Source organism: Hydrococcus rivularis NIES-593, assembly GCF_001904635.1.
GTDB classification, from domain to species: domain Bacteria; phylum Cyanobacteriota; class Cyanobacteriia; order Cyanobacteriales; family Microcystaceae; genus Hydrococcus; species Hydrococcus rivularis.
Genome location: NZ_MRCB01000008.1, coordinates 115344 through 173014, shown reverse-complemented (window position 1 = coordinate 173014; position 57671 = coordinate 115344). Strand labels below are relative to the sequence as shown.

Sequence of the window (57671 nt, the reverse complement as noted above, 5' to 3'; positions counted from 1 at the left end):
AGACAACCCCTTGCTGTGACTGAGCAGATGACGATCTCGCAACCCTGTGATTTGAATGTTCGTCCAAACCCAATCAAAACCGTTCCAGATGTTAATTTCGGCAACCCCAAAATCGTCGTGAAATTTGATGCACTGTCCTTTATACAGTGCCGGATAACAACCAGCTTTCGGGTTGAACCGTGGCGGGAGTGCATCTCGTCGTTGGCGACTACCGGAGTGCCATTCTCTATATCGAGTTAAAAATGAAGACACTTGTCCGCAGCCAAACTCGATAGCAGCACGACGCAGATAGCTAGGAAACTTATCTAAAGTACATTGAGAACCAGGACTCTCCCGCTAAGTCAACACCGCCGCTAACTGACGATTGACGCGAAGCGTACAATCGCATCCTGGCGCGGCGGGTTGGCTCAACTGCAAACAAGCCAAAAAATCTCTGTTATATCAAATCCGTTTAATATCATTTTTCATTTGTTAATGACACAGATAGTCGATCGCCCTCACCCCCAACCCCTCTCCCAAATAGGGAGAGGGGTGAAGAATGTCGATCGCGAAAACCTGAAAATTGGTATAATTAGTCATAACATGTAGTGCGACCAACAGGAGTCGCGAGCGGGACTTGTTATTGTGGTCGTTCGACCGGATTTGATATTACTAGAGTAATGGCGAAGCCACTTTATATGAATTAGCTGCTGCTTACGGCTATGGATTGATTAAATACCATTGTTTTGTAGATGGTAATAAAAGAGTGGCTTTGATTACCGTTTATACTTTTTTGAGACTAAATTTCGATTTTTTAGCATGAAAATAAAACTCTCTATCTGTTGAGCAATTTCTCTCCATGATGGACAGGGTGGATCTGGTAGTGAGAAGCGATCGCGTTCGTGATAGGCTTTTTCCATTGCTCTTGCCAGTGAAGATATGTCTCCTGGTTCAAAAAGAATCCCATTCAGCTCCTTTAATGCTTCTGGAATATTACCAACATTGGGGCCAAGACAACGCTTACCAAATGTTGCCGCCAGATAAGGAATTCCCGAATTCGTTGCTTGAAGTCGAGGCGCTATTACCAAGTCGGCAGCGACGGTTTCGCGACAGAGTGTTTTGTCATCAAGACGACGACCATATAAAAAGACTCCGGGGATACTTTTAATCAATGTATGTCGCAAAGGCTTTAGGGGACTTCTTTCAAGAACATACCCGCTACCCGCAATAATCGACTGTTTTTTGGGAATTTTAGCTTTAATAAATGCCCTAATTAAAAAAGTTAATTCCGACCAAAATCTTATCGCTCCCGGCACAAAAATGCGAAAACTATCGGCTTTGTCAATTGGTCGATCGAGTGGAAGATAGTTAAGCTTGAGCTGCTCGTGCAAGCCATGAGAAATCGTCAATGAAGGCTTATTTTTGTATATATACTCAGGATAGTAGGTACTTAATTCAGATATGCTCTGCTTGCCAAGGTGTACGAAAGCATGAGCGCTGTCATAGTTAATTTGGAACAGTTTCTCTAGGTTCTTGTCGAATTGACGAATTCCAGTGGGTCTAGGTTGAACATTATGAACGAAGGCAAGGATTAACGTTTTCTTTCTTATTTGCTTTAACTTATTTTCTAAAAATTCTAAATGATGAGGCTGTAAATTTGTAATTTCCTTGAGAAAGGAAGAAGTGCGGAAATAACCTTCTGCCCATTGACTGACAATAACATCGGGTATCCATTGACTAAAAAAAAGATTATCACTATTCCAAAAAACTTCATGTCCCAATTCTTCTAAGGCAAAAGCCAAGTCGTGAATATAAGTATTAGGAACGCAAAAATCGGGAATTAAAATTTTCATGAGAGTTCTTCTAATTATGTTTTATATCCGCGAGCGAAGCTAAATTCTTTGCTCGTTTTTCTACAAATTTGTACTTAGTTCGAGCAACTCGTATTTTTTGGCAAAATTATCGTAGTATGTTAGAAGCCGATCGAAAATCGTTGTGACGGAAAGCTTTGTCCGAAGACGATCTACAGCCGGCTCGATTTCATCATGGTTCGCATTTAGAAAGTTTGCGATCGCATCGACCAAGGCATCTGAAGTGTAAGGACTAAAAGTCTTAATTGCACCTGGTTCAAGCTTATTATATTCTGCTATTTGAGGTAAATCAAACGCTAGAATGGGACGAGCTACAGAAATCCAGGTTGACAGCGAGGCCGAGGCAGAAAGATTTTGAAAAGGACAAACGGCAAGGTCAGTAGCCAATAAATATAACTCTAATTCTTCCTCAGATAAATAACCTGTTACTCGCAAGCGACATTCGACTCCGCTAGCTTTTGCTAACCTAAAAAGCTGTTCTAGATATGCTTGCGAATAAGGATCGGGACTGGTGCTTCCAGCAAAAATTGCTATGACATCAGCAGGTAATTTTGACATTGCTTCGACTATCAACTGATGCCCTTTACGAGGATGAATAAATCCTAGCAATGTTATGATTTTTTGATTTTTGTCTAGTCTGAGAAGTTCGCGTGCTTTTTGTCGATCTATAGTTATAGACCTCTCTTCAACATAAATAGGCACGATTCGAGTCTTATTATTATTAACAATTGCCTTTAGTCGTTGTGCTTCTACTTCCGAGCAGACAAAAACTAACTCTACTCGACTTAATAACCAACGGAGAGTAAAAGCCTCTAAATTTGCTCCAGAAATGCGTCGTAACGTGGCAAATAGCTTAGAGATAGGATTGCTTAATTTTATTTTTTTGAGAGTTGAAGCGACGGAAGATGCAACGGCGTTTTTTTCGGTTGTAGTTGAAACAGTAGGTTGAAACCAACGATTGATAAAGTTAAATGCTTCTGTACTAAAAGAAGGGAGAGGATAAATATCGTGAAGTGTCACGACTAAGGGACTAGAACAATGACTGACAAACACCCAAAGAGAATATAACTTTAACCAACTTTGACCCCAAAGATTTTTATTGTTACCGAGACTATATTGAAAATGAACGACATCTGCTGCTGAAAGTTGCTTGGCAGCATCAGTAAGGATGGCACGATTGTGTTTCCAGTCTCTCTTTAGAGTAATGTTTACTTCAGTAACATTTAAATTTTTTCGCTTTTGAGCTTCTCGTGCCAGTAAATTGCCGTAGCGGCAAACCCCGTGCTCAGAAGAGCCAATTTGCAAATAGCCGATCTTCATTCGTTTAATCTGTTGCGATCGTTTTTAAGTGAGTTTGAATGCTTTGAAACAAGCGATTTTTAATCTGTCTGAAGTTACGTTTTGTTTGGTTTGGTATGGACTTGATTAGAATTTGTAGTAGCGGAGTTTGTGTTTGATATCCGAGAAGTTTCATTTCTGACCAAACAACTGCTTCAATTTCAGCTACCATAGACGGTGATAGCTCTTTTTTCCAAAGATCTAGAGATTTTTGACTGATTGACTGAGTTGCTTGATTTTTCCAGGGTTCTCGTACTGTATTGATAGTTTGAGATAAAAGTAAATGATACGACAACATCGCTTGCTCGAAGGGCAAACCTAAAAAATCACAAACAGAACGCAGGCTCATTTCAGGATTTAATACCAATTGCTCGTAGTGTATAGTTAGTATAGAACCTTGAGAAGGCGGCGAAAGTCGAGCTGTTGCCATATAGCGTCGCCAAACTTCCGCATCTTCGTGCAAGCTGCCATTAGACCAAGGAACTTTTCGCCAAGAGTTAATGACTGCACGTGGATCTCGGATTATGTGAATAAATCGGGCAGTAGGGAAAAATTGCTCTAATATTGACATGTATAGTAAATGATTTGGCGTTTTTTCACCAACTATTCGAGCATTTTTGGTACAAGCAAATTGCTGTAATATCAGATTGAAAATGGCTGCATAACTTCTTTCAATTTTCCATGCCGCTTCGCGAAAATACTCGGCGTTGAGTCCCATTTCTGGAAATACAGGCAGCGCTACAATATCTTCAATTAATCGACAGTAATTAACATCTTGAGTTAAATCTCCATAGGTTTCTCGCTTGAGATAAAAGTTACGAATAAAATGTGTTTCAGGCGCGATCGCAATATCGGGATGAGCATCTAACATCTGCTGAAGCAACGTCGTTCCCGAACGAGGACAGCCAACAATAAAAATAGGATTTTTAGTATTTGTCTCCATCTTTTCTTTATTTGAAAAAGTGAAATAAGCGAAATTTTTTGGGTTCAGAAAGTTTTACTAATCTTCCTCCTAACGAACCAATTGGATAAATTCCCCATTTATCAATAAATTTTTGTCGATCGCTTTTGCTATCGCTAGTTTGTCTTAAAGTAGGAATGCGGTAAGTAGTGGGATTATGTTCAAAAATAACATCAGGTAAAGCTTTCAAATAAATATTTTGCTGCTTACATTGTAAAAAAAAGTCAAACAATTCAAAATAAAAGCCATATCTAGGATCGAATTGAACCCGATCGAAAATTTTTTTTCTGGCTAAAAATGTAGCTTGTACGCCATCCACTCGCACGCTACTTAGGTTTAAATTTATAGCTTCATTCAGACTTAAAAAGCTTTTGTAAATAATCGGGCGATCGCCTATCGTTCCAAAATTAAAGAATTGCCCTAGCTCTCGATATTTTCCTCTTTCTAGCCAAGCTCCTCCTACAATATCAACCTCTAAATTTTTGTCTAAGTATTCAACCATTTTTGATACAGTTCCCTGCACAATTTGAATATCATCGTCCAAAAATAAAACATATGGAGTAGATATATTTTGAGCGACGATCGCTCTAGCAGCAGCAGGACTAATAGGAGAATCAAAAGTAATACTTGTGAGGTTTGGAAAGCCTTGATAAAGTCCTAAGTTTTCGCTAGTGATTTTACTGTCTACAACTAAAATTGAATGAGCCAAATCAGTATATTTGCTAATACTATTGAGGCATTTACTAATGCGATCGGGTCTACCACAAGTAATAATACCGATAGTTAAATTTACTGTCATAACTACTTTAGCAATATTTTCTGACAATTATCGATTTTTATTCGGGATTATTCTTTTGGGAAAAAAATTATTAATGTTGGCGATTCTAAAAACTTCTCTAATAAGATTGGGTGAGATTAGCCAAGTTGTTATTAAATAAATCGACATCCCTAAAACGATACAAATACCTAACAGCAAAAAACTGTTTAACAGATTTCTCAAAGCATATTGAGCTACAAATATAGTAGTAGCCATTATTAATGAAGCTACTAATGGAACGAGAAACTGACGAAAATAGACGAGTGGTTGAATATCAATTAGCTGGCGCACGCAGAATAAAGGAATAGGAAAAAATAGATAGGCACGAATGGCAAAAGCTAAAGCGACTGCTACAATACCCCAGCGTACAGCTACGGAAAAAGCAATTAGATTCGCAGGAGTATTGATTAGTCCTAGTAACAAATTCCAGGAAGGTTTGCCGCAAGCTTGAATCACAATGTTGCTAAAGCTGCCGATGGAATTGACTACGCTAACAAAGGAAAGAATTTGTATGACGGGAATACTCTTCGTCCACTGAGTTCCAAACAAAACTTTGACTAGCTCAGGAGCAAGCAGGGTTACGCCTATACAAGTTGGAATAGCAATTAGACTAGCAACGCGAGTTACTGTATAAAAAGCTTGTCGCAAACGTTCTGGCTCTTGCTGCAATCTAGAAAATAGAGACCTCGCTACAGGCGAACCAGTTACATAAGACAACAATTGCGTAATGATAGTAAAGGCCTGATAAGCGATCGCATAGTATCCCAAAGGAATGGGACCGAGAAAATAACCAATTAAAAAATCGTCAGTTCTTTTATTAAAAAATAGCAGTAAATTAATCCCAACGATATTGATGCCAAAAGAAAAAAGATTTTGAAAATGCTTTTGGGAAAATTGAAATTTAGGTCGCCAATCGCTTGCCCACCAAAGAACCAAAACTTGAACGACATCGCTAATTAGTGCCTTTTGTCTTAGGCTCATGTTTTAGATAATCCCTCAATCTTCATAGACTCTAGCTGTCATAGCGGTTGAAGGTTAGTTTAAAACATAAGTCGGTTAATTTTCAGTCAATTGAGTGGCACTGACGATGGATTTAGCAATTAAACCGATCGCGATCGATCGAGTTCGGTAGATCGATAATCTTTACACGGATTGATAGCGCGATCGCACTTCTAAATACACCAACAACGCATTAATATCAGCCGGATTCACGCCGCCAATTCTGGAAGCTTGACCGATAGTTAAAGGTTTAACTTTGTTTAATTTTTCCCTTGCTTCCATTGACAAAGTGTCAATTTTCATGTAATCGAGATCTTTTGGTAATTGGCGATTGGCATGACGGGCGATTTGGTCGATTTGATTTTGTTGGCGTTGCAGATAACCGGAATATTTAATCTCGATTTCTACGCCTTCTTTTTCGGCGGGATCGAGATGGGGATTGCCCAAGCCAAAACGTTCTAAATCGACGTAATGAAAACCGGGACGGCGCAACAGGTCGGCAAGGGGAATCGAGCCTTTGATTTTTTGTTCGGTTGCCGCTGCGATCGCGATGCCGATTTCATCTTTTTCTTTGACGCGCGTTTCGTGCAGTCGTTCCTTCTCGGCAATGATATTTGCTTGCTTGCGCTGGAAGATTTCCCAACGACGGTCATCTATCAAACCTATTGCGCGACCTAGCGGCGTGAGGCGTTGGTCGGCATTATCGGAACGCAAAATCAAGCGATACTCAGATCGAGAAGTCAACATGCGATAGGGTTCCCGCAAGTCTTTGGTACAAAGGTCATCAACTAGCGTACCGATATAGCTTTCTTCGCGGGGGAAAACGAGCATTTCCTGTCCCCGAACGAATCTTGCCGCGTTAATTCCCGCCACAATTCCCTGGGCTGCGGCTTCTTCGTATCCGGTCGTTCCGTTAATTTGTCCCGCACAGAATAATCCTTCGATTTTCTTAGTCATGAGAGTGGGATAGCACTGCGTCGCAGGCAGATAGTCGTACTCCACCGCATAGGCAGGGCGCAGCATGACGCAGTTTTCCAATCCCGGCAGGGTATGCAACATGGCCAGTTGCAGGTTCTCTGGCAGTCCGGTAGAGAATCCCTGGATGTAAAGTTCGGGAATGTCTCGTCCTTCGGGTTCGATAAAGATTTGGTGGCTTTCTTTGTCGGCGAAGCGGACGATTTTATCTTCGATAGAAGGACAGTAACGCGGTCCTTTGGAATCGATAAACCCGCCATAAATGGGAGAGAGATGTAAGTTATCTCGAATCAGTTGGTGGGTTTCGGCAGTTGTGCGGGTGAGATAGCAATTCATTTGCTCTCTCTCTACCCAAACTTCTGGATCGAAGCTGAACCAGCGCACTTCTTCATCGGGAGGTTGAGGTTCTAGTTTGCTGTAGTCAACAGAACGCTTGTCTACTCGTGCGGGAGTTCCCGTTTTCAGCCTTCCCGTTTCAAAACCCAAACGGTTCAGAGTTTCGGTTAACCCGACGGCGGCAAATTCTCCGGCGCGTCCCGCTGACATCGATTTCCCGCCAACCCAAATGCGACCGCCTAAAAAGGTTCCCGTGGTGAGAATGACGGCTTTGGTTTGGAAGCAAGCGCCAAAGTAGGTTTGCACGCCGATAATTTCGTCGTTTTTCCCCAATACCAAATCGGTTACCATGCCTTCGCGAACGAGCAGATTTTCTTGGTTTTCGACGATATTTTTCATCACTGCTGCATATTCGCGCTTGTCGGTTTGGGCGCGCAATGCCCAGACAGCAGGACCTCGTGAAGAGTTGAGGACGCGCTTTTGTAGGTAAGTGCGGTCTGCCATTTTGCCAATTTCCCCGCCCAGTGCATCGACTTCGTGGGTAAGCTGGGATTTGGCTGGTCCCCCGACGGCTGGATTACAAGGCTGCCAAGCAATTTTGTCTAGGTTGAGGGTTAGCATGAGGGTACGACAACCCAGACGGGCGCAAGCGAGGGCAGCTTCGCAACCTGAATGTCCTGCCCCAACTACGATGACGTCAAAAGCGTCTTGGAATTCTATCGAGGATGCGATCGTCATAGTCTAAGCGTTGGCTCGGCAAATACGTATGTTTATTTTAGCGGCTAGCCGAACTTGGAAGCATCGTTTTGAGACTCTCTAAGATAGAAGAAGCCAAGCAAGAGAAGACATTTTCTGGGTATGACAAACATACTACAGACTAAGATAAAGTCTTTTTTCTTCACGCCTTCTTGGTTTTGGATGGCGATCGCCACTCTATTTGCGACATCGTTAGCTTTGCGTTTTTGGGAGTTGGGACGATTTAATACGCTTGTATTCGACGAAGTTTACTACGTTAAATACGCTCAAAACTATCTAAGTCGCACGCCTTTTTTTGACGTTCATCCACCGCTAGGGAAATATTTAATTGCTTTTGGGATTTGGGTTAGCAAGCTTCATTTTTGGAATCCTACAGGTCAGACGACAGCTTTTGGCTATCGCTGGCTAAATGCTTTGACTGGTTCGTTGGTTCCGCTAATTGTTGCTGGGATCGCCTATCAGTTAAGTTATCGTCGCAGCTACGCTTTTATCGCGGCTTTGTTTGCCTCTGCCGATGGGTTGCTATTAGTTGAGTCTCGCTATGCTTTTTTGAATATTTATCTAGTTTTTTTCGGATTATTAGCTCAGTGGTGTTTTTTAATCGCTTTAGCCCAGAAATCTCTACTGCGTTGGTTGTATCTCGTTTTGGCTGGTATTTTTTTCGGGTGTTCCGCTGCAGTTAAATGGTATGGATTGGGATTTTGGTTGGGAATTGGTGCGGTTTGGGCAAGTGCCCGGATCGTTAGCTGGTGGCAACGCGATCGCAAGCTATCATTTAATCAACCTTTTTGGCAGAATTTATCCAAATTCAAATTATGGCCTTTATTGGTCTTTTTGGGAGTCATTCCAGTCGTCGTTTATTGCTTGCTGTGGATTCCCCATTGGCAACTCGATCGCGATCGCGGATTGTGGGAATTACACCAGAAAAGTTGGACGTTTCACCAACAACTAGGGAGTAGTTCTAAGATCCATCCCTACTGTTCTCCCTGGTACAGTTGGGTTTTGATGGTTCGTCCGGTGGCGTATTTTTTTGAGAAATCGGGGAGTTCTGCCCAATCTACCGTTTACGACGTGCATGGTATGGGCAATCCGATTTTATGGTGGCTAGGCGCGATCGCAATGCTCATTTTAGTAGGAAAAATAGCGCAACAAGTTTACGTCAGCAAGAGAAAACGACAACAGGAGTTTAATTTCTCGATTCCGCTTTATTTGCTGTTAAATTATGGGGCAAACTGGTTGCCTTGGATGCTGGTACATCGCTGCGCTTTTCTCTACTACTATATGCCAGCCTCGATTTTGGGTTTTTTGGCGATTGCTTACCTAGTCGATCGATGGCTGTATAGCGATCGTCTTTGGTGGCGGGCGATCGCTATAAATGTTGTTTTTTTCATTTTAATGGGTTTGGCTTATTGGTTGCCTATCTATCTAGGCCTGCCTTTATCAAGGGAGGCATTTGACCATCGCATGTGGTTTCGTTCTTGGTATTAAAGTTGTTCGCGCCACAACAATTGCGACAAAAACCGGAAATCTTTTATAAGAATTTAAAGCGGCGCGTTACCTTTACCGTTACAATAAGCTAGTTGTAGTACGCACAAGTCCTTACCAATAGGGCTTTTTAGCCATGTAAACGTACCTTATCTATCTGAGAAATGCTGTAACTTTTCTTGCAGTCAGATTTATCTGACTTTAGCTATCAGCCAAGAAATTTATTGATAGGATAAAAAGCTGGTGCAAGATCTAACCGGTTGTCTGAAAAGTATAGAATGTCATGTCGAGCGTAGCGATAGCGAAGCGAAACATCTGAGTATACCAATCCCAAACAGAGATTCTTCGTTACGTTCTACTAGACTCAGAATGACAAAATAGACTTTTCAGATGTTCTCTAAGTAAAGGCAACAAGAAAAAAAATTATTCTTTTTCTGATTGTCTTCAAAGTAAAAGTAATAGATATCAAATTATTTAAAGGACTATGGCAAAAGTTCTCGTATCCGATCCGATCGACCAAGTGGGCATTGAGATTCTCTCGCAAGTTGCTCAAGTAGACATTAAAACCGGGCTTCCTGCCGAGGAATTAATTAAGATTATTCCCGAATACGATGCGCTGATGCTGCGTTCTGGCACGCGGGTGACGCAAGAAATCATTGAAGCAGGAACTCAACTCAAGATTATTGGCAGGGCAGGCGTAGGCGTAGACAATATCGACGTTCCAGCAGCGACTCGTCAAGGGATTATCGTCGTCAACTCTCCCGAAGGCAATACGATTGCCGCAGCCGAACATACCCTAGCGATGATGCTATCCTTATCTCGCTATATTCCCGATGCCAATGCCTCCGTCAAAGCGGGAAAGTGGGATCGCAAAAGCTATATCGGTTCCGAAGTTTACAAAAAAACGCTAGGCGTGATCGGTCTAGGGAAGATAGGTTCCCACGTCGCAACCGTGGCAAAAGCAATGAACATGAAAATCCTTGCCTACGACCCTTTCATTTCTAAAGAACGGGCAGATCGACTCGGTTGTACCTTAGTAGACTTAGAGTTTCTCTTTGCCGAGGCCGACTATATCACCTTACACATTCCCAAAACGCCGGAAACTACCCATCTCATCAATGCGGAAACGCTTGCCAAGATGAAACCTAACGTTCGCATTATCAACTGTGCGCGAGGTGGCATTATTGATGAAGAGGCTCTAGTAGAAGCCATAGAATCGGGCAAAATTGCTGGGGCAGCCTTAGATGTTTTCGAGCAAGAACCTTTAGGAGAATCGAGATTGCGAGAACTTGGTTCCAAGGTAATTCTTACCCCTCATTTGGGGGCTTCGACAGAAGAGGCGCAGGTCAACGTCGCAATCGACGTTGCCGAACAAATTCGAGATGTGCTGTTGGGATTGCCAGCGCGATCGGCAGTCAATATCCCCGGACTGACCCCCGACGTGATGGAAAAACTCAGACCCTATCTGCGCTTGGCAGAAACGCTGGGCAATCTAGTCGGTCAACTGGCGGGGGGACGGATCGAGCGCTTGACGGTCAAGTTGCAAGGCGATTTGGCTGAGGTTAACAGCCAGCCGATAGTTATCGCTTCGATCAAAGGACTTCTCTCTCAAGCATTACGAGAGCGCGTCAATTACGTCAATGCCGCAATTGAAGCCAAAGAACGCGGGATTCGCATCATTGAAACTAAAGATGCTTCGGTTCGGGATTACTCCGGTTCGCTTTATTTAGAGGCGCAGGGATCGATGGGAGAACATTCGGTCACGGGAGCGCTGTTGAGCAATGGAGAAATCCGCATTACCGATCTCGATGACTTTCCCATCAACGTTCCGCCTAGCAACAATATGTTGTTTACTCTTCACCGAGATATGCCGGGAATTATCGGCAAAATCGGTTCTCTACTGGGGAGTTTTAACGTCAATATCGCCAGCATGCAAGTAGGTCGAAAGATAGTTCGAGGCGATGCGGTCATGGCGCTTAGCCTCGACGATCCGCTACCGGAGGGATTGCTATCAGAAATTACCAAAGTCGCGGGTATTCGCGATGCTTATACGGTCAAGCTTTAAGAAATTGTTATTGATTTGTTATTGTTTGTTGTTTATCGACGTACAAATCAATAACAATGAATAAACAGCGATCGATAACCAATCTCCTCCTATGTCAAACAGTTGGTGGGAAATTCAAGTTCTGTGTCATCCAAACATGGAAGAATCCGTTTTTTGGCGGTTGCAAAAGTTTGGGTGTTCGGGAACCGCGACCGAAAGAAAGGAACAATCCTATCTAATTCGCGCTTATCTGCCTCAAATCAAGGCGCAGGCGCTGGATTTAGCGGCGCTTTCTCTGTGGCTGCGCCAGGATGCGATGATTCTGAATCTTCCCCAACCGATAACTCGCTGGCAATTGATTGACGAAGAGGATTGGGCGAGTAGCTGGAAACAACACTGGCAACCAACGGAGGTGGGCGATCGCATTCTTATCTATCCCGCTTGGTTAACCCCTCCCGAAAACTCAGATAGGATTATCCTGCGCCTCGATCCCGGCGTTGCCTTCGGCACGGGAACCCACTTAACCACTCAGTTGTGTCTGGAATCGCTGGAGATGCGCATGCTCTATCCTAGCGGCGCAACGGTGCTGGCGGATATTGGCTGCGGTTCTGGCATTCTCGCGATCGCCGCTATCTTGATGGGAGCGCCCAAAGTCTACGCCGTCGATATCGATCCCCTCGCCGTCGAGTCCGCCCGTCAAAACCGCGTCCTCAATCAAATCGATGCGGATCGCCTAATAATCGAGCAAGGCAGTCTTGAAAAAGTACTAGAAATGGCTCCTGAAGGCGTTGACGGCGTTTTTTGTAATATTTTGGCAGAAACGATTATCGAGATGATTCCCCAGTTTGCCAAGCTGATCAAACCCAAAGGCTGGGGAATTCTGAGCGGCATTTTATTAGACCAAGCCAAATCGGTAATGGAACCTCTCGAAGAAAATGGTTGGGTTGTCGCCGCCCTTTGGAAGCGTCAAGATTGGGCTTGTCTGAATATTAGAAGGGCTTAGTTAGAGGCGGCTACCATAATTTGTTGCGAAACAGGTGAGAATGTTCGGGATGATAAAGACGCGATCGCGCTTTCCCACCAATCTCGCCTAAAGCTGGACTAATGATATAAAGCGTCGTTCTAATCAACCCTTCTTGCCTAGTCGTTTGAGCCATTTTTGCGAGCGGCACGATGCAAATTTTCTCATCCGGCCAGCCAATCCGGAAACAAATAGCAACGGGAGTGTCTGGAGGATAATGCTGTAGTAATTTCTCCTGGGCTGACTCGGCGTGACGAGCAGCTAGATACAGACATAAACTGGCTTGGTGAGCTGCTAAAGAAGAGAGTTCTTCCGACTCCGGCATCGATGAGGCGCGACCGCCGATGCGGGTCAGAATAATCGTCTGTACCAGGTCGGGTACGGTCAATTCTGCCTCCAATTTAGCAGCGGCAGCTTGGAAGGCGCTGATGCCGGGAATCAGTTCGTAGGGAATATTGGCAGCAGCCAAAGCTCGGATTTGCTCGCCAACGGCACTGTAGAGGGTTAGATCGCCCGAATGAATGCGGGCTACAGACAGATTGGCTCTCACTCGTTCGATCGTTAAGGGGATAATTTCTTCTAAGGTTTTATTGCCCGTGCGAACCAGTTCGGCATCGGAACGGACATCTTGCAAAATTTGTTTGGGAACCAGAGAATCGGCAAACACGATAACATCGGCTTGCGAGATGATTTTGTGTGCTTTAACTGTTAATAATTCTGGGTCGCCCGGACCCGCACCGATAAAGTAAACGGCAGGTTTAAGAGGATTTGACATTTTCTCGGATCTATGAATGGGCTTGTAACGGTAAATTAAACTCACAAAAAATTAGCTAAAAACAACGCCAATTCTCGGTTTATCGGCTCTTTATATACCCTTAATATTTTTATCAAGTTTTTTACTTTTCGTTGTTAGTCTTTATCTAAGCTTTAAAAACATTGGGGATCATCCTCATGCCGCTGAAGTCTGGAGCTTTATTAATCGTCATCGGTTGGACAGCTTTGTTAGGAGCTTGTTCGCAGCCAGAAGAGGAAAATATGTCTTCGCCAGGAGCGAACCAGCCTGTCACCGAAATTGTCGAAGTCGATGGCGCACAGAACCCCACGGATGACCAAGAAGTATTTCTGTTAGAGCAACAAACGCAAGAAGGCGAAATTGTTGACTTTGGGAATCCTGAAAATAGTGGCTTGAGTAAAGCTCCAGAAGAGCAACCTAGCAATTAGCTTTCGCGGGAGTCTACCGATCGAGACAGCAAACAAGCTGGTCGCTTACTAAGCATACATCAAAGTATTGAGAGAAAAAAGAGAGGAATTACTCTATGAAATCTCGTTCTCGTATCACTTTTTTCAATCTGTTGGCTAGCCTGCTGGGTGCAACTGGAGCCAGTATTATGCTCGGTCTGCCCACTCTAGCTCAAATGCCAGAGAGTTCTGGCACCGTGGGAACGCCAACGGAAGCAACAGAAGCTGAAAGCTCGACAACTCCAGGCTCTAGCATGGAAGTAGACAAGGAGTCCACTGGAACACCTTCTACTTCAGAAACCGAGACCGAAACCGCTCCTTCGGCTACAGAGACCGAATCGACCACTGAAGATCCTTCGGCTACGGAAACCGAGACCGAAACCGCTCCTTCGGCTACGGAAACCGAATCGACCACCGAGGATCCGAAAATTATGAAGACATCTCCGGATGCCGATTCTACCTCTCCTTCGGGTTCCATGGAAGAATCTAGCCCTTCGGAGACGATGGAAGAACCCAGTTCCAGCCCCTCAGAGCCGGGAACGGGCGACACGACCTCGCCTAGCGGTACGACCACGCCTGTAGAAAGCCCTTCAGGAACGGGTCAATAAGTTTCTTGGGTAACTTATCAGTGGAGTAGCTAGTTTAATATCAATACAGTTCGCGTAAAACTTACGCGAACTTTTTTTGTTTTTCTCAGATAGCATCCGGCAAGATTATTACGATTAATAAGGCAATCCATCCCTTAAGCTGCTACGGGCAAGTCCACCTCGCTTTCAACTGGTGCGCCGTCAGTTACTAGCGAGCGACTTTTGCTACCTTTTTGTAAAAGATCGAGCGTCATCGCCAGCAGCGCCTTCACTTTGCGAGTTCGCCATTCGTCTACTAATGCATCGACTTGTGCCTGTGGTAGGCGACGCTGAAGTGCTTCGTAGAGATAGCCCGCGTGACGGGTTTCATCTTGGGCAACGCTGAGGATTCTCTGCTTGAGAGAGCGGCTGCGAGGCTCGTCTTCTGGCAACACTGCCGCCATCCTGGCAAAATCTTTACTGGCATCTAATTCTAGGATATAAGTGCTAGCGAGGAAAACAAGCCAATCAATGCGATCGGGTTTGAGATCTTCGCGAGAATATCCTTCATAGTAAGCCTCAAAAAAAGGACTTTTTCTTTCCAATTAAATGTAAAATACTTGTTAAGAAATTCATAATCTTTATTTATTAATCAAAAACTTGCAACAAAATTACACATAATCCTATCAAATGATTTTTTTACGCGATCTTCTGGGCGATCGCGCTTTCTGAACTTTTGAAGATAGGCTTTTTCATGCTAAAAACAATCACTCCTCTTATCCTCTCATACAACGAAGCGCCCAATATTGATACTTATGAACTTGGTTTTGTGTCAAAATAATTGGCAATCGCTACTTTTGCAAAAGACGAATATGATGGCGATCGCCCTCACAATCGAGGATAAAAATTTATTTTCACCCACAGGTCTATGATGGTCGCTGCTGTTTCTCTGGAAAGGGTAGGTAAAGTCTATAATAAGATTCCTGTCGTTAACGATCTCTCCTTCGAGATCGAAGCGGGAGAAATGTTTGGGCTTCTAGGACCAAATGGAGCCGGAAAATCAACCACGATTCGGATGTTGATTACCTTAACCCAACCATCCCAAGGTCGTATAGAAGTAGCGGGATACGATATCAATCGCCATCGCGATCGCGTCAAGCAAAATATTGGTGTAGTCTTACAACAAATCAGCGTCGATGGGGATCTTTCGGTATGGGAGAATATGGAGTTTCACGGACGAATGCACCATATTCCCAACCCAAAGCGTCAAAAGTCGATCGATCGCTGGCTGGAATATGTAGAACTAGCAGATCGCAAGGAATCTCTGGTAAAAACTCTTTCTGGCGGAATGAAACGCCGCTTGCAAATTGCTAGGGCACTGCTACATCAACCGCAAGTTCTCTTCTTAGACGAACCCACAGTAGGATTAGACCCTCAAACCCGTCGTCGCCTTTGGGAAATTATTCGCGATCTAAATCGTCAAGGCATGACAATACTATTGACGACTCATTATATGGAAGAGGCAGAGTTTTTGTGCGATCGCATCGGCATTATGGATGCTGGTCAACTAATCGAGTTGGGAACGATGGACTATTTTCGTTCTAAGTACGGACGAGGATTGGTAGTTAAGCAAGCGGGCGATCGCTTAGAATACAAGTTCTTTCCTACTCTAGAAGCAGCGAATGCTTATTTAGAAACCTTGCCAGACAAAACGGGGACGATGACTCGCCTATCTAATTTAGAAGATATTTTTGTCGAACTGACAGGACGTAGACTTGATTGAGGGATGGGGACTTTTGAGACGGGGGACTTCCGAGACTGGGAGACAAGAGAGAAAACTAACCGCCAACCACTAGCTACTAACTAATCTCCAATCCAAAATCCAAAATTCAATGATCAGACTGGCAACGAAAATTGAAGCTATTCTTTACTTAACGGGTCGGCCGCTTTCGGCGAATGAGATTGCTCAGTTGGCTGGGTGCGATCGCAAAGAGGCAGAAGAAGCAATAATCGAACTGATGTCAGATTACGCTCATCGAGACAGCGCTCTAGAAGTTATAGAAACCCCTAGAGGTTATAGCCTTCAATTGCGCTCTGTCTTTGAAAATCTGCTTCAAGTACTGGTTCCGGCAGAATTGGGAACGGGCGCACTGCGAACTCTCGCTGCGATCGCTCTTAAAAGCCCGATTCTCCAAACAGATTTAATCGAATTACGCGGTAGCAGTGCCTATCAACAAATTCAAGAATTAATAGAATTAGGTTTTGTCCGAAAACGCCGTCAAGTCAACGGTCGTTCTTATTGGTTAGAGGTTACGGATAAATTTCATCAATATTTTGAGATTGACGAAGCCAACGCAGCAGCTATAACGCTTATCAGGCGAAAGGTTGAAGAACCATCTCCAGCCATTTCAACAGACGCGATCGATGCAGTATTGGATAATCAGTAATTAGTTAATCCTCATATTCTTATCTAAATCTTAATTTTTTAGCAAAATACGGTGAAAATTCTCTAATTGCGAGCGATCGCTTAGTTTTATATGCACTTTGGCAATCTAACTAATACCATTTTTCATTCATTAATGACAGAGATAGTCGATCGCGAAAACATGAAAATTGGTATGAGGTAAAAAAGCGATCGCAATTGTGTGTTGCCATTGCTGCTGTTTTTTTTTCGGGGAGCACCTCCTTTGCCGATAAGTTACGACAACGTGGTTTGATTTAGAGGTTTGAAGGGTTTGGGTTGGCTGTCTTCTTTTACTCACCTCAACAACTCGTTTTTTATGCTAATTGACTGAATTATTCATATTTCTTGACAAATCGTCTCAGTTCTTTATCGAGGTTCAGGAAAATCTCTTTTAAAGGCACTGTATTTTCCTCCCAAGGCTTCTACAATGGCGCGAGTATTGGACACCATCATCTTAATATAGCTATCTCCATCGCTACCCGGTGCGCCGATGGAATCCGAATACAGTTCTCGTGGTGCTACTTTGACTCCTGCTTCCTCGGCGACGGCTTTAATAAGAGCAGGATTAATCGTCGTTTCGGCAAAAATCGCTGGAACTTTGGTTGTTTTGATAGAATCTGACAAGTTTTTGACGGTTTGAGCGCTGGGTTGTTCTTCGGTGCTAATTCCAATCAGCGTACCAACGATCTTCAATCTGTAGGCGCGAGCATAATATTGAAAGGCATCGTGGGTGGTTACTAGCCTGCGTTGATTGTTGGGAATGGTTTGAATCTGTTGAGCGATCCAGAGATCGAGTTGTTGTAGCTCTTTTGTCAATTGTGCCGCATTTTGGGTAAATTCTTCTTTATCTTCTGGCGAACTTTCGATTAAGCGATCGCGAATTACGCCTACCATGGCAATTACATTTTTTGCATCTCCCCAAACGTGAGGATCGGGAACTCTTTTGCCTTCTTTATCCAAATCTAAAGGAGTAACGACCTCTGCCACGGCAACTTTCTTGGCTTTTACCCCTGCTGCGTTCATTAATTTAATGAGTCCGGGTTCTAAATTGTAACCGTTGTAAAAAATTAAGTCTGCTTCTTCAAAAGCGGCACTGTCTGCGGGAACGGGTTCATAAATGTGAGGATCGGCACCGGGTTGGAGAATACCTTGGTGTTCGATTTCATCTCCCCCAACTCGTTCGGTTAAATCCGCAATGATGGTGCTAGTAGAGACGACTTTTGTCGCAGTCTCATTTCTATCGGATGATTGAGGTTGGCAGCCAAATCCGCAGAATACGATCGATATTACTAAAGCTACTAGCCACGGAGATCTATTCATTTCCTTCTATAGTCGCTTTCATAATCTTCTCATAATTATTTTCATATTTCTTTCATTTTTACATTATCCTAGTTGAATAAGGCTTTATTAAAGTCTGTAGGCGAGCGATCGGAGTACTGAATATTTATGAGTAATACTGATGGAATTGTCATCAGCCATTTAGGGGTTTCGTATCGAACGGTTGAGGCGTTAAGGGATATCACCTTACAGATAAAACCCGGACGGTTAACGGGTGCGATCGGTCCCAATGGCGCTGGCAAAAGTACTTTAATTAAAGCTATGCTGGGTTTGATTCCCATCAATCAGGGTTCGGTACACTACAATGGACGACCTTTGATAGATTGTTTGGACAAAGTCGCCTACGTACCTCAGCGATCGCAAATTGACTGGACTTATCCTGCTACGGTCTGGGATGTGGTAATGATGGGACGAGTGCGGAAAACAGGATGGTTTCGACGTTTTTCTGCTATGAGTCGTCGCCTCGCCGCAGAAGCATTGGAGAGGGTACAAATGAGTGCTTACCGCGATCGCCCAATTGGTCAGCTTTCGGGAGGACAGCAACAGCGAGTATTTTTAGCGCGATCGCTTGCTCAAGAAGGGGATATTTTCTTCTTTGACGAACCTTTTGTTGGGGTGGATCGCAAAACTGAGGATATTCTTTTTAATATCTTTCACGAATTAGCCAATGCAGGCAAAATTGTTTTAGTCGTTAACCACGATCTAGGGGAATCAATTACTAATTTTGATGATTTGATTCTTTTGAATAAAGAATTAATTGCTGTTGGTGCGAGGCAATCTGTTTTGAGAGAAGAAAATCTCTATCATGCCTATGGGGGTAAAGTAGTCTTCTTTGATGAAAATCACTTGCAAATTGCAGCGTAAGTTGACCGATAGGGCGCTTTTTATCTCACGCAGAGGAAGAGGCAGAGTGTTGTTTTCAATTACTGTTGAGTCTGCGTACTCGTTAAAGATGGCGACAGATGGAGATCTAGAAAACAACAAGAGCAAAACTTTCCTAATCCAAAATCCTTTCATCCAAAATGGTATTAGAAACCTTAATCGAACCATTAAAATACAGTTTCATGCAGCGATCGCTGATTGAAGCCATTATTGTTGGCGTTATCTGTGCGGTTGTAGGTAGCTACTTAATGGTGCAGCGATTGGCTTTGTTGGGAGATGCGATAAGTCATTCGGTTCTACCCGGTTTAGCAGTTGCTTTTCTGTTAGATATTAATATTTTTATTGGGGCTTTTACTGCTGGATTGCTCGGCACGATTTTAATTAATTTGATTAGAACGCGATCGCCCATTAAAGAAGATGCCGCTATGGGAATCGTTTTTTCTGCCTTTTTTGCCCTTGGGATTACTTTAATAACTATTATTCAAAAAGATAATAAAATCGACCTCAATCATTTTTTATTCGGCAATATTCTCGGCGTTACTTTTGAAGATGTTCGCGATACTTTAATCATTGCGATTGTGGTTTTATTAGTGGTGGCAATGCTGTATAAAGAATTGCTTTTTTATACTTTTGATAAATTAGGCGCTCAAGCAGTAGGATTGCCCGTACATCTGTTAGATTTAGGGCTGATGATACTAATTGGACTGACTATCGTTGCTAGTCTAAAAGCAGTGGGAGTTATACTGGTAATTTCTCTACTGATTACGCCAGCAGCTACCGCTTATTTATTAGTGAGTCGCTTGCACCAAATGATGATTTTGGGAGTGGGAATAGGCGTTTTTTCTAGTATCAGCGGCATGTATTTGAGTTATTTTTATAATTTGCCTTCGGGTCCTGCTATTGTTCTAGTTGTATCGGGGCTATTTGTTCTAGCTTTCTTATTCAGTCCCACTCAAGGAATTCTCACCCATCCTGCTTCTAACTCCAGTCAGTCTTTCCTGTGGCGAGAAGTGAAGCAGTTGATGAAAATGCGATCGCAAAAATAACTAAATCTTAGTCCAGAGCGAGCTTGCTGATGTGGAGTTTACTGAAAAAGCAGGTTAGTTTTGTGTTGCCTGCAAGTGGAAGTCTGAAGCTAGCGATTTTACGATAGTTAATATTACTGCCTAGATTTAATCGAGAAAAGTACTTTATTCAAACTTTACATAGAGCGAACGATATAAGCGATCGCTATTGCTTATTTAAGTAGCACATTGATGATAGGAAAAAGACTTGATAATACTAGATTTCGATTGGGAAGTTGACAGCTTAAATTGCTTGTATCAATATTTAGCTTCAGTGAAATTGTATAAAGATTCAGTAAAGGATACGAAGAAGCATTGACGATTTTAGGTAGGAAGTAGTGAAAATAGTTATTGTCAATCGGTAATTAACTAGAAATTAATTGCACTTACTATGATGCTAATATCCTCGAATTCGAGTTTGAAAGTGCTGGTGGCGACCTATTCTTTGATTACGTATTCGCTTCAGAAGAATACAACGAGTTTGTTAATTCTATTTTCAATGATGTTTTTGGCTTCTTCCTCGATGGAGTAAACATTGCTCTCATTCCTGGAACTAGCACTCCGGTTGCAATTAACAATGTTAACTCAGGGAGCAATTCAGCTTTTTACAACAACAACGATCCCAGTGACTTAGGAACGCCAACTCCCTTCAATATTCAGTACGATGGCTTCACTAAAGTGTTTACAGCAAAGGCACTAGGATTAACTCCAGGTAAGCATAAAATTAAACTAGCGACCGCTGACACCGGAGATAGAATACTCGATTCTGCTGTTTTCATTAAAGCTAGTAGTTTTTCAGATAAGCCTACCGATCCTGGCAAACAAGTTCCCGAACCTGCTTCTGTAATAAGTTTGCTTGCATTGGGTGCCATTGGCATGGGATCGGTCTTAAAGAGCCAAAAAAAGCAGCTAGAAGAGAAATCTAGCCTCAACTAACTGCTAACTTAAATACTTCTATTGTATTTTAAAACTTGTCGCGATCGCCTAATTCTTGAAAGAAAGCGATCGCATTTTCTTTTTTAGAACTTGTAGCGATCGCATTGTTACTTCAGATAAATCAGCAAGTTTAATCCAGGAATAGTCCGAGAAAGCGTCCACAATAACAAAGCAATATAGAGAATTCCCAAACTCCATTGATACCAAACTATAGTAGAAATCGTGCCAGGAAGATGTTGGTCTCGCAAGCGAATATCATTAAATCCCAATTTAATAAAATTATTTAAACTAAAATCGTAGTAATTTAACCAATTCCAACGGCGTTCCCAAATTAGAGGCACGTAGCGATCGCGGAAAAAAGGAAAATTAGGAATGACGGGCAATCGAACAATTAATAAACGCAATTGTCGCATGCTTCCATCTTCAAGAAAATAGGAAGAATGCATTAAGTCGTGATAGCGACCTTTGTGATAAAGATAGCTGACTAATCCAAGCGGAATGGGAAACAAAATTACGCCTAAGCAGGCTAATGTTATCCAAGGTTCTTCTGAAGATTGAAAAATATTGGTCAGACCGATTATCGTCAGCAAAACCACGCTGGCAATCATACAAATCGTGTCGTAGCGATTGGGAAGAATAGGAGTAGGAATGCGTCGTCGCCAGCGATCGATCGCCCAAAATAAAACCCCAAAATAACCGATCGCGATAATTCCTACTCCAAAAACAATACTAAAATTAGTTCCATAACCACTTAAAAGAATCAGTAAGCTTAAAAAGAGCCAATTGAAAAGATTTTTAATCCATTTCAATTGAAAAATTTTTTGATAGGGAATTTCAAAAATTTCCTTCTCCAATTGTTGGAGTCTCAGTCTTTCGATTTTGTATTCGATTTGATTGGCATCGGGAATTTGCTCTAAATTGCGAAAATTACGAATTAAATTGCGATAAACTGTCTTATTTTCTTCAAGCTTCGATAATAACATGACGCGACCGATAACTCCAGTATCTCCTAGAATTTTGGCGCGATCCGAATCAAAGGCTAAACCCGAAACATTTAGGGTAGTTTTAGGAGAAAAAAATGCATTACTAAAATCGACTTGTTCTAGAAGTTTTACATCTCGAAAGTCTATCGAACGATCGAAGCGAGTTGTCCGAAAAGCAATAGATTGTTCAAACGTTGAATTAATTAAAGAAAGAGAGCCAAAAAAGTGACTTTTAGAAAATAAAATGCGATCGCGCGCATCGATCTGACTAAAATCTGCATCTTTTAGCGACTGAATTCGAGTAAAAGTCGCTAATTGAACGAATTCGGATTGGCTAAAACTCACTTCAGCTTCAAAATGACTGCCTGTAAAATTAGCGCTTTCTAAAAAGCGATCTTGACGAAATTTTGCACTTCCAAGAAAGACGCTATTGCTAAAGTTAACCTCTTGTTTAAAAGTCGTTCGGCTAAAATCAGCCGTTCTGGCAAAACGAGTTTCCGACCAATTTCCCCCTTGAGTAAAGGTAGCACCTGTTGCTTCAACCCGTTGTAAAAAGATTATCTTGCTAAAATCTACTTGACCTATAAATCGACAATTATTAAGAATTAATGGACCTCGAACAACCGTTACTGAAGTAATTTGTTCGCCCGGTTGTGATAAAAAACGTTTATCCTGTTTGAGTTCTTCTTGTTCTATTGGCGTAAATAATGGCGGTAAAGATGCTTGAAAAAGAGGGGTTAGCAAACCTAATTTACTAGCAATAAATTCTCCCTGAATAAAAGAGTTGCTAAAATCCAAACCTAATGGTTGTTTAGAACGATTGAGATGGGTCTGTAATTGCTGATAAAATTGATCTCGAAAGATAGCATTTTCGCTAGTTAAATCGATCGTAAAGTTTCGCAAATCGATTGTATAAAATCCTTCGCTCAGGAGAGGAGAATTGAGGCGTTCTTGCAATAAAGGTAGGGTTAAAGGAACTCTTTCCGATGCGGCTAAAGCTGGAGAAGTCCACGGCAACAGAAAAAAAAAGACCAACAAGCTAACGATTAGCTTAAGCCAATTACTAATTTTTGTCATCGATCGTTGGTCATTTATCCTTCGATTTTGGATTTTGGTCGCCGTTGTGCTGGAATTGACTTCCAGCACAACGGCGGATTTTGGATTGGGGATTGGTTAGTAGTTAGTAGATAGTCGTCGTAGGGGCGAGTTTATCTAAATACGCTAGAGATTTACTGACAGTTACGGTCAAAAACCCGCCCGTACAGTGGTTAATAGTTTGTCTTCTTCGGAGTCTAAGAAGTCCCCTCTCCTCTACCCACACCTCCCACACTTCCTACCTCCTTTGTCTCCCAGTCCCCCCATCTCCCTTTCCTTTAGAAAGAAGCCTCGCCCTCTGTCCTTTATTCTGCCTCCAAGGGAGCCATCGTTAATCCTTCACGTCTCAATTGTTGGTGGTAGAGTTCTGCTTGTTCTAAGGGACCTACCCAGACGATCGCCTGTCCTTCATAATGAACCTGTTCGGTTAAACTCCAAGCGCGATCGCTTGTCATTCCCGGAATATACTTAAGCAAGCACTGCGCTACGTGTTCGAAGGTATTGAAATCGTCGTTGAGAACGATTACCTTATAGTTAGGATAGGGTTGACCAACGACCTGACTAGATTTTTCTGGCGCTACAGTAGGAGCGGTAGTCATTGCTGTAACGACTGCTGACACTCTAGCGTTCATAGCTCGAATCACCTGAAAGACTACTTTCTATCATTAAAGTCAATTTTTGCTATTAGTGTAACTATATTTTAAGAAGTGGATAAACAGAAAGGGAATTGTCTTTGGCTGGAGTGCGATCGCGTAATCTCTTATTTGCTAAATGCCGCTTGGATTCATCTTCCTTGAGGCAAGGCATTTGAATTCTTAATCTAAACTTGGGATTATATTGATAGATTTTAATATAAATGCGGACAACTTCCCCCACTCAAAAGCTTGAATTAAGGTAGAGAGAAAATGACTCAACCGATCCAAACACAATTTAGTAACAAGAAGCTAATTAAATTCCTGACCAAGACTATCAAGAAAGTACTCCTTCAAAAAGGAATTAATTCATCAACTCGACAGGGAAATAAAGAATTAGCTCTGCTAGTAAGCCAGATTAGCAAACAGCCTTTTAACAGTTGGGAGCAAGCTAAAATAGTTGGGGAAAAATTGGGAGAATCGATCGTTGAAACCTCTCAAAAACAAGACAAAAAAAACTTGGATAAAGGAGTAATTAGACAAATAGCTTTTCAAAAGAAAATTCTTTCTTTAGCTGAGTTTTCTACCGAAGAAACGCAACCAAGCCAGCGATCGCTTGAGGATAATACTTCAGAAGTTGTTGCTAGAGAAGATTCCGGATCGGAACAAGTTGCTCGATCGACAGAAACCTTGCAGACAACTGAGGAATCAACCTTTGCGAAAAAAGAAGATTCCGTCTCTGTAGTAGTTCCCAAAAAAGATTCTGCCCCAATGAGTCTGAAAGATCGCCTGGGAGAAGACATCAAATCAGCTATGAAAGCTAAAGATAAAATTCGTTTAGAAACTGTCAGAAGTCTTAAAAAAGCTTTATTGGAAAAGGAAGTAGCTATACGTCCGTCAGGACAAGACAGCTTAACAGAAGAACAAGAAATAGAACTCCTAGCCCAACAAGCCAAACAACGACGCGACTCCATCGAACAGTACCGACAAGCGGGACGAAACGACTTAGCAGACAAAGAAGCCCAGGAACTTGCCATTATCGAAACTTACTTACCCAAGCAATTGTCCGATGAAGAACTGAGCGCGATTCTCGATGAGATCGTTGCTTCAGTAGGGGCGACATCCCCGAAAGATATAGGCAAAGTTATGGGCGTTGCCATGAAACAGCTTAAAGGAAAAGCAGAGGGGAAAAAAATTCAGGAAATAGTCAAGGGCAAGCTAGGAGGATAATCGAGTCTGGAAAGTTTTTAAATTCATTGGGCGTAGTTACGCTTGAACCAAAATGTTTATCGAATCGTGTAGCCGCGTGATTTTAGACAAGTAGTTAAAGCTTGGTTGTAAGCTTGTATGCGCTGTTGTCTCTGGCGCTGTGCTTGCGGATCTTGAGACTCCTTTTGAGACATAGGCTTGGTAGGATCGAAATCAGTCTGTTCCCTTGCCTGTTGATTGCACTCGCGTAGGTCTTGAGTCTGTTGCGCTTGGCTTTGTCCTTGTTCGGGATAAATAAAAGATTCTCCATAGCTAACCTCGACACCGACCAAGATAGCACCGATAATCGTAAAAATCGTTGTTGTGAGAAATAGTTTCATAAATCGACTCCTAATGATTGATTTCTCAATCTAGCTTTTACAGAAACAGCGATCGATGAGTTAAGTTCCATACCCCTCAATTAGCCCTCGAATTAGATCAAAATAGAGCTAGTAGGCTATCTTTGTTTCTATCCAACCTTGACTCAAACTCTATCTCATCAAGAAATTCACTATAACCAAGCTCGCGCTAGCTTGCAACAAGCCTTGTCTTGGTATTCTAGCTTTCGCCGTCACTGGAATTATCCTCCCAATCCAGAACTGCAAGCATCCGTGCGCAAAGACTTACAGTCTTTAAAATCTGCCCTAGACAAACTAGAGCAAAAAGTTATTAGGATTGCAGCTTTTGGGTTGGTCAGTCGCGGCAAATCTGCCGTCGTCAATGCGTTGCTAGGTCAGAAAGTCTTGCAAACGGGACCCCTTCATGGCGTAACTCAATGGCCCCGTTCGGTGCGCTGGACTCCTGCTAGCGGTAAGGTACACGTAGAGTTGATCGATACGCCGGGACTCGATGAAATCGAAGGAGAAGCGAGGGCGGAAATGGCGCGAGAAGTGGCGCGTCAAGCTGATTTAATCTTGTTTATCGTGGCAGGGGATATTACTCGCACGGAATATCAAGCATTATGCGAACTCAGGAAGAGTCACAAGCCACTAATTCTGGTCTTTAATAAAATCGATCTGTATCCAGAAGTAGACCGAGAAGAAATTTATAAACAATTACAAGTGTTGGGAACGGGGAGTTCGAATAGAGACGCACCACAAATTTTATCGCCCGATGAAATCGTCATGGTAGCGGCAGAACCGCAACCCGTTCCGGTAAGGGTGGAATGGTCAGATGGGAGAGTGACTGAGGAATGGGAAATGCCACCTCCCCAGATTGACGAACTCAAAGAGAATATTCTCAAAATTTTAAATCGAGAAGGACGATCGCTGCTTGCCCTCAATGCTCTTTTTCAAGCCAAAGAAGCTGAAGCCAATATTGCTAAAAAAACTCTAGAAATCCGTCAAGAAGAAGCCGAAGCTATTATCTGGAGATATGCCAAATATAAAGCCCTAGCCGTTTCGCTCAATCCCATTGCTATTTTGGATTTAGTCGGCGGCATGATGGCGGATTTAGCCCTGATTCGGGCTTTGGCGCGGTTGTATGGATTGCCGATAACCAGTCATGAAGCAGGCAAGCTGTGGCGAACGATTCTGATTAGTTCTGGCGGATTGTTGATAGGAGAAATTGCTAGTAGTTTTATGCTTGGAATCGAGAAAAGTACGGCTGCTGCAACCAGTCTCTTTGAAAGTCCTGCTGCCTTGGCAACTTATGCCAGCACCGCACTGACTCAAGGCGGCATAGCGGGCTACAGTGCCTATAGAATCGGTAAAGCAGCACAAGAATATTTAGAAAAAGGATGCAGTTGGGGACCGCTTGGACCGAGTACGGTCATTCGGGAGATCCTCGCTCAAATAGAGCCTAATACGATTCTGGCGCGACTGCGGCAGGAACTGTCTTAATTGTTAATAAAGATTTCAGACAGGGAATTCGGCTGAAAAATCCTGACGCTTGACGAAGCGATAGGGACCCATCAATGCACCCCAAATCGCTTGACCCGTCGTCGGATCGATTCCTTTGTCATAGGTTTTCAGTTCGTCGGGAGTGACTTCAAACCCAAGCGATACTTGATAGATTTGACCCCCATAGGTGAAACGGCAAGGCTTTTCTGAAGCTGGAAATGCTTTAAACTTAAAGCGATCGCGATCTAGTCTCTCTATCTCGACGTTCAGGGTACAACTCGGTAAGAATTCTATCTGTTCTGGAGTCAGTTGCCGAAGGAATTCCGGCTTACTGCCCGCGCCCCGAACGGCATCAAGATCTTTAAACATATAATGCTCTACTCGGAGGGTGAGAGGATGGGTTTGGCTTTGTCTCAATCGCAGCAAACGCGGGCGATAGGGTTGCTCTAAATTAACGATATTTGCTTGTTCGGCAAAGATAGTCAAACTATCTTCCCCAAATAGAGGAGTCGGGCGCAACCACAGGCGCAGATGAACGTACCAAATAGGTTCGGCAAGGGCTTGTTGCCGATTGTCGAATTCACCTGCTAGATATCGTCCGAGGGCAGCGAGTTCTGGCGAAAAATTCATGGAATGATTGACTTGTTATTCTGATAGGTTGTAAGGACTATATGTTTATTATTAAACCCGCCCTACAACTGATAACTAATATGACCATTTGGCAGCAATTTCAAACATCTTCAACCACTCCAACGATTGAAACGCGCAAGCAGACGAGTCTTCTAGTTTTGCTTCTGCCCGCAACGATTTTTCTGGTGATTTTCTTCGTTCTCCCTTTGCTGATCGTACTGGTATATAGTTTCCTCGATCGCGGAACCTATGGCGGCGTTAGCTGGACGTTTACCTTCAATAACTACCAGCGACTCGCTGGAGGCGTGTACTGGTCGGTATTGTGGCGATCTTGTTGGCTGGCTTTGCTGACAACTGCTGCTTGCTTGCTGGTTGGCTATCCGCTTGCTTTCTTCATCGCGACTCGTCCCCAACCTTGGCGCAGTGTCTGTCTCTTATTGGTTATCGTTCCTTTCTGGACTAACTTTCTGGTGCGTACTTATGCTTGGATGGTTTTGCTGCGTACCGAAGGGGTTATTAATACTCTTCTCCAGGGTTTGCATCTCATCGATAAACCCTTAACGCTTTTGTTTACGCCCTTTGCCGTTGGCATAGGGTTAATTTACGGCTATCTTCCTTTCATGGTTTTGCCTTTGTACGCCACCATCGAACGCTTTAACTTCTCTTTGATAGAAGCTGCCCACGATCTCGGCGCTGGCGATGGGCGTACCTTCTGGCGGGTAATACTCCCCTTAACTCAGCGAGGCATCCTCGCAGGTTCACTACTCGTTTTTATTCCGTCGGTAGGGGCTTTTATTACCCCCGATATCTTGGGCGGTGCGAAAACGCTGATGATCGGCAATCTCATTCAAAATCAATTTCTCAAAGCCCGCGATTGGCCCTTCGGTTCTACCCTGTCTATTTTGATGATGGCAGTAATCATGATTCCGATACTCATCTATCTCCGCACGAGTGAGAAAGAAGCTAGTTAAGTGTAAGCTTTCTCTCTAATTCATGTAGGGTTAAATTATGAGCGATCGCAAGAGAAAATTTGATTTATTCATTCGGAAAATCGGACGAGTAGGACTGTGGTTCAATGCTTTTTTAGGCTTTGCTTTTCTCTACATTCCGATTTTAATTCTAGTCATTTATTCTTTTAATTCATCGCGTTTTAATGCAGTTTGGCGAGGGTTTACCCTAAATTGGTATCGCAGTTTATTAACGGGAGTAACCGACGGCAGGGCACAAATTACAGATATCATGATTTGGGATGCCGTTAGTAATAGTCTTTTAGTTGCCGCAATTTCTACGGTCATTGCCACCTTTTTAGGAACTATGCTAGCCCTAGCATTGGAACGCTTTCGCTTTCGCGGGCGAACGGCTTTAGAAGGTTTGGTTTTGCTGCCCATTATTATTCCCGATATTGCCATGGGCATTTCTTTATTAGTGTTTTTCAGTCTGGTTTTTCAATTATTAGAAAATCTAACGGGAATTCGTTTAGTACTGGGATTACCTACCATTATCATCAGTCATATTGCTTTTAATATCTCATTTGTTGTCGTAACGGTCAGGGCAAAAATTGCAGAATTAGAACCCTCCGTAGAAGAAGCTGCCTGGGATTTAGGAGCCAATGAATGGCAAACCATGCGGCGCGTTATTTTACCCTTAATTGCCCCCGGTATTTTGAGCGCGGCTTTATTAGCATTTACCCTATCTTTAGACGATTTCGCGATCGCCTTTTTTACTGCCGGCGTGGGCGCAACAACGTTACCTTTATACGTCTATGGCATGATCAAGTTTGCCGTCACTCCTGCGATTAATGCAGTATCCACCTTGATTTTATTGGCCTCTTTAATTTTGGTAGTTTCTTCTTTAGCTTTACAACGGCGTTGATAGATAAATTCTAGAAAAGTCTAACAGCGCGATCGCGCTTGGCTTTCCATAGAAAGATTCTTATCACATCCATAAGCAGATCTTCTGTAGCTATCTACTCTAGTTAAGAACCAGACAACGATATACTAGGCATTGAGAAAAGTCTTGACAAGATACTAATCGGGTTAACTGAGTAACTAACTGTATTAAAGCTCTATTATCTAAGCAAGCATGAACCCAGGAATTGACCTACAAGGAAGTTTTATCAAATCTCTCATAGACTTAGGAGTCCCTGCTGGTGTTGCTAAAGCCATCTGGATGCCCCTACCGATGTTTTTAATGATTATCGGGGCAACGGTAGGGGTTTTAGTAGCCGTTTGGTTAGAGAGAAAAATCTCTGCTGCCGCCCAACAGCGCATCGGTCCCGAATACGCCGGACCGCTAGGCGTCTTGCAACCCGTAGCAGACGGGATTAAGTTAGTGTTTAAAGAGGATGTCATCCCGGCTAAATCCGATCCCTTGTTATTCACCATGGGACCCGTTTTGGTGGTTCTTCCCGTATTTCTGTCCTACCTAATCGTACCGTTCGGACAGAATTTGGTGATTACCGACCTCAACGTGGGCATATTCCTGTGGATTGCTCTGTCGAGCATCGTTCCCATCGGTTTGCTGATGTCTGGCTATGCCTCCAATAACAAATACTCCCTCTTAGGGGGATTGAGAGCAGCTGCCCAGTCAATCAGTTATGAAATTCCCCTCGCCCTGTCGGTATTAGCGATCGCTATGATGTCGAACAGTCTCAGCACCATCGACATCGTGGAACAGCAATCGGGCTATGGAATTCTCGGCTGGAATATTTGGCGACAGCCTATCGGGTTTATCATCTTCTGGATTGCTGCTTTGGCAGAATGCGAACGCTTGCCCTTCGATCTCCCCGAAGCTGAAGAAGAATTGGTCGCTGGCTATCAAACCGAATACGCAGGCATGAAATTCGGTCTATTTTACGTAGGTTCTTACGTAAACCTCGTTCTCTCTGCACTGGTCTTCGCCATTCTCTATCTTGGCGGTTGGGAATTTCCCATTTCCCTCGATCGCTTGGCAAGTTGGTTGGGAGTCAGCGAAACCAGTTCCTGGTTGCAGATCGTTACGGCCTCTCTGGGAATTACCATGACGGTGCTCAAAGCCTATTTCCTGATTTTCCTCGCCATTCTAATGCGTTGGACGGTTCCCCGCGTTCGCATCGACCAACTCCTCAATTTAGGTTGGAAGTTTCTCCTGCCAGTTTCTCTAGCTAATTTACTTTTGACAGCTGCCCTCAAACTCGCCTTTCCCTTTGCGTTTGGAGGGTAGATCGAGAATTCAGCGATCGATAACAAAGGACAAACGATATGTTCAACCAAATCCTCAAACAAGTCCAGGCATATGCCAAAGAAAGCGTGCAAGCGGCAAAATACATCGGCGAAGGGCTTTCTGTCACTTTCGACCACATGCGTCGCCGCCCGGTAACCGTTCAGTATCCCTATGAGAAACTGATTCCTTCAGAACGCTTTCGCGGCAGAATCCACTTTGAATTCGACAAGTGCATCTCCTGCGAAGTCTGTGTTCGAGTTTGCCCGATCAACCTTCCCGTAGTAGATTGGGAATTCGACAAGAACGTCAAGAAGAAGAAGCTCAAGCACTACAGCATCGATTTTGGCGTTTGTATCTTCTGCGGCAACTGCGTGGAATACTGCCCCACCAATTGCCTCTCCATGACAGAAGAATACGAACTCGCTTCCTACGATCGCCACGAACTCAACTACGATAACGTGGCTCTCGGACGCTTGCCATATAAAGTCACCCAAGATCCGATGGTAACTCCTCTACGAGAGTTGGCATATCTGCCTAAAGGAGTCCTCGAACCTCACGATTTACCTTCGGGAAGTCAAAGACCGGGCAAGCGCCCAGAGGAAATCGTTAAAGAGATGGAATCTAACAAAGAAGGTGTGAGTTAATCGTAGATTTGTTGGTGGTTAGGGGTTAGTTCCAGACGCGAAATTTTAGCTCTATATAGCCCAATAACCAACAACAATCGTCCCACTAAGGAGAATAAAAGACTGTGAATCTAGCTGAAGGCGTTCAAATTGTTTCGTTTGGTCTGTTGTCTGTGATGATGCTTGGCGCTGCTTTGGGTGTAGTGCTTTTATCCAATATCGTCTATTCAGCCTTTTTATTAGCAGGCGTATTCATTAGCATCGCTGGGATCTATATCCTGCTCAATGCCGATTTTGTAGCAGCCGCACAAATTTTGATCTATGTCGGCGCTATTAACGTGCTGATTATCTTTGCTATCATGCTGGTCAACAAGCGCGAAGAGTTTATTGCCGTCCCCAGACGTTGGATTCGCCAGGGAGCAACAGCGCTAGTTTGTCTTGGTTTATTTGCGCTGCTGGCGACAATGGTGTTAGTGACTCCTTGGTCGATAGCTGGCACTTCGCCTGCCGCAGTTGAAAGTACGATCGTAGAAATTGGCAAGCATTTCTTCAGCGATTTCTTATTGCCCTTCGAGCTGGCTTCGGTATTGTTGTTGATGGCAATGGTCGGCGCAATTATTCTCGCCCGTCGCGATATAATTCCAGAACCTCAAGAACCCACGACAACCCCTTTAACATTACCCGAACGTCCCCGCGAAGTAGCTTCATTAGGTAGCAAGTCTTCGGAATTATAAATGATGAATTCTCAAAGAAGGCTGACGAAGTATCGATAACCATTGAAAGAGGATTTATGCAACTGCAACTGGAATATTGTTTGCTATTAGCTGCTGCGCTTTTCTGTATCGGGATTTATGGTTTGATTACCAGCCGAAATGCAGTACGAGTTCTTATGTCCATCGAGTTGCTGCTCAATTCAGTGAATCTGAATTTGATGGGCTTCTCTAATTTCTTAGATCCTACAGGAATCAAGGGTCAAGTTTTTACTATCTTTGTGATTACGGTTGCCGCAGCAGAAGCAGCAGTCGGTTTGGCAATTGTACTGGCGATTTATCGCAACCGCGAGACGATCGACATGGAGCAATTTAACATGCTCAAGTGGTAAGAGAAAGGTAAAGGGTAAAAGGAAAAAGGCAAAAGTAAATTTTTTTCTTTTTCAGGAAGTCAGAGGAGGCTCCGCCGTGAGACGGCGGAGGATCTCTAACTTTTTCCTGATAAAAAATACCGCCAACTTTTGGTAAAGAGGCGGTTTTTTGTTGCTTGATGGTGTTAAAGCAATTAATTATTTAAAAGGCAATAAACTCTACAGAGAAGAGCCTAAACCAGCGTAGGCACCGTAGAAGAAAAGACCTACAACAGCAATGACACCCAAACCAGCTATAGTGGCAACAACCCAAAGGGGAATACGTCCTTCTGCAAACATAATTTTAACCTCCTATTTTTCTCCGATCGAAACTTCAATTATTATCCAATAATTAGTTGAAGAAATAACTGGAGAATAGGATACCAAGGACTGCAATCAGTAACAAACCCAAGTATAGAGAAGTCCGATTAAGCTCTACTGGTTGTCTGTTGGGATTTGGATTTCTCTCCATGACTTTCTCCTATCTTTGGATAAATTGCATGGCGGCGATCGCGCCTAAAAAGAATACAGTGGGAACGGCCAGAGTATGAACGGCTAGCCATCTCACCGTAAAAATCGGATAAGAAACAGGTTGATTGGTAGGAGTCCGACTTGTCATAATTTCCATCCTTGTTTTATAACTACTTAATTATTAAACTGCTCGATTTCCTGCTTGGCTTTAAAGCGATCGGTGATAATCGGTAATTCTTGACGCTCTTGCGTAAAATACTCATCGGGACGGGGTGTTCCGAAAACATCATAGGCTAGTCCCGTTTGGACGAATAACCAGCCTGCAATAAACAACATCGGGATGGTGATGCTGTGAATTACCCAGTAACGAACGCTAGTAATAATGTCCGAAAACGGACGTTCTCCAGTGCTACCAGACATTGAAATTTTTCCTCCTATTGTTATCGTTTCAATTCTATAGTTTATACGATCCAAAACCGCCGATCGCGCTAACAGCTATAGCCTAATTTTAAGCTGTTTCTGCTGGCGGCTCATATCTAAGTAAAACACCTTTTTGACCCAGAATAAATCCTTTCTCAGGGGTTACAAAGACAATTTTATAAAAGTTAGAGGGAGTATCCTCTATTTCTCTATCTTTTTGCCAAGTTTTCCCACGATCGAAGCTTACCAGCACATTGCCGCTACCGCCACTCACCCAAATTTCTTCGGGGGTTCTGTATGCTAAATCCAATAAGCCCCAACTGGTTGAGGGTTCGGGATAGATAACTTCTCCCCATTCCTCGTCTTGACCGTCAGTGCTACCGAACTGAATTTGACCGCCGCGAGCCAGCAACCACAGCCCTCCGTCCTTGCTATATCCCATTGTCTGCAATCTGCGAGAAGAGGTGCGATTGTGAGGAGTCCATTCCGTTTGTCCCGGTTCCCAAGTTGAATAGAAGTTTCCTCTGGCGGAAACAGCAACGTATTTACCATCAGCAGAACGAGCGATCGTCCGGGCGACCCCCACCGCACCTTCGACTAAAGCTTGCCAGGTACGACCGCCATTGCTAGTTTTATAAATCGCTCCCAGGTCTGTCACCATTTCTGCTGTTTTAGAACCCAGTGCAACAATACCATTTGGCGCACCCGGTAACTTTTCGCTTAAGGGAATACGCGACCAGGATTGACCGCCGTCCTCGGTGTGCAGCAAAATAGAGGGTTTTCCAGTAATCCAGCCTTCTTGTCCGTTAAAGCTGACAGCTGTAAAGCTGGCTTTTTCTTCTCCCAAGTCTAGTTTTTTCTCTTGCCAGGTTTTGCCTCCATCAGTTGTTTCAAACAGGGCTGCCTGAGAACCGACCAACCAGCCATGATTTGGGTCGTCGGTAAAAGCTAGATCGGCAAAAGTCGATTCGGTTTCTAACTGGATAACTGACCAGGGATTGTAACTGGTAGAAGGAACGGTACTACAACTGATACAAAATAAGGAAAACGCAATTAATATGAAGATTTGTTTCAGCTTTCTCATGAATATGTTCATATCTTAGTCGATAACAGCTAGGAATCGATTGATTGGTTTCTCCCCGGCTAAAATTGTTCGGTAAGATTGCATTTAATGCGAAAAATAGGGATATCAATTAAAGGGAGTTGGCAGCGATACTTGGTTCGAGCCTAATTTAAACCGTATAGGCTTAAGAAAAATAAGAAGGCTAAGGCTAGTCCTCCGAAAATCAAAATATTTTTTTGTCCTGGGGTCAAACGGTTAACACCAAAACCGTAATTGAGATTTTCCTGGAATCCAGAGGGAGCATTTCTGGCTCCAATGTTGACAAAAGCAGAACGGCTTGCCCCACAGACCGGACAGCGCCAATCGGCGGGCAATTGCTCAAATGGCGTTCCGGCAGGAGTGTTACTTTTACTATCTCCCTTATCTGGCTCGTAAACGTAGCCGCAAGCACGGCATTCATAGCTTGCTAGAGCTTGCTCTGCCAGCGTTTTCTCTACAGGTCGATCGCTCATTGCTAGTACTAAGCAAATCTTAAAATGTCTGTAACAAATTATCGCATATAATCTAACTTTCTTATCTTACTAGGGATTGGTCAGTTGTCATTGGTTATTGGTTATTTGTTAATTGTCTCTCCTTCTCCTAACTCTCCCCGTCTCCTGAGAAGTCTCACTCCTCAAACAAACCGCTAAGGCGCTCCACCTCATTCTGAGCCGTGTAAATCGGCGCTCCTGCCAGAATTCCAGTCACGTTGCGGAATGGTTTGCCAATATGCATGCCTCGGTTGTCGATCGCAAACTCGCGAATATCCTTATCGTGCATTGAGCCGCGCATTTTGAGTACCGTAATGCCCCGGCGCATTTCTCCATACATTTCCACATAACGCAGCAGGATAATCGAGTCGGTAATAGTAGAAATGTGTGCCTCTGTAATCGAAGAACCGCCTAAAAGCGTTGGGGTGGTGGACGTAAACAGTCCGCCGATTTCTTTCTGTTTGATAAATGAAGTCAGACCGATAATAAATTCCCGAAAGCTTTTGAGAGTGGAAACCCTCTCCAATGCCGAGAGACTGTCTACTGCAACGCGATTGGGTTTAAATTCTTCGATGATCTCCTTCATGGCGATTAAATGATTCTCCAGGGTGGTCGTTTCGGGATAGCGACAGACAACTTTCAACTTGCCTTCGCGTTCCATCCGCTCGAAATCGACACCCCAACCGATCGCGTTTCTAAACAATTGCTCTCGGCTTTCCTCAAAAGCAAAAATGAGGCACCTTTCCGCACTGTTGGCGCCACCTGCCATAAATTCTGTCACCATTAAGGTTTTGCCCGTTCCCGTCGCTCCCGAGACGAGGATGATCGAGTCGCGGAAAAATCCGCCGCCGCACATTCTATCTAATTCTTCGCTACCGGAAGTAATACGGATGTTGGATGATTTCTGTTCGAGTTCGATCGCCGCTAGCGGAATGATCGTAATTCCCCGGTTGCGAATCACGGTGAAAGGAAATTCCCCCTTTTGGTGGTCGGTTCCCCGATACTTAAGAATTTCGATAGTTCGACGGCGCTTTTCATCGGCCAGAACGTTGCGCAAAATAACCACGTTATCTGCGACGAATTCCTCGACTCCAAAGCGGCTGATTTCGCCGTATTCTTGGGTTCTCTCTGCGGTCATGACAGCAGTAATCTCCAATTCCCGCAGTGCCGATGCCAGCCTGAACAAATCGCTGCGAACTTGAGCGCTATCGGCTAAGTGGCTGAAAATCGCGCCGAGAGAGTCTAGCGAGATTCGTTGGGCATTGTACTTGCGGATGGCAAACTCGATCCGCGCAATTAAAGCGCCGAGGTCATATTCGCCGCTGACCATCGGACGTTCCCCCGGTTGGGGCGAGGCATCGACAAACACCCATTTTCCTTCTTCTTCCCATTTTTGAATATCCCAGCCGAAGCCGAGCATATTTCTTCGTAGTGCCTTTGGGGGTTCTTCAAAGGTGACGAAAACGCCATTTTCTCCGCGCACGATCCCTTCTACGAGAAACTGACAAGCAAAAACTGTTTTGGCACTTCCCGCTGTTCCTGCTACTAAAGTTCCCCGACCTTTGGGAAGTCCCCCCTGAGAGAGAAAATCGAATCCTGGAATCCCTGTTTCTAATTTCTCGATAAACTCCCGTCCGTTGTTTTGACTCATTAGTTTCCTAAATAGCGATCGCTTATTAATTCTCCGTGCATTTTCTTCTCCTCGTCAATCCAATTCGCAATTCGCAATTGCCAATTCGCAATTAGTCCCCCATGCCTAAAGACAGTTGCTCAAAATCAAGTCTCATTTCATCTCCAACTCTTTCGGCAGCAGATCGAGTCCGAGAAGAACTTTTTGAGTATTCGACATATCGCCGATGATGCGTTGTAGCGGCGGGGGAAGTTGTTTGATCAGGGTAGGAGTAACCAGAATTTTTTCGGCTTCTGCCATGTGGGGCTGTTCCAAAACATCGATAATCTCGATCGCGTACTGGTCGGCGAGTTCTTCGTGACAGATGCGAAATAAATTGGCGATCGCTCGCTGGGATTTGGGGGAGTTTCCGGTAATATATAACTTCAGAACGTATTTGCTCATGACTCATTTTCCTGTTCGAGCTGGGGAGAAAATTTAATATTGCTCAAGCCGATATAGTATTTTCGATAAAACGAGGTTAGATACCCCATTAGTTCTAAAATCATCAAGCGTCCTTCAGAAACGTAAGCCTGAGCTTTAGCCAGAGTAACGTCTTGATTTTTTTCCCTCAATGTTTTCGTGTGAATGTCTACAACATCTCTGGGACTAGCTTTGAGGAAGCCCAACTTATCAGCTAGGGCACGCAAGCGATCGGAGATGTTATGTTCGACTTTATAGGCGCGTTCTTCTAGGGCGAGATCGAGCAATTTCCCATAGGTTTGTACGAGTTCTTCAAATATATCTGGTACGCTTTCTCGCAAGGTTTCCGAACCAAACATGCGAGCCGTAATACTGGTATTGGTCGAGTTGGCTCGCCGTTCGAGTTGTTGAAATTCTAATTCTTGTTCTTTTTGTTGTTGCAGGAGTTCTAGTTTGGCGAGATATTCCTGTCTTTCAATGGCTAGGCGAATTTCGTAGACCAGAAAACTACGATCGAGAGTTTTGGTATGCAAATAGCCATCCGCACCTAACTGAAAGGCTTTAACGACCAAAGTTTCATCTTCGCTGTCGGCTTGGACGATAACTGGCACTTTAGGATATCGATCTCTAATCGCTATCAGCGAATTGATTCCTTTACTATCGGGCAGCATTAAATTGAGTAAGATGACATCAAAGACTTCTTTAGCCAAGTATTCAATGCCTTGGGAAAGACTCTGGGCATCAGTCAGGGTAAAGAACAATCCCTCAGCCAAAGAGCTGCCCTCAGATTCTAACAGCAATCTCTCAATCAGCTTAATGCGATCGCAATTCTCTTCTATCAACAGGATTTTACAGAGATTACCGGGCATGCTCTGCTAGTTACCTCGCTACATAGGGACTAATGCTAATTTCGCCTATTTTTTATGGTAAACTGATTTTTTAGAGAGATTGCGATCGAGCCAAAAATCAATTTTTTTGTCAGCATATTTTTTGCCATTAATAAGTCAATAAAAATACAATAGAGATAGCGATCGGATTTTACAAATGTAGGATTCTAATTATTACAGGCGATCGCGGTCAGCCATAAGCGATCGAACGATAGGATATGACACAAAAAAGAATTTTAATTGTCGGTGGCGTAGCTGGGGGAGCCTCTTGTGCAGCTCGTTCTCGCCGTTTATCCGAAGAAGCAGAAATTGTTATTTTTGAGCGAGGATCTTTTGTTTCATTTGCCAATTGTGGCTTGCCTTACTATGTAGGAAATGTCATTGCTGAAGAAAAGAAATTGTTGGTAGCTACTACCGATCTATTTAAGCAGCGTTTTAATATTGAAGTCCGAATTAAAAATGAAGTCTTAAGCATCGATCGCCAAAACAAAAAAATTACAGTTAAAAACCTGACAACCAACGAAATTTATCAAGAACGATACGATGCTTTAGTATTAGCGCCGGGAGCTTCTCCGATTCGTCCGCCGCTACCAGGGATCGACCTGCCAGGAATTTTTGCCCTACGTACCATCCCCGACAGTCGTCGCATTCGCGATTGGATTGCCGAACGTCAAGTCAAACAAGCTGTCGTCGTTGGCGGTGGCTTTATTGGCTTAGAAATGACAGAAAACCTCGTCCATCGAGGCATTGCCGTGACGTTACTAGAAATGACATCTCAAGTCATACCAATCCTCGATCGAGAAATGGTCATTCCCGTACAAGAGCGCCTGAGAGCGCATGGGGTTCAGTTATGTTTGGAAAAGGAAGTAACGCAATTCGAGCAACAGGAAAATAATATTCTCGTCTCGACGCGATCGGGCAATCGGTATCCCGCTCAGTTAGTAATTATTGCACTTGGCGTGCGTCCGGAAAGCAAACTGGCTATAGAGGCTGGATTAGAAATAGGAGATAAAGGCGGAATTCGCGTCAACGAACAAATGCGTACTTCTGACGAGTCTATTTGGGCAGTTGGAGACGCAGTAGAGGTACGAGACTATGTTACTAAGGAATGGACCCTAATCGCCCTTGCCGGACCAGCGAACCGCCAGGGAAGGATTGCAGCCGATGCAATTGCAGGTCGAAGTTCTACCTTTCGGGGCGTGCAAGGTACTGCCGTCTGCGGGATCTTTGGGTTAACCGTTGCTAATACGGGAGCTAGCGAGAAAACTCTCAAACGGCTAAAAATGCCCTATGAGAAAATTTGCCTCCATCCCGGTCATCACGTCAGCTATTTTCCAGGTGCGAAACCGATTGACCTGAAATTGCTTTTTTCTCCCAAAGACGGGCGAATTTTAGGAGCGCAAGCAGTGGGAGAAGAAGGAGTAGAAAAACGCATTGATGTTATATCAATGGCGATTCAGCGTCACTCTACCGTCTTCGATCTAGAAGAAGCCGAATTGTGCTACGCACCCCAATTTGGTGCAGCAAAAGATCCCGTTAATTTTGCTGGCATGATAGCCGCTAATGCCTTGCGAGGGGATGCTCCGATCGCTCAATGGGATGGCTCAGATTTGACCGAAAGCGTATTAGTAGACGTGCGAGAAGTGGGAGAATTTGAAGCAGGTCACGTCCCCGGAGCAATTAATGTTCCTTTGAGTCAGTTACGCGATCGCCTCCACGAACTCCCAAAAGATAAAAAAATTTTAGTTTATTGCCAAGTCGGTCAACGCGCCTACTACGCTACTCGTATCTTACGATTAAATGGGTTTAATGCCTCCAATCTGACAGGAGGATATAAAACTTGGAAAAGTTACTAAATCCTTACCCGTGTTTCATTGATTTAAGAATTCCTGGAATTGCGATCGCCTCCACGAACTGTCTAAAAATAAAGAATTCTGGTTGATTACCAAATCGGTTAACGCCCTAACTGCGCTACTTGCAGCTTAAGATTAGATGGGTTTTATGCTTCCAATCTCAGCGGAGAATATAAAACTTAGAAGAGTTACCATTTTATGTAGTACATCTTGCAGAGAGATCGGGGATGGGGAAGTAGGGAAACGACTAACCATTAACTAATAGCTGTTAACTAATAACTATTTATGGTACAAACTTCGCCAAAAGCTGAGGAAACGACAACAATTGCAACTTCCCTAGAAACCGCTACGCTGGACGTGACGGGAATGAAATGTGCTGGCTGCGTTAAAGCCGTAGAACGGCAACTTACTCAAAATCCGGGAGTGGTTTCTGCGTGCGTCAATCTCGTGACTGAAGTAGCTGTCGTCCAGTACGTTCCAGGAGCCATTCAACCGGAGAAATTAGCCCAAAAGCTGACTGAAACGGGTTTTCCCTCGCAATTGCGTTCCTCGGCGGCAGGAAGAACCAGTGAATTAGCTGCAAGTGCGGTAGAACGGCGGCAGCAGGAAGTAAAGCAACAGATCCGGAACTTAGCGATCGCGGCGACTTTATTAATTTTCTCTAGCCTTGGGCATCTAGACCATATTGGCGGTCCGAAGATTCCCTTCTTTAGCAATATTTGGTTTCATTGGGCGCTAGCAACCCTTGCATTACTATTTCCGGGGCGTTCCCTGCTAATTGATGGCTGGCGAAGCCTTTGGCACGGAATGCCCAATATGAATACCCTGGTTGGGTTGGGAACGTTTAGCGCTTATCTGGCAAGTTGCATTGCGCTTCTGTTTCCCCAATTGGGATGGGAATGCTTTTTTGACGAACCCGTCATGCTGCTAGGATTTATCTTCCTGGGGCGCACCCTAGAAGCAAGAGCCAGAATTCGCGCTCGTTCTGCCCTAGAAGCCCTCGTTGCCCTACAACCGCCCGTTGCCCGTTTGATTGGCGATCCCAATAGCGCAGATCCGTCGGGGATTGAAATTCCAGTCGAGCAAGTGCGCGTGGGAGAAAGGGTTTGGGTATTGCCGGGAGAAAAAATACCCGTCGATGGGGAAATTGTCGCGGGTCAATGTTCGGTGGATGAGTCGATGCTGACGGGAGAATCGCTACCCGTGGCAAAACAAGAAGGCGATACGGTAACGGCAGGAACGCTAAACCAGTCGGGCGCGATCGCGATTAAAGCCACCCGCATCGGCAAAGACACCACCCTAGCCAAGATTATCGCTTCGGTAGAAGACGCGCAAACCCGCAAAGCCCCCGTCCAACAGCTAGCCGATACCGTGGCGGGATATTTTGCCTACGGCGTGATGGCAGTCGCCTCGCTAACTTTTCTATTTTGGGATCTCATTGGCACGAAACTCTATCCAGAAGTTCTCATGGCGGGAATATCTCATGACATGGGGCATGAGATGGTCGTGTCGCCTTCTCCTTTGCTCTTGAGTTTAAAACTTGCGATCGCTGTATTAGTCATTGCTTGTCCCTGCGCTTTGGGATTGGCTACGCCAACGGCGATCCTAGTCGGGACTGGCATTGGTGCCGAACGCGGATTGTTAATCAAAGGCGGGGATATTTTAGAAAAAGTTCATCAGTTAGACGCGATGGTCTTTGATAAAACGGGAACGCTAACTATCGGTCATCCTACCGTTACCGATTGCCTCCCCCTGACAGAGATTAATGAAGACCGTCTCTTGCAACTCGCCGCAACAGTAGAAAGCGGCACCAATCATCCTCTCGCCACGGCAATCATTGAGGAAGCCCAAAAACGAGAATTACCTTTCTTAGAAGCTAAAGACTTTTATACCGAAGCTGGACTGGGCATATCTGCTAGCGTTGGCACAGAAGAGGTTTTACTGGGCAATGAAGCTTGGATGAGCGATCGCGGCGTAGCAATCGACGAACTAGCCCAGATGCAGGCGCGATCGCTGGCAGAAGCAGGCAAAACCGTTGTTTACCTCGCCATTGCCGGGAAGGTCGCTGGAGTTCTTGCCCTTCAAGATCCCCTGCGCCCCGATGCCAAGGAAACTGTAGAACGCCTTCAGCAATTGGGATTGCAAGTTATCCTAGTAACTGGCGATCGCCCAGACGTTGCCAATGCGATCGCGCAACAAGTCGGTATTACTCAAGTCTTTGCCGCCGTTCGTCCCCAACAGAAGGCAGAAATTATTAAATCCCTGCAAATGGGAGATCGGAAGTCGGAACTCAGAAGTCGGAATTCGGAAGTTAGAAAGCACGGGAATCAGGGGACAAGGGGGAGTGGGGAGAGTGGGGGGACTCCGAAGAAATTCATCCAAAATCCTTTCATCCCCAATCCAAAATCCGCCGTTCTCCTTGAAGCGGTTCAAGGAGCGTGCGGCGGCTTCGCCAAAATCTGCGGAACGCAGTCGCCGCACGCCGCTGGAATTGACGAAGTGCAAGCAGGCTCCGCCGTCAGAAGGCGGAGTACCTTGCACTTCCAGCACAACGGCGACCAAAATCCAAAATCCAAGATTATTGCCATGATTGGAGATGGAATCAACGATGCTCCAGCTTTAGCACAGGCAGATATCGGAATTTCTTTGCACGGAGGAACAGACGTTGCGATCGAAACGGCGGGCATTGTTTTGATGCGAGAACAATTGCTCGATGTAGTGGAAGCCATTCAACTTAGCCTGGCTACGTTTAATAAAATTCGCCAAAATCTGTTTTGGGCTTTGGGATATAATACTCTTGCCATTCCTGTTGCTGCTGGCATTTTGCTTCCCGGTTTTGGGTTACTGTTGAGTCCGGCATTAGCCGGGGCGCTAATGGCATTTAGCTCCGTCACAGTCGTGACTAATTCTCTTCTGTTGCGTCGTCAATTCAAAATCCAAACGTGAATTATCTACGAATCAAACTAGCTATTCGCCTTGGTATTGCCAATCTTAAATCCCACAATCGCAATGCATAGAATTTAGGATAGCGTGATGACTGGTAAGCCTGCACTCCCTCAAAAAGAACATTTTCTCGTTATTGAAGACGATAAAGGGAGACAAGAAGTCCTTTTAAGATACCCGGTTTATTCATTGGGCAGGTCGCAACATTGCGATATTCGCCTGCGTTCTCAATTTGTCTCGCGCCACCACGCCACTCTGTTCAAATTCGATCTCGACAACGGTTCTAGTTACTATCGCATTATCGATGGAGATTCAGAAGGAAAGGCAAGCGCCAATGGAATGTTAGTCAACGGTCGCAAAGTCACTGTTTGCGATCTCAAAGATGGAGACGAGGTGGTCTTTGGACCGCAAGTAGTGGCTGTTTATCATTATCGGCAACGAGATGAATTTCCTACGGCTTCCAATAACGACCCTTTCGATATCACCTTGATCAATCCCGCCATGATGGACAATGATGAAGAGGCGCTCGATACAGAAAAAGGAACAGAAGGAAGAAGATAGTCGCTTAACTGGTTACATTTTCTATTAATTTCCATTGCGGATTGTCAGCGATCGCCTGTTGGATGAGAACAAACAGTTGCCGACAGCGATTGTTTAGCTGTAATGGAAGTTCATCATTCTTAACAACTAAATTCACCTGTACCTCATCATCAATAGCAGTCGTGCTGTCAATGAGTACCTCTACCGTCACCAACTTAGAAAAACTGATTTGACCGAGAAATTCGCGTGCCATTATATAATCGACCGCCTGATAAATCACCTCAAAATGACAAGCTTGCAGAGTTTCGATCATTAGGGGTTGCAGTTTTTCCAGATCGACCTTGAAGCGATAGGAGCAGGTATAGCGAGCCATAATTACAATTAGCTAAAAATTCTGACTGTTAGACCCCTTCATTTTGGATCGATGAACTATTTTTCTCAACTCGTAAGTCAAAGCCAAGCCGTTGAGTTGCTACAGGAGGCGATCGCGCGTAATCGCATCGCCCCAGCCTATTTATTTGCCGGTCCTTCAGGGGTAGGACGATCTCTGGCTGCCAAATGTTTCAGTCAATGGTTGCTGAGTCTCGATCTCTCGCCCGAAAAAAATGCAATGGCTCAAAAACGTGCTTTAGCTGGCAATCATCCCGATTTATTATGGGTGGAGGCAACCTATCAGCATCAAGGACAATTATTGACGGCAAAAGAAGCTGCTGCCGCAGGACTCAAGCGCAAAGCCGCCCCTCAAATTCGCATCGAGCAAATTCGAGATATCGCCCAATTTCTCAATCGTCCTCCCATAGAAGCTTCTCGTTTGCTAGTCGTTATAGAAGAGGCTCAGGCGATGACAGAAGCGGCGGCTAATGCCTTGCTCAAGACCCTAGAAGAACCCGGACGAGCTACCATCATTTTAATTGCTCCCAACACCGATGTCCTATTGCCGACCATCGTTTCTCGCTGTCAGAAAATTCCATTTTATCGACTCTCGCCAGAACAAATGGAAGAAGTTCTGCGTCGCAATGGTCATGAAGCGATTCTAACTTATCCAGAAATTCTCGCGATCGCTCAAGGAAGTCCAGGAGAAGCGATCGCTGCCTTCGCTCAACTGCAAGCCATTCCAGAAGCCTTGCGCCAACAGCTCAGTCAGTTGCCAGACAGTCCGCTCAGCGCCCTAGAACTAGCCAAAACTATCGATCGCGAGTTAGACACGCAAGCTCAAATTTGGCTGATCGACTATCTTCAATATATCTATTGGCAAAATTGGCGACAACAAAATTTACTTGAGTTGCTAGAGAAAGCGCGTCAATACCTTCTCAATTACGTTCAACCTAGATTGGTGTGGGAATGTACGCTCCTGGAGATGATACTTTGACAGCATCAACGCCTAGAACTTTAGTTCTAGGCGTTAATGCCAACTCGATTAAAATCGACTGAAATTTCTATCGGGTCTTTTTTAGAAAAAGTATAAGCCAATTATAAGTATAACGACACGATTATTTCCTAAATGGTAGTATGAGCGTCTCGCTCACGCGCGCGTAAGATTTAATTAAGACAACTTACTTAACTCCCATCGTTTATGAAATATCACGTCATTTACGACGGCAATTGCAATCTTTGCGTTACCTTTACTCAACTGCTAGAACAATTCGATCGCGGGACAATTTTTGATTACACTCCTATGCAAGATGATGCTACTTTGCAACGATTTGGCATTACTCCTGATGACTGCCAGATGGGAATGATCTTAGTTGATGCAAAAAATTCAGAATCTCGGTGGCAAGGCAGCGATGCAGTAGAAGAAATTACTCGTTTGCTGCCCATGGGAGAGGCATTTATTGCAGCATACCGCGCCTTGCCCGGTGTAAAATGGCTCGGCGATCGCACTTACGAACAAGTTCGAGACAATCGCTATCAGTGGTTCGGAAAACGAGACTCTACTTACTATTCAGCTTATCCGATTGGTTGCTCGGTTATATCAAATCCGGTTGAACGACCACAATAACAAGTCCCGCTCGCGACTCCTGTTGGTCGTACTACATATTATGACTAATTAAACGGATTTGATATTACCCAAAATCGCCAGGATGCGAGCTAGTGCCAGACGAGCGATCGCAATCTTTTTCTTAGTTACCATCTTATTGGGATGTAGGATCGATGAAAAACCTGTATATTCTAATCCTATCGCTGATGGTAACTGGTTTCGTCCTGCGATCGAAACTTCTTGGCAATGGCAGCTTGTAGGAACCGTTAATACAAGCTATAACGTTGAAGTATATGATATCGATTTAATTAATGCATCGCCAGAATTAATTGCTAATCTTCACAGCCAAGGAAAAAAGGTAATTTGTTACTTTTCAGCGGGAACAGTCGAAAATTTTCGACCTGATGCCGCTCGATTTAAACCAATCGAAATTGGTAAAGTATTAGATGATTTCCCTGACGAACGTTGGTTAGATATCCGATCTCCTAATGTTGGTCAGATAATTCTATCTAGATTGGATCTTGCCGTACAAAAACATTGCGATGGCGTGGAACCCGATAATGTTGACGGTTATGTGAATAATACGGGTTTTCATTTAACTTATGAGGAGCAACTCGCGTTCAATCGTTTCATTGCTAACGAAGCTCATAAAAGGGGTTTGTCGGTTGCGCTAAAAAATGATTTAGACCAAATACCAGATTTAGTTTTCTCCTTTGACTTCAGCATTAATGAACAATGCCACGAGTTTAATGAATGTAATTTATTACAACCATTTATCGAGCAAGGAAAACCGATTTTTAACGCCGAATATAATAAAAAATATCTCCGCGATCGCGTTAAGAGAAAGGCTTTATGCAAACGAGCTTTAGCTGCTAATATTCGTACGTTGATTTTACCTAAAAATTTAGATAATTCTTTTCGCTTTAGCTGCAATGAAGAATAAAATTTTAGCTGATTTACATACTGTTTTTTTTAGATAATAGGAAAAAAGAAAGTGAATAAAGTAGATAAAAACTTCTTGCTTTCAGTTCGCGATCGCCACTGTAAAAGATTAGAATTAAAGGGGCAAAAACACCGAATCATTCGATTGAGTTATAGCCTATTGTATTGACGTAAAGGAGATAAAAAGTAACAAGTTCTTTAAAAAGTATAGAATGTGCAAGGTACTCCGCCGTGAGACGGCGGAGTACCCTGCACTTCGTCATGTTGAGCGTAGCGATAGCGAAGCAAAACATCTTATATCGATTCGCAATTTGCAATTATCAGTTTGCCATTAGTCAGCCGCTTTGGGTGTAAAGCTTTTTAATTATTATTACCTATTACTTATTAAACTACAGGCGGCAGTGGCTGCAAATGCTGAGTTGCGATCGCGTTCGTCAACTATACTGGCTATACAATATCGATCCCCAGAAGTCTTAGAAAATTGCTTCAGCAAAGCGTAGCGCTTGCTTCTCTATGCCTCACGGTAAATATCAACCCAAGCAGCTTGGCACCCTTCTAAACATCCTTCGCAGTCATCGTGCTAGCGGGACTTTGTACGTAAAGGCAACGATCGCTCCCGACGCGCGAGCGAGATCTCGCGTTTTGGTTTTTCAGGGCGGCGAAATGACTTACGGCGACTATGGTATCCCCGATCGCTTCTCTTTAGCTAGAAAGCTGACGAAGCAATTTAAGCCCGCCATGAGCGAGATAGCACTCAAGTTTGCCAGAGAAAAAGCCGCCAATTCAACATCGGCAAGGGAACTATTAGAAATCTTGTGCAAGATTCGAGTCTTGAATTGGAAGCAAATCGAATCCTTCGTTCTCGCTCGAACTGCGATCGCGCTAGAGCAAATCTTACCCCATGCCGGACAATTTCAATTCAAGCCAACGGTTGAATTCGACTGAGTAACAATATCTGACAAAATATTTATCGAAGCTCAGCAATCCTGTATTTTTGTATTCGAGCGTGTTTTTTTAAGCGAGGTGGGCTTTGAATACTGTTTTGGTCGTAGAAGATGGCTTGACTGATACAGAGATCGTTAGCCGATATTTGCAGCAAGCAGGCTTTTTTGTTGTCTGTGTCAGAAGTGGGGAAGAGGCACAGCAAAAACTCGAACAACAAAAACCCGATTTGATTCTTTTGGATGTCATATTGCCCGGTCAAAGCGGATTTGAACTGTGTAGAGAACTCAAAACCAATCCCCGCACCAGCCAAATTCCCGTTGTCATGTGCTCGACTAAAAACACGAATGTGGACAAAATGTGGGGAACTATGTTAGGCGCAGATGCTTACCTGGGCAAACCCGTGCGACAAGAGGAGTTGATCGGAATCGTGCGTCAATTTACGAGAACTTAAAAACGTAGGGAAGTGCAATCGACAGAAGAGAAGTTTTTGCAATTTCAGCTAGAAGGAGAAGAATTAGCCCTTCTGCCAGCCGCGATCGCGCCAGAAATTCGCCTAGTTGCAGCCGAGGAAATCTTACCCGTGCCCCATCTTCCCGACTGGGTTTTGGGAATTTATCAGTGGCGCGATGAAATGCTCTGGCTAATCGATCTGAGTTACTTGTTGGGATATGCTCCCCTATCGTGGGAGGGTAAGCATTACGCGATCGTCGTTGAGATCGAAGCGCGCTCCCTGGGATTGGTCGTTCCTAAAGTGCATGGCATTGAGGAGTACGACTGGCAACAACTGCACGATCCTTCAGATGAATTATTCTCACCAGAGTTAATGCCATTTTTACAGGGATTTTTTCTCAAAAACGACCAAGAAATTCTCAAATTGCTGATGGCAAAGAAAATTTTTCTTGCTTGCTCGCAAAAGCTTATCGAATAGATTAAAAATTTCTCTCGCAGCTTCGTAGTTGCGGTAACAGTCAAAAAACGGTATTTGTGGTAAATCTACTCTATTGACTCTAACTCAGGCACGCTCGCAGCCAACCGAGGCAGACGATTCAAGCGCCGGATCGCATCAAGCATTCATAACACACGATAAAAGCCCTAGCCAGTACTGGATCGATACTTGAGGATACCAAGAAGCTCAGAGGACGTACCCATGACAGCTACTCATCAACCAACCCAATTCAGCGAACCCGATCGCAATTTAGATAGCCCTCTTGCCTCAAACGGCTCTCAAATTGACGCTCAGACATCTTTAGCCGCCGTTGCCGCCGTCAAATCCGTTCTAGAAGAGTCTGGCTATTTAGAAAAACCCGAACTCAAAGAACAAGTAGCACAAATCGAGCAACTCGCTCTTTTTTTTCAAGAAAATTTACAAAAAAAATCTTTCGCAACAAGGGAATGGTTTAAGCCAGAGCGCACGATTTTGGCAGAAATTATCGATCGCATTCGTGGAGTTCGAGACTTAAATGAGCTACTCGACCTTACCGTTGCTTCTATGCGCGAGAAAATAGAAGCCGATCGCGTTTTTGTCTATCGCTTTAGTTCTGACGAGCGAGGCAGCGTCTTGGCAGAATCGAGAGTTGCAGGTTGGACTCCCTGTCTTGGCGAAGACCTTCCGGCGATCGCCTTTGGCTTGGAGCGAAGGGGAGACTATTTAACCCAGAAAGCCAGCGCGATCGACGCAGCCTCATCCCAACTCACTCCCTATCAAAGACAATTATTAGAACGATTTCAGATAAAATCCAGTTTGAGCCTGCCGATTTTGGTAGAAGGCGAGGTATGGGGCTTATTGACAGTTCAGCAATGCTCGGCAGGACGCGATTGGCAAGCAGCAGAAATCGAGCTGCTCCACCAAATCTGTCTGGAACTCACCACTAGCCTGCAACGCGAAGCATTTAGCGCTCGACTGCAAGAGCGAATCCAAGAAAATCAACTCCTCGCCAAAGTCCTAGAAAAGATCGGCAAAGTCAAGCAGTCCGATGACTTGAACGCCATCTTAAAGACAGCGACGCAAGAAACAAGATTATTGCTAAAAGCCGATCGCGTGGCAGTTTATCGCTTCGCTCCCGATTGGAGCGGCGAATTTATAGCCGAATCGGTAGCAAATGGCTGGGTTCCTCTGGTTGGCACAAATCCCAGATGGGAAGATACTTACTTGCAAGACACTCAAGGCGGTCGCTTTCGCAGCAACGAAATCTATGTTCTCGATGATATCTATAAAGCCGGACTATCGGCCTGTCATTTAGACCTACTAGAGCAATATCAAGCTAAATCCCATGCGATCGCCCCTATCTTTCAAGGAAAAAACCTCTGGGGATTGCTAGCTGTCTATCAAAACTCCGCTCCCCGAAACTGGCAGGAAACAGAAATCGGCTTTCTCAAACAAATTGCCGCTCAGTTTAGCACCGCACTGCAACAAGTAGAAACCTTCGAGCAACTACGAATCCAAACCAACCAGTTGGCAAAGCTCGTCGAACAAGAACAAGCCGTCTCCAGAGTCATCGCTCGCATCCGTCAATCTCTCGAGCTCGACACCATCTTTAATACGACCGCCAGAGAAGTGCGACTGCTCCTAGAAGCCGATCGCGTAGCGGTTTATCGCTTCAACCCCGACTGGAGCGGAGATTTTGTCGCCGAGTCAGTCGCCAGCGGCTGGATACCGATAATCGGCACTCAAGCGACGCAAAACCTGCTTAGATGGGCAGATCCTTACTTCCAGGAAACTCAAGGCGGTCGCTTTCGCAACAACGAGCCTTTTATCCTCAACGATATTCACAATACCGAGCTGACTCCGTGTCATATAGAAGCCTTGGAGCAATACGAAGCACAATCGTGTATCATCGTCTCAATTTTCGAGGGACAAAAGCTTTGGGGACTGCTAGCCGCCTACCAAAACGAAAAACCCAGACAGTGGCAAATGTCCGAGGTAAATTTTTTGGAAAAAATCGCCGCTCAGTTCGGCACAGCACTGCAACAAGCAGAAATCCTCCAACAGGCGCAAGCCAAATCGGATCGCCTAGCTCAATTGGTCGAGCAAGAGCAAGCCGTTGCCAAAGTCATCGCTCGCATCCGTCAATCGCTCGACCTCGACACCATCTTTAAGACAACCACCAAAGAAGTGCGATCGCTGCTGAATGTCGATCGCGTAGCGGTTTATCGCTTTAATCCCAACTGGAGCGGCGAATTTATCGCCGAGTCAGTCGCTAGCGGCTGGGGTAATTTAGTTGAGGGGCAAGATCGGATTTCCGGCTTGCAGGAGGACATTACCGAGTGCGCTAGCATACAGAGTTTGATTGCCAGCAATGGCAACGAGCGAACCAGTCGGGCACAGTGGACGGATACCTATTTGCAAGACAATCAAGGTGGTCGCTTGCAAAACCGGGAAGCTTATGTTCGAGAAGATATTTACCAGGCCGGGTTTCCTGCCTGTTATCTCGAAACTTTAGAGCAATACAATGTCAAAGCCTATGCGATCGTCCCAGTTTTTCTGGGGCAAAAACTGTGGGGCATGCTGGCAGCGTTTCAAAACTCTGGAACTCGCCCTTGGCAAGAGACAGAAATTAAATTTCTCAAGCAAATTGCCGCTCAGTTCAGCGTTGCCCTGCAACAGGCTGGATACGTCAATACAATTGAGAAACAGTCAGAACAACTCGCCCAAGCGGCAGAACGAGAAAAAAACTTCGTTCGCTTTTTGGTGAAAATCAATCAAAGAATTATCGAGCAAAGCCAGCAAAAACTTGCACTAGAGAGTTTGCTAAAAGCTAGCACTCAGGAATTGCGCAAGCTACTGAAAGTCGATCGCGTGGCGATCTCCCGTTTTACGCCAGATTGGAATCGGGAATTTGTCGCAGAAGACATTAGCGCTGGCTGCATTAGATTGGCAGGAGGTGAAGCAGCTTTAGTGGAAAATCCCGACCTGCAAGAAAGCCAAGGCGGGCGCTACCGCGATCGCCAAAACCTCATCATCGACGATATCGACAGCGCCGAACTGACCTCGTTCGAGTCGGAGTGGTTCGAGCAACTAGGGATTAAAGCCTGCGCGATCGTGCCGATTTTTGAAGGCGAGCAATTGTGGGGATTGTTGGAAATTTATCAAAATAACCACACTCGCTCGTGGCAAGAAAGCGAGGTGAATCTACTCGCTCAAGCTAGCGTACAGTTGGGAGTTGCCATCCAGCAAGCCGACTATCTCGAACGGGTACAAGCCCAATCCCAACAATTGGCAACTTCGATCGAAAGAGAAAAGGCTCTCAAAGAACAACTTCAGCAGAGGGCTAGCCAACTGCTAGTTTCGGTTTTGCCCGCTTTGACCGGAGATTTAACAGTCCGCGCCCCGATTACAGACGATGAAATCGGCACGATCGCCGATGCCTATAACGAAACCCTGCAATCGCTGCGCAAAATCGTCGTGCAAGTGCAAGGAGCAGCCAAAAAGCTAGCACAAACAGCCCAAGGAAATACGGCAGTGGTTCAAGAATGCGCCGTTCAGATGGGGAAACAGTTTCAAGACCTCAAAGGAGCGCTCGACCAAATTCAGCAAATGGTCAATCTCACCCGAACTGCCGCCGGAAAAGCCAAACAAGTCGAAGCAGCGGTTCGCGAGGCCAATCAAATCCTACAAAAGGGAGACACGACCATGAATCTGACGGTGGGCAGCATTCTGACAATTCGGGAAACCGTCTCAGAAACCGCTCAGCGAATCAAGCGCCTTAGCGAATCGTCGCAAAAAATTTCCAAGGTAGTGCAGTTAATCGGCAACTTTGCCACCCAGACCAATCTGCTGGCAATGAACGCCGCCTTGGAAGCGACAAGAGCCGGAGAAAACGGACGAGGTTTTGCCGTCGTTGCCGAAGAAGTGCGATCGCTCTCCCACCAGTCTGCTGCCGCCACAACCGAAATAGAAGGATTAGTCGCTCAGATGCAAAGCGAAACCGAGGAAGTTGCCAAAGCCATGGAAACGGGAATCGATCGCGTTCTCGAAGGCACGGGTTTGATCGATGAAGTCCGCGAAAGTCTCAATGAAATCGTAGCGGCGACAGCTCAGATCGGCAAACAAGTCGAGGATATTCTTCAAGTCGCTCACAAGCAGCACGCGCAAGCTGGAGCGGTGACCGGGGCAATCAAAAACATCTGGGCGATCGCCAATCACAATGCCGAAAAATCGAGGCAAATTGCGGAGGCATTTCAGGTGTTGCTAGCCCTGTCGCAAGACCTCCAAAAGAGCACCGGACAGTTCAAGGTAGAGTAGGAACTTGTGAGGAGTAAATGGCGACTGGTGAATAGGAGGTTTCTCAATCCCCAATCGCCAACCGCTAGCAAAAATTGCGAATTGCGAATTGTCAATTGTGAATTGCGAATTGATATGACTGCTGACTCGGAAATCCGCGATAGCGCCTACAGACAGTTCCTCGAAGAAGCCCCGGAGCTGTTGGGAACAATCGAGCAAAATCTCCTGACCCTGTGCGCCGAGCCAAGGAATCGCAACGTCCATAGCGTCATGCGAGCTATGCATACGCTCAAAGGAGCCGCTTCTACGGTTGGACTGGAGACAATAGTTGCCCTCGCCCATGCCTTCGAGGATATCGTCGAGAGCTTCTACCATCCCGACCTGATCGTTGACATAGAATTGTTCTCGATGTTGCTGGCTGGTTTCGATCGCCTGCGCCATTTGGTAACGGCAAAACTGACCGAAGCCGCGATCGACGAACGCGAGGTTTTGCAGGAAGCCAACGACCTATTCGCGCAACTGCGGGCAAGATTGGGCAAGTATTACGGGCAGCAAAACTCGTTTGCCACGCCTCCAGAGAAAGGAGAGTTCGATCTCGTTCGAGCCATTTTTGAAGTGGGAGTCCAGAAGCGCTTGGAAGCCCTGGGGAAAATCCTGCTCAAAGCCAAGGAAACGGACGAGATAGCGGCTAATTTGCGCTCTGAGCTAGAGCTACTGGTAGGCTTGGCAGACTCGCTGAATTTGCCAGGATTTGCTCTAATTGCGAAAACCGCCTTGAGAGCCGTGGAAGTTCGTCCTCAAGAAGCCGCGACGATTGCTAAGGTGGCCTTAGATAATTTGCTCCAGGGACAGGAGCAAGTCCTAGCAGGCGATCGCGAACGGGGCGGCGAACCATCTCCAGAATTGTTAAAAATGGCAGAAGCGCCACCTCAAGAGACCGATCGGTCTCAAGCCTCGCCATCGGAAGATATTTGGGAGGAATTGGAACTCGCCCTTGCCGAATTCGAGTCCGACAAGAGCTTGCCAGCCTCAGATGCCGACGAGCAGCTAAATTGGGACAGTTTAACCGAGCTAACCGAGAGCCTGGGCGATTCCTCGGAACAAGCCGAATCAGCTCCCTGGCTCGAACAACTCTGGAACGAGAGTGCGAACGTCCAGCCTGCCTCCGAAGCCGAACGGACAGAGGAATTGGCTCAAAGCAACGCGATCGCCACTCCAGAACCCCTGCCAGAACCCACCGTACCCCAGAGCGTGCGAGTCAAACTAGAAGGCTTGAAGCGCATCGATCGCGCCTTGGGAGAAATCCAAGTTTATAATAATCGCCAATCGTCGGATCGCGATCGGCTCCAGCACACCCTGCAAAACTTAATCGAATCCCAGAAACATCATCAACAGACAATCGAGCGCCTGCGCGATTGGGTTGAAAAAATCGCCAGCCAACGAAAACAGACAGAAGCTTCGCTCGCTCCCTCTCGCCTTGCTTACCAACAAAGAGACTCCTATAGCGAGCTGGAATCTCTTGCTCGCAGAGCGCTAGTAGAAACGGGTCACCTGCAAGCCGCCATGGAATCGCTAGAGCAAATCGCCAACAGCTCTCAGCAAGCATCGCAAAAACAGCAACGTTTGGTGTCCGACCTGCAAGACGGCCTGATCGAAACCCGCATGGTTCCCCTGGCAGAGGTGCTCGATCGCTTTCGCCAGACAGTCCGACAACTGGAGAACGTTCACCTCAAACCCGTGCGGTTGCAACTGAGCGGAATCAATATTTTAGTAGATAAAGCCATCGCCGAGAAACTCTACGCGCCTTTGCTGCACCTGATTCGCAATGCTTTTGACCACGGTATCGAACCGGCTGAAGTGCGCCGCCAACACGGAAAATCAGAAGTCGGTCAGATCGAAATTCGCGCCTATCAACAGGGATGGCAAACCGTTATCGAAGTTAAAGATGACGGTCAGGGATTGGACTTCGATCGCATTCGCGATCGCGTCGTCGCCCTCAATCTGTTTGAACCCGAAGTTGCCAGCCAATTATCGACCCAGCAACTGTCAGAGCTGCTGTTCGAGCCGGGATTTTCTACCTCCTCGACAATTAGCCAACTGTCAGGACGCGGCATCGGTTTAGAGACCGTCAAAGCAGAAGTAGAAGCTCTCAATGGGACTTGTACGGTGCGGTCGGAACCCTATCGGGGAACGACCTTCTCCCTGCGATTCCCCATGACGCTAACCATTGTTAAGTTAACGGTCGTGCAAGCCGGAAAAATGCTCTACACCCTGCTCTCGGATACGGTAGAAAAAATCCTGCTGCCCGACGAGCGCCAGTTCGTGCGCTCCCAAGGAAGAAAATTTCTTAGCTACCGTTTGGCGGAAGACCCCATCCTCGTGCCCGTGCATAAACTGTCGGAGCTAGTTGCCTACGGATCGCCCATTGCCCAGAAAGCGAACCGCTCGTCGGCAATTGAAGACCAAAAGCCAGCAAGCGATCTTCACAGCTATCTACTCGTACTCCGCTACGGGGAAAAACTTATCGGTTTAGAAGTCGATCGCGTTTTTGGCGAGCAAAAAACGACTATCAAACCCCTCGGCAGCGCGATCTCCCCTCCGAATTACGTTTATGGTTGCAGCGTTCTCGATCGCGATCGCCTAGCCCTCGCGATCGACGGTAGCCTCCTCGTCGGGCAAGCTCAAACCTCGGCAAGGCAGGTTAGCGACGCTCCTCCCTCATACGGATTCAAAGCCAATCTACAACCAGCCCTACCTCTAAGAGACATGCCATTGCTCGCGCCAAAAACTCCGGTTCGACAAATAGGTCTGTCGCCCTCGCACTCTGCTATTTTGGTTGTTGACGATTCGATTAGCCAGCGCCAAAAAACCGCCTCGCTTCTGCAAAAAGCAGGCTATCGGATCGTGCAAGCGAAAAACGGTCTCGACGCGATCGAACAACTGCAAATGGATCGTCAAAAAATTCGGTTGGTGATTTGCGATATCGAAATGCCGCACCTGAATGGCTTTGAGTTCTTAAGCTACTGTCGCCATCGCGAAGAATGGGCAAAGTTGCCCATTGTGATGTTAGCCAATCGCGGCGGCAGGCAACATCGTAAGATTGCCCTGGGATTGGGCGCGACTGCCTACTTTACCAGACCTTATATAGAATCCGATCTGCTTTCGACAATAGAGAGCGCGATCGCCCGTTCTCTTGATGACTTCGCTCCCATTATAAAAATGTCCTAACCATAATGCATAGTGCTATAACCACTAACTAATCTCCAATCCAAAATCCTTTCATCCAAAATCGAAGGACAAAAGACAAATGACCAATCCAAAATTATCTTGAATTGAGAACTTTTGCTAAAGCTTCCCGCAGCACTTGAGAATCGGCGCCGGGGAGATGGGCATTTTCGCTAATGTATCGCTTCCATGCTTTAGAACCCGCTTGTCCGGCAAAGAGTTCGAGCATGTGTCGGCTGATGGCGTGGAGCTTCCAGCTTTTTTTGAGCCAATAATCAATGTAGGGAAGCATAGATTCAACGACTTCGCGACGGGTGGGAGGAGTCACCTTCTCGCCATAAATATCGCGATCGACCATAGCGAATAGGAAAGGGTTATCGTAAGCAGCACGCCCGATCATGACGGCATCTACCGATTTAAGCTGCTCTCGAACTTCGGCTAGGGTGGTAATTCCGCCATTGATCTCGATAAACAGATGGGGAAACTCTTGCTTGAGACGATGGACGTCCCCGTAGCGCAGCGGGGGCACGGTGCGGTTTTCCTTAGGACTCAAGCCTTGCAGCCATGCTTTGCGGGCGTGTACGGTAAAGCGACGGCAACCCGCCTCCGAAACGATGCGGACGAAGTTAGCCATATCTTCGTAGCGATCGCGATCGTCAATGCCAATGCGATGCTTGACAGTAACGGGCAAATCGACAGCTTTTTGCATGGCTTCAACTGCCCGCGCTACCTTCTCCGGCTGTGCCATCAAACACGCTCCAAAATTGCCTTCCTTAACCCTAGAGCTAGGACAGCCAACATTGAGGTTAATTTCATCGTAACCCCTATCTTCGGCAATCCGAGCGCATTCGGCTAATTCTATCGGGTTGTCGCCGCCGAGTTGCAGGGACAGGGGCTTTTCTTCGGGAGAAAAACCCAAGAGTTTATCGCGATCGCCTCTCAAAATTGCTGCCGTGGTTATCATCTCGGTATAGAGTAGAGTACGGCGAGTAATCTGGCGCATAAAATAGCGAAAATGGCGATCGGTTCGCTCCATCATCGGGGCGATGCTAAGAGGATTGCCGCTGAGTTTTCTTTGTCCGTTATCGTCGAGCATCATGGAATGGACAGTATATGCCACAAGGTCCTAACTTTATCGTCACATTTCTTTATTATTTCGCCACTACGACCCTAATCGTGCTTCTACTCGCATCACAGGGAATGGGAATGAGTTTGGAATCGAGATTTCCCTATCAGTTGGGCACATTATGCGGATTAGTAGCCGGAATACTCGGAGCCTACTTCAATCGTAGCGCGACCATTTCGACCACTTTCCAAAACCCAAAAGCCTTTAGGAAGCAGTTAGACACAGCCCTCGCCCAAATGGGTTTCGATCGACAAACCCAGCTTGACGATTTCGTTGTCTATGAAAAATCCGCCCTAAAAACGATGTTTGTTGGCAAAATCTTGGTCAAAATTGACGAAAACTCGGCAACAATTATCGGTCGTTCCGGCAATCTCAAGCGGCTCAAGCAGCTTATCTGATAGTTATCTTCTCTGGCGGGGTACTCTTAGACTAGAGAAATGCAATTTCCGCGTCAATATCTCAATATCTAGTCAGTTATGTCTACTACTATCGATAAATTAGAGCCTGCTGGCAAAGCCGAGGTTATCCTCTACATGCCCTACTATCCCAAAGATAAACATGCCATCCTGCCCTATGCGTTGACCTTATATTCCAAAGGCTATCTAGAAGGACGGCGCCACATTGAAGGAGGTGAAGGGATTCCTTTTGTTGCTACCTGGTTCGTTTCCAAACTTCCAGCTGAATTGACTCGCTGTCGATTGCAATTTGAGGGACAGGCAGAATTAAGCTATGAGATAACTATCTCCAATTCGGAATTTGTCAATTTTCTAATGGATGCCATCACACTTTTTAAAGAAGGGGGTGCGGCAGATTTTCCCCAAGCCTTTTACCGAAAACTACTACGTTTTGATGTAGCTGAAGTATAGTGGATCTATCCATGGCTAAGGAGTAAAGAGGTGGCAAAATCTGCCAAATATCTTTTGGTTGGGTCGATCGAAGCTTGTAGCGGCAAAACGGGAATTATCTTGGCAATTGCCCGTCAGTTACAAGA

Annotated in this window: 55 protein-coding genes and 3 pseudogenes (2 of these 58 cut by a window edge); 33 read left to right on the top strand and 25 right to left on the bottom strand. The window is 45.0% G+C overall.

Going from position 1 to position 57671, the window contains the following annotated elements; genetic code table 11:
* Window positions 1-252 carry the 5' portion of a hypothetical protein gene (locus NIES593_RS24035; RefSeq protein ID WP_073599326.1) on the bottom strand. 126 nt of this gene lie to the left of the window's left edge, so the window shows 252 of its 378 coding nt (coding positions 1-252); the start codon lies at window positions 250-252; its stop codon lies beyond the left edge, outside the window.
* 409 nt (window positions 253-661) lie between these two features.
* Here NIES593_RS24035 and NIES593_RS25480 point away from each other — a divergent pair.
* Window positions 662-784 (top strand): annotated as a pseudogene (locus tag NIES593_RS25480) (type II toxin-antitoxin system death-on-curing family toxin); the annotation flags it as partial.
* On the opposite strand, the gene NIES593_RS09420 reads toward NIES593_RS25480, so the two are convergent.
* The 6 genes from NIES593_RS09420 to mnmG all read right to left on the bottom strand — a co-directional run bounded on the left by NIES593_RS09420 (window position 756) and on the right by mnmG (window position 8014).
* Window positions 756-1832: a glycosyltransferase gene (locus NIES593_RS09420; protein ID WP_073599325.1), complete on the bottom strand. Its 1077-nt coding sequence runs from the start codon at window positions 1830-1832 to the stop codon at window positions 756-758. The pseudogene NIES593_RS25480 and the gene NIES593_RS09420 overlap by 29 nt on opposite strands.
* Window positions 1833-1892: 60 nt before the next feature.
* Complete coding sequence (locus tag NIES593_RS09415) at window positions 1893-3170, bottom strand: glycosyltransferase (protein WP_073599324.1); 1278 nt, start codon at window positions 3168-3170, stop codon at window positions 1893-1895.
* A gap of 4 nt (window positions 3171-3174) precedes the next feature.
* Window positions 3175-4131, bottom strand: coding sequence for a sulfotransferase family protein (locus NIES593_RS09410; protein ID WP_073599323.1), 957 nt, complete (start codon window positions 4129-4131; stop codon window positions 3175-3177).
* Window positions 4132-4138: 7 nt separating this feature from the next.
* Window positions 4139-4948, bottom strand: coding sequence for a glycosyltransferase family 2 protein (locus NIES593_RS09405; RefSeq protein ID WP_139253663.1), 810 nt, complete (start codon window positions 4946-4948; stop codon window positions 4139-4141).
* A gap of 27 nt (window positions 4949-4975) precedes the next feature.
* Window positions 4976-5947 carry an oligosaccharide flippase family protein gene (locus NIES593_RS09400; protein ID WP_073599321.1) on the bottom strand — a complete coding sequence of 324 codons (972 nt, stop codon included), beginning with the start codon at window positions 5945-5947 and terminating at the stop codon, window positions 4976-4978.
* A gap of 162 nt (window positions 5948-6109) precedes the next feature.
* A complete protein-coding gene (gene mnmG, locus NIES593_RS09395; protein WP_073599320.1) occupies window positions 6110-8014 on the bottom strand; it encodes a tRNA uridine-5-carboxymethylaminomethyl(34) synthesis enzyme MnmG in 1905 nt (634 codons plus the stop codon).
* Between the two features lie 120 nt (window positions 8015-8134).
* Between mnmG and NIES593_RS09390 the strand changes: the two genes are divergently transcribed.
* The 3 genes from NIES593_RS09390 (at window position 8135) to prmA (ending at window position 12564) form a co-directional block, all read left to right on the top strand.
* The gene (locus NIES593_RS09390) at window positions 8135-9520 is read left to right on the top strand and encodes a dolichyl-phosphate-mannose--protein mannosyltransferase (RefSeq protein WP_073599319.1); all 1386 of its coding nucleotides are present in this window, start codon (window positions 8135-8137) and stop codon (window positions 9518-9520) included.
* Between the two features lie 481 nt (window positions 9521-10001).
* Entirely contained in the window at window positions 10002-11582 is a 1581-nt protein-coding gene (serA, locus tag NIES593_RS09385) for a phosphoglycerate dehydrogenase (protein ID WP_073599318.1), read from the top strand.
* 91 nt (window positions 11583-11673) lie between these two features.
* The gene (gene prmA / locus NIES593_RS09380; protein WP_073599317.1) at window positions 11674-12564 is read left to right on the top strand and encodes a 50S ribosomal protein L11 methyltransferase; all 891 of its coding nucleotides are present in this window, start codon (window positions 11674-11676) and stop codon (window positions 12562-12564) included.
* Window positions 12565-12574: 10 nt separating this feature from the next.
* Here the strand turns inward: prmA and cobM are convergent, their stop codons facing one another.
* Window positions 12575-13357 carry a precorrin-4 C(11)-methyltransferase gene (cobM, locus tag NIES593_RS09375; RefSeq protein ID WP_073599316.1) on the bottom strand — a complete coding sequence of 261 codons (783 nt, stop codon included), beginning with the start codon at window positions 13355-13357 and terminating at the stop codon, window positions 12575-12577.
* A 176-nt stretch (window positions 13358-13533) separates the two neighbouring features.
* Between cobM and NIES593_RS09370 the strand changes: the two genes are divergently transcribed.
* Window positions 13534-13803 carry a hypothetical protein gene (locus NIES593_RS09370; RefSeq protein ID WP_073599315.1) on the top strand — a complete coding sequence of 90 codons (270 nt, stop codon included), beginning with the start codon at window positions 13534-13536 and terminating at the stop codon, window positions 13801-13803.
* Window positions 13804-13898: 95 nt separating this feature from the next.
* Window positions 13899-14429, top strand: coding sequence for a hypothetical protein (locus NIES593_RS09365; RefSeq protein WP_073599314.1), 531 nt, complete (start codon window positions 13899-13901; stop codon window positions 14427-14429).
* Between the two features lie 134 nt (window positions 14430-14563).
* Here NIES593_RS09365 and NIES593_RS09360 read toward each other — a convergent pair.
* Window positions 14564-14989: pseudogene (locus NIES593_RS09360) on the bottom strand (ferritin-like domain-containing protein); the annotation flags it as partial.
* A 329-nt stretch (window positions 14990-15318) separates the two neighbouring features.
* Here NIES593_RS09360 and NIES593_RS09355 point away from each other — a divergent pair.
* Together NIES593_RS09355 and scpB are read left to right on the top strand one after the other, a co-directional pair.
* The gene (locus NIES593_RS09355; protein WP_073599313.1) at window positions 15319-16170 is read left to right on the top strand and encodes an ABC transporter ATP-binding protein; all 852 of its coding nucleotides are present in this window, start codon (window positions 15319-15321) and stop codon (window positions 16168-16170) included.
* Window positions 16171-16279: 109 nt separating this feature from the next.
* A complete protein-coding gene (scpB, locus tag NIES593_RS09350; RefSeq protein WP_073599312.1) occupies window positions 16280-16834 on the top strand; it encodes an SMC-Scp complex subunit ScpB in 555 nt (184 codons plus the stop codon).
* Window positions 16835-17217: 383 nt separating this feature from the next.
* Here scpB and NIES593_RS09345 read toward each other — a convergent pair whose 3' ends face one another.
* Complete coding sequence (locus tag NIES593_RS09345; protein WP_073599311.1) at window positions 17218-18171, bottom strand: metal ABC transporter solute-binding protein, Zn/Mn family; 954 nt, start codon at window positions 18169-18171, stop codon at window positions 17218-17220.
* Window positions 18172-18297: 126 nt separating this feature from the next.
* On the opposite strand from NIES593_RS09345, the gene NIES593_RS09340 reads away from it, so the two are divergent.
* From NIES593_RS09340 to NIES593_RS09330, 3 genes and pseudogenes are all read left to right on the top strand, one after another.
* Complete coding sequence (locus tag NIES593_RS09340) at window positions 18298-19053, top strand: metal ABC transporter ATP-binding protein (RefSeq protein WP_139253662.1); 756 nt, start codon at window positions 18298-18300, stop codon at window positions 19051-19053.
* Window positions 19054-19211: 158 nt separating this feature from the next.
* Window positions 19212-20117 carry a metal ABC transporter permease gene (locus NIES593_RS09335; protein WP_073599309.1) on the top strand — a complete coding sequence of 302 codons (906 nt, stop codon included), beginning with the start codon at window positions 19212-19214 and terminating at the stop codon, window positions 20115-20117.
* Between the two features lie 408 nt (window positions 20118-20525).
* Window positions 20526-21071: pseudogene (locus NIES593_RS09330) on the top strand (choice-of-anchor L domain-containing protein); the annotation flags it as partial.
* A gap of 107 nt (window positions 21072-21178) precedes the next feature.
* On the opposite strand, the gene NIES593_RS09325 reads toward NIES593_RS09330, so the two are convergent.
* Both NIES593_RS09325 and clpS read right to left on the bottom strand, forming a co-directional pair.
* On the bottom strand, window positions 21179-23131 hold the full coding sequence (locus NIES593_RS09325) for a pentapeptide repeat-containing protein (RefSeq protein WP_073599308.1): 1953 nt from the start codon (window positions 23129-23131) through the stop codon (window positions 21179-21181).
* A gap of 323 nt (window positions 23132-23454) precedes the next feature.
* Window positions 23455-23781 (bottom strand): ATP-dependent Clp protease adapter ClpS, encoded by a 327-nt coding sequence (gene clpS / locus NIES593_RS09320; RefSeq protein ID WP_073599307.1) that lies wholly within the window; start codon window positions 23779-23781, stop codon window positions 23455-23457.
* A 771-nt stretch (window positions 23782-24552) separates the two neighbouring features.
* On the opposite strand from clpS, the gene NIES593_RS25475 reads away from it, so the two are divergent.
* Complete coding sequence (locus tag NIES593_RS25475) at window positions 24553-25011, top strand: GatB/YqeY domain-containing protein (RefSeq protein ID WP_073599342.1); 459 nt, start codon at window positions 24553-24555, stop codon at window positions 25009-25011.
* A 56-nt stretch (window positions 25012-25067) separates the two neighbouring features.
* On the opposite strand, the gene NIES593_RS09310 is transcribed toward NIES593_RS25475, so the two are convergent.
* Entirely contained in the window at window positions 25068-25370 is a 303-nt protein-coding gene (locus tag NIES593_RS09310; protein WP_073599306.1) for a hypothetical protein, read from the bottom strand.
* Window positions 25371-25508: 138 nt separating this feature from the next.
* Between NIES593_RS09310 and NIES593_RS09305 the strand changes: the two genes are divergently transcribed.
* Window positions 25509-26870 (top strand): GTP-binding protein, encoded by a 1362-nt coding sequence (locus NIES593_RS09305; RefSeq protein ID WP_073599305.1) that lies wholly within the window; start codon window positions 25509-25511, stop codon window positions 26868-26870.
* Window positions 26871-26885: 15 nt separating this feature from the next.
* Here NIES593_RS09305 and NIES593_RS09300 read toward each other — a convergent pair whose 3' ends face one another.
* Window positions 26886-27500 carry a chromophore lyase CpcT/CpeT gene (locus tag NIES593_RS09300; RefSeq protein ID WP_073599304.1) on the bottom strand — a complete coding sequence of 205 codons (615 nt, stop codon included), beginning with the start codon at window positions 27498-27500 and terminating at the stop codon, window positions 26886-26888.
* A gap of 80 nt (window positions 27501-27580) precedes the next feature.
* Between NIES593_RS09300 and NIES593_RS09295 the strand changes: the two genes are divergently transcribed.
* The 6 genes from NIES593_RS09295 (at window position 27581) to nuoK (ending at window position 32426) form a co-directional block, all read left to right on the top strand.
* Window positions 27581-28471 carry an ABC transporter permease gene (locus tag NIES593_RS09295; RefSeq protein WP_073599341.1) on the top strand — a complete coding sequence of 297 codons (891 nt, stop codon included), beginning with the start codon at window positions 27581-27583 and terminating at the stop codon, window positions 28469-28471.
* A gap of 37 nt (window positions 28472-28508) precedes the next feature.
* Entirely contained in the window at window positions 28509-29372 is an 864-nt protein-coding gene (locus NIES593_RS09290) for an ABC transporter permease (protein ID WP_073599303.1), read from the top strand.
* Window positions 29373-29582: 210 nt separating this feature from the next.
* Entirely contained in the window at window positions 29583-30701 is a 1119-nt protein-coding gene (nuoH, locus tag NIES593_RS09285) for an NADH-quinone oxidoreductase subunit NuoH (RefSeq protein ID WP_073599302.1), read from the top strand.
* 38 nt (window positions 30702-30739) lie between these two features.
* A complete protein-coding gene (gene ndhI, locus NIES593_RS09280; protein ID WP_073599301.1) occupies window positions 30740-31345 on the top strand; it encodes an NAD(P)H-quinone oxidoreductase subunit I in 606 nt (201 codons plus the stop codon).
* Between the two features lie 104 nt (window positions 31346-31449).
* Window positions 31450-32058 carry an NADH-quinone oxidoreductase subunit J gene (locus tag NIES593_RS09275; protein ID WP_073599300.1) on the top strand — a complete coding sequence of 203 codons (609 nt, stop codon included), beginning with the start codon at window positions 31450-31452 and terminating at the stop codon, window positions 32056-32058.
* A gap of 56 nt (window positions 32059-32114) precedes the next feature.
* The gene (gene nuoK / locus NIES593_RS09270) at window positions 32115-32426 is read left to right on the top strand and encodes an NADH-quinone oxidoreductase subunit NuoK (RefSeq protein ID WP_073599299.1); all 312 of its coding nucleotides are present in this window, start codon (window positions 32115-32117) and stop codon (window positions 32424-32426) included.
* A 198-nt stretch (window positions 32427-32624) separates the two neighbouring features.
* On the opposite strand, the gene NIES593_RS09265 is transcribed toward nuoK, so the two are convergent.
* The 9 genes from NIES593_RS09265 to NIES593_RS09225 all read right to left on the bottom strand — a co-directional run bounded on the left by NIES593_RS09265 (window position 32625) and on the right by NIES593_RS09225 (window position 37889).
* Entirely contained in the window at window positions 32625-32744 is a 120-nt protein-coding gene (locus NIES593_RS09265; RefSeq protein WP_015142651.1) for a photosystem II reaction center protein J, read from the bottom strand.
* Between the two features lie 52 nt (window positions 32745-32796).
* Window positions 32797-32916 (bottom strand): photosystem II reaction center protein PsbL, encoded by a 120-nt coding sequence (gene psbL / locus NIES593_RS09260; RefSeq protein WP_015142652.1) that lies wholly within the window; start codon window positions 32914-32916, stop codon window positions 32797-32799.
* A 9-nt stretch (window positions 32917-32925) separates the two neighbouring features.
* Window positions 32926-33063 (bottom strand): cytochrome b559 subunit beta, encoded by a 138-nt coding sequence (psbF, locus tag NIES593_RS09255; protein WP_015142653.1) that lies wholly within the window; start codon window positions 33061-33063, stop codon window positions 32926-32928.
* Between the two features lie 26 nt (window positions 33064-33089).
* Entirely contained in the window at window positions 33090-33335 is a 246-nt protein-coding gene (psbE, locus tag NIES593_RS09250; protein ID WP_015142654.1) for a cytochrome b559 subunit alpha, read from the bottom strand.
* A gap of 88 nt (window positions 33336-33423) precedes the next feature.
* On the bottom strand, window positions 33424-34419 hold the full coding sequence (locus NIES593_RS09245; protein ID WP_073599298.1) for a photosynthesis system II assembly factor Ycf48: 996 nt from the start codon (window positions 34417-34419) through the stop codon (window positions 33424-33426).
* A 143-nt stretch (window positions 34420-34562) separates the two neighbouring features.
* The gene (locus NIES593_RS09240; protein WP_073599297.1) at window positions 34563-34910 is read right to left on the bottom strand and encodes a rubredoxin; all 348 of its coding nucleotides are present in this window, start codon (window positions 34908-34910) and stop codon (window positions 34563-34565) included.
* A 154-nt stretch (window positions 34911-35064) separates the two neighbouring features.
* Entirely contained in the window at window positions 35065-36579 is a 1515-nt protein-coding gene (gene kaiC, locus NIES593_RS09235; RefSeq protein ID WP_073599296.1) for a circadian clock protein KaiC, read from the bottom strand.
* A gap of 132 nt (window positions 36580-36711) precedes the next feature.
* The gene (kaiB, locus tag NIES593_RS09230) at window positions 36712-37002 is read right to left on the bottom strand and encodes a circadian clock protein KaiB (protein WP_015142658.1); all 291 of its coding nucleotides are present in this window, start codon (window positions 37000-37002) and stop codon (window positions 36712-36714) included.
* Entirely contained in the window at window positions 36999-37889 is an 891-nt protein-coding gene (locus NIES593_RS09225; RefSeq protein ID WP_073599295.1) for a response regulator, read from the bottom strand. Before NIES593_RS09225 ends, kaiB begins: the two co-directional genes overlap by 4 nt.
* A 236-nt stretch (window positions 37890-38125) precedes the next feature.
* Between NIES593_RS09225 and NIES593_RS09220 the strand changes: the two genes are divergently transcribed.
* The 3 genes from NIES593_RS09220 (at window position 38126) to NIES593_RS09210 (ending at window position 43264) form a co-directional block, all read left to right on the top strand.
* Window positions 38126-39763: an FAD-dependent oxidoreductase gene (locus tag NIES593_RS09220; RefSeq protein WP_073599294.1), complete on the top strand. Its 1638-nt coding sequence runs from the start codon at window positions 38126-38128 to the stop codon at window positions 39761-39763.
* A 282-nt stretch (window positions 39764-40045) separates the two neighbouring features.
* A complete protein-coding gene (locus NIES593_RS09215; protein ID WP_073599293.1) occupies window positions 40046-42706 on the top strand; it encodes a heavy metal translocating P-type ATPase in 2661 nt (886 codons plus the stop codon).
* Between the two features lie 87 nt (window positions 42707-42793).
* Window positions 42794-43264, top strand: a complete 471-nt coding sequence (locus NIES593_RS09210) for an FHA domain-containing protein (protein ID WP_073599292.1) — start codon at window positions 42794-42796, stop codon at window positions 43262-43264.
* 4 nt (window positions 43265-43268) lie between these two features.
* Here the strand turns inward: NIES593_RS09210 and NIES593_RS09205 are convergent, their stop codons facing one another.
* Window positions 43269-43616 carry a hypothetical protein gene (locus tag NIES593_RS09205; RefSeq protein ID WP_073599291.1) on the bottom strand — a complete coding sequence of 116 codons (348 nt, stop codon included), beginning with the start codon at window positions 43614-43616 and terminating at the stop codon, window positions 43269-43271.
* A gap of 51 nt (window positions 43617-43667) precedes the next feature.
* Between NIES593_RS09205 and holB the strand changes: the two genes are divergently transcribed.
* The 8 genes from holB to NIES593_RS09165 all read left to right on the top strand — a co-directional run bounded on the left by holB (window position 43668) and on the right by NIES593_RS09165 (window position 55557).
* A complete protein-coding gene (gene holB / locus NIES593_RS09200) occupies window positions 43668-44612 on the top strand; it encodes a DNA polymerase III subunit delta' (protein ID WP_073599290.1) in 945 nt (314 codons plus the stop codon).
* 204 nt (window positions 44613-44816) lie between these two features.
* Window positions 44817-45242 carry a thiol-disulfide oxidoreductase DCC family protein gene (locus NIES593_RS09195; protein ID WP_073599289.1) on the top strand — a complete coding sequence of 142 codons (426 nt, stop codon included), beginning with the start codon at window positions 44817-44819 and terminating at the stop codon, window positions 45240-45242.
* A gap of 58 nt (window positions 45243-45300) precedes the next feature.
* On the top strand, window positions 45301-46164 hold the full coding sequence (locus NIES593_RS09190; protein ID WP_245817387.1) for an endo alpha-1,4 polygalactosaminidase: 864 nt from the start codon (window positions 45301-45303) through the stop codon (window positions 46162-46164).
* Between the two features lie 512 nt (window positions 46165-46676).
* On the top strand, window positions 46677-47108 hold the full coding sequence (locus NIES593_RS09185) for a DUF4388 domain-containing protein (RefSeq protein WP_073599287.1): 432 nt from the start codon (window positions 46677-46679) through the stop codon (window positions 47106-47108).
* An 85-nt stretch (window positions 47109-47193) separates the two neighbouring features.
* A complete protein-coding gene (locus NIES593_RS09180; RefSeq protein WP_073599286.1) occupies window positions 47194-47559 on the top strand; it encodes a response regulator transcription factor in 366 nt (121 codons plus the stop codon).
* 12 nt (window positions 47560-47571) lie between these two features.
* Entirely contained in the window at window positions 47572-48036 is a 465-nt protein-coding gene (locus tag NIES593_RS09175; RefSeq protein ID WP_073599285.1) for a chemotaxis protein CheW, read from the top strand.
* A gap of 219 nt (window positions 48037-48255) precedes the next feature.
* Window positions 48256-52350, top strand: coding sequence for a GAF domain-containing protein (locus NIES593_RS09170; protein WP_073599284.1), 4095 nt, complete (start codon window positions 48256-48258; stop codon window positions 52348-52350).
* A 114-nt stretch (window positions 52351-52464) separates the two neighbouring features.
* Window positions 52465-55557 carry a hybrid sensor histidine kinase/response regulator gene (locus tag NIES593_RS09165; protein WP_073599340.1) on the top strand — a complete coding sequence of 1031 codons (3093 nt, stop codon included), beginning with the start codon at window positions 52465-52467 and terminating at the stop codon, window positions 55555-55557.
* Window positions 55558-55651: 94 nt separating this feature from the next.
* Here NIES593_RS09165 and dusA read toward each other — a convergent pair whose 3' ends face one another.
* Window positions 55652-56653: a tRNA dihydrouridine(20/20a) synthase DusA gene (dusA, locus tag NIES593_RS09160; RefSeq protein WP_073599283.1), complete on the bottom strand. Its 1002-nt coding sequence runs from the start codon at window positions 56651-56653 to the stop codon at window positions 55652-55654.
* Between the two features lie 14 nt (window positions 56654-56667).
* On the opposite strand from dusA, the gene NIES593_RS09155 reads away from it, so the two are divergent.
* From NIES593_RS09155 to NIES593_RS09145, 3 genes are all read left to right on the top strand, one after another.
* The gene (locus tag NIES593_RS09155) at window positions 56668-57078 is read left to right on the top strand and encodes a hypothetical protein (RefSeq protein ID WP_073599282.1); all 411 of its coding nucleotides are present in this window, start codon (window positions 56668-56670) and stop codon (window positions 57076-57078) included.
* A gap of 78 nt (window positions 57079-57156) precedes the next feature.
* Window positions 57157-57546, top strand: a complete 390-nt coding sequence (ebsA, locus tag NIES593_RS09150; RefSeq protein WP_073599281.1) for a type IV pilus biogenesis protein EbsA — start codon at window positions 57157-57159, stop codon at window positions 57544-57546.
* Between the two features lie 30 nt (window positions 57547-57576).
* On the top strand, window positions 57577-57671 hold the start of the coding sequence (locus tag NIES593_RS09145; RefSeq protein WP_073599280.1) for a phosphotransacetylase family protein. Its footprint extends 976 nt past the window's final position; 95 of the gene's 1071 nt are visible here — the first part of the coding sequence; the start codon lies at window positions 57577-57579; the stop codon falls past the right edge of the window.

Coding starts and splice junctions, on each gene's coding strand:
- NIES593_RS09420 (WP_073599325.1), bottom strand. CDS start 1,832: ATGAAAATTTTAATTCCCGATTTTTGCGTTCCTAATACTTATATTCAC.
- NIES593_RS09415 (WP_073599324.1), bottom strand. CDS start 3,170: ATGAAGATCGGCTATTTGCAAATTGGCTCTTCTGAGCACGGGGTTTGC.
- NIES593_RS09410 (WP_073599323.1), bottom strand. CDS start 4,131: ATGGAGACAAATACTAAAAATCCTATTTTTATTGTTGGCTGTCCTCGT.
- NIES593_RS09405 (WP_139253663.1), bottom strand. CDS start 4,948: ATGACAGTAAATTTAACTATCGGTATTATTACTTGTGGTAGACCCGAT.
- NIES593_RS09400 (WP_073599321.1), bottom strand. CDS start 5,947: ATGAGCCTAAGACAAAAGGCACTAATTAGCGATGTCGTTCAAGTTTTG.
- mnmG (WP_073599320.1), bottom strand. CDS start 8,014: ATGACGATCGCATCCTCGATAGAATTCCAAGACGCTTTTGACGTCATC.
- NIES593_RS09390 (WP_073599319.1), top strand. CDS start 8,135: ATGACAAACATACTACAGACTAAGATAAAGTCTTTTTTCTTCACGCCT.
- serA (WP_073599318.1), top strand. CDS start 10,002: ATGGCAAAAGTTCTCGTATCCGATCCGATCGACCAAGTGGGCATTGAG.
- prmA (WP_073599317.1), top strand. CDS start 11,674: ATGTCAAACAGTTGGTGGGAAATTCAAGTTCTGTGTCATCCAAACATG.
- cobM (WP_073599316.1), bottom strand. CDS start 13,357: ATGTCAAATCCTCTTAAACCTGCCGTTTACTTTATCGGTGCGGGTCCG.
- NIES593_RS09370 (WP_073599315.1), top strand. CDS start 13,534: ATGCCGCTGAAGTCTGGAGCTTTATTAATCGTCATCGGTTGGACAGCT.
- NIES593_RS09365 (WP_073599314.1), top strand. CDS start 13,899: ATGAAATCTCGTTCTCGTATCACTTTTTTCAATCTGTTGGCTAGCCTG.
- NIES593_RS09355 (WP_073599313.1), top strand. CDS start 15,319: ATGGTCGCTGCTGTTTCTCTGGAAAGGGTAGGTAAAGTCTATAATAAG.
- scpB (WP_073599312.1), top strand. CDS start 16,280: ATGATCAGACTGGCAACGAAAATTGAAGCTATTCTTTACTTAACGGGT.
- NIES593_RS09345 (WP_073599311.1), bottom strand. CDS start 18,171: ATGAATAGATCTCCGTGGCTAGTAGCTTTAGTAATATCGATCGTATTC.
- NIES593_RS09340 (WP_139253662.1), top strand. CDS start 18,298: ATGAGTAATACTGATGGAATTGTCATCAGCCATTTAGGGGTTTCGTAT.
- NIES593_RS09335 (WP_073599309.1), top strand. CDS start 19,212: ATGGTATTAGAAACCTTAATCGAACCATTAAAATACAGTTTCATGCAG.
- NIES593_RS09325 (WP_073599308.1), bottom strand. CDS start 23,131: ATGACAAAAATTAGTAATTGGCTTAAGCTAATCGTTAGCTTGTTGGTC.
- clpS (WP_073599307.1), bottom strand. CDS start 23,781: ATGAACGCTAGAGTGTCAGCAGTCGTTACAGCAATGACTACCGCTCCT.
- NIES593_RS25475 (WP_073599342.1), top strand. CDS start 24,553: ATGAGTCTGAAAGATCGCCTGGGAGAAGACATCAAATCAGCTATGAAA.
- NIES593_RS09310 (WP_073599306.1), bottom strand. CDS start 25,370: ATGAAACTATTTCTCACAACAACGATTTTTACGATTATCGGTGCTATC.
- NIES593_RS09300 (WP_073599304.1), bottom strand. CDS start 27,500: ATGAATTTTTCGCCAGAACTCGCTGCCCTCGGACGATATCTAGCAGGT.
- NIES593_RS09295 (WP_073599341.1), top strand. CDS start 27,581: ATGACCATTTGGCAGCAATTTCAAACATCTTCAACCACTCCAACGATT.
- NIES593_RS09290 (WP_073599303.1), top strand. CDS start 28,509: ATGAGCGATCGCAAGAGAAAATTTGATTTATTCATTCGGAAAATCGGA.
- nuoH (WP_073599302.1), top strand. CDS start 29,583: ATGAACCCAGGAATTGACCTACAAGGAAGTTTTATCAAATCTCTCATA.
- ndhI (WP_073599301.1), top strand. CDS start 30,740: ATGTTCAACCAAATCCTCAAACAAGTCCAGGCATATGCCAAAGAAAGC.
- nuoK (WP_073599299.1), top strand. CDS start 32,115: ATGCAACTGCAACTGGAATATTGTTTGCTATTAGCTGCTGCGCTTTTC.
- NIES593_RS09265 (WP_015142651.1), bottom strand. CDS start 32,744: ATGTTTGCAGAAGGACGTATTCCCCTTTGGGTTGTTGCCACTATAGCT.
- psbL (WP_015142652.1), bottom strand. CDS start 32,916: ATGGAGAGAAATCCAAATCCCAACAGACAACCAGTAGAGCTTAATCGG.
- psbF (WP_015142653.1), bottom strand. CDS start 33,063: ATGACAAGTCGGACTCCTACCAATCAACCTGTTTCTTATCCGATTTTT.
- psbE (WP_015142654.1), bottom strand. CDS start 33,335: ATGTCTGGTAGCACTGGAGAACGTCCGTTTTCGGACATTATTACTAGC.
- NIES593_RS09245 (WP_073599298.1), bottom strand. CDS start 34,419: ATGAGAAAGCTGAAACAAATCTTCATATTAATTGCGTTTTCCTTATTT.
- NIES593_RS09240 (WP_073599297.1), bottom strand. CDS start 34,910: ATGAGCGATCGACCTGTAGAGAAAACGCTGGCAGAGCAAGCTCTAGCA.
- kaiC (WP_073599296.1), bottom strand. CDS start 36,579: ATGAGTCAAAACAACGGACGGGAGTTTATCGAGAAATTAGAAACAGGG.
- kaiB (WP_015142658.1), bottom strand. CDS start 37,002: ATGAGCAAATACGTTCTGAAGTTATATATTACCGGAAACTCCCCCAAA.
- NIES593_RS09225 (WP_073599295.1), bottom strand. CDS start 37,889: ATGCCCGGTAATCTCTGTAAAATCCTGTTGATAGAAGAGAATTGCGAT.
- NIES593_RS09220 (WP_073599294.1), top strand. CDS start 38,126: ATGACACAAAAAAGAATTTTAATTGTCGGTGGCGTAGCTGGGGGAGCC.
- NIES593_RS09215 (WP_073599293.1), top strand. CDS start 40,046: ATGGTACAAACTTCGCCAAAAGCTGAGGAAACGACAACAATTGCAACT.
- NIES593_RS09210 (WP_073599292.1), top strand. CDS start 42,794: ATGACTGGTAAGCCTGCACTCCCTCAAAAAGAACATTTTCTCGTTATT.
- NIES593_RS09205 (WP_073599291.1), bottom strand. CDS start 43,616: ATGGCTCGCTATACCTGCTCCTATCGCTTCAAGGTCGATCTGGAAAAA.
- holB (WP_073599290.1), top strand. CDS start 43,668: ATGAACTATTTTTCTCAACTCGTAAGTCAAAGCCAAGCCGTTGAGTTG.
- NIES593_RS09195 (WP_073599289.1), top strand. CDS start 44,817: ATGAAATATCACGTCATTTACGACGGCAATTGCAATCTTTGCGTTACC.
- NIES593_RS09185 (WP_073599287.1), top strand. CDS start 46,677: ATGCCTCACGGTAAATATCAACCCAAGCAGCTTGGCACCCTTCTAAAC.
- NIES593_RS09170 (WP_073599284.1), top strand. CDS start 48,256: ATGACAGCTACTCATCAACCAACCCAATTCAGCGAACCCGATCGCAAT.
- NIES593_RS09165 (WP_073599340.1), top strand. CDS start 52,465: ATGACTGCTGACTCGGAAATCCGCGATAGCGCCTACAGACAGTTCCTC.
- dusA (WP_073599283.1), bottom strand. CDS start 56,653: ATGATGCTCGACGATAACGGACAAAGAAAACTCAGCGGCAATCCTCTT.
- NIES593_RS09155 (WP_073599282.1), top strand. CDS start 56,668: ATGCCACAAGGTCCTAACTTTATCGTCACATTTCTTTATTATTTCGCC.
- ebsA (WP_073599281.1), top strand. CDS start 57,157: ATGTCTACTACTATCGATAAATTAGAGCCTGCTGGCAAAGCCGAGGTT.